Source organism: Streptomyces sp. BL1 (assembly GCF_057628045.1).
The window spans coordinates 5,530,768-5,588,438 of the sequence record NZ_JBXYWZ010000002.1 but is presented as its reverse complement, the minus strand read 5'-3'; the positions used below and the strand labels follow the sequence as shown (position 1 = coordinate 5,588,438).

Sequence of the window (57,671 nt, the reverse complement as noted above, 5' to 3'; positions counted from 1 at the left end):
GCGCAGGTGCGGGGCCCGGCGAGCGCCGCGGCCGTACGGACGGCGGGGCGCGTTCCCGTCCGCGCGCCCGGCGGGCAGCCCGGCGCTCCCCCGGCGCCGACTGCCGCCTCCGCCGCGGCGGTTGCGGCGCCCGCCTGGCTGGATCAGGTCGAGCGCGGTCCCGGACAGCGGGTCTCCATGGGGGACATCAGCGCGCTGCGCACGGTCGGCGAGCTGTTCCGCGCCCTCGACAACGCGTACGGCGGCGGGCACGCCCGGCAGGCCCTGGTGCGGTACTTGGAGCACGAGACCGAGCCGATGCTGCGCGGCACGTACAACGAGCAGGTGGGGCGGCGGCTGTTCGGCGCGGCGGCGGATCTGACGCGGCTGGCCGGCTGGACGTCGTACGACATCGCCGCGCACGGCCTCGCGCAGCGGTACTTCGTGCAGGCGCTGCGGCTGGCGCAGGCCGCGGGCGACCGGGCGTACGGCAGCTATGTGCTGGTCACGATGAGCCGGCAGGCGGTCTATCTGTCGCACGGCCGGGAGGCGGTGCAGCTGGCGCGGGTCGCGCAGCAGGGCGTGGGCACGTCGGCGCCGCCGGTCGTGCAGGCGCTGCTGCACGCGGCGGAGGCGCGCGGGCACGGGGTGCTGGGCGAAGTGCGGGCCAGTACGGCCTCGTTGGCGCGCGCCGAGCGGGCGCTGGAGACGGCGCGGCCCGGGGAGGACGTCCCGCCGTGGGCGCGGACGTTCGACGAGGCGCAGCTGGCGGACGAGTTCGGGCACTGCCACCGGGACCTTCAGCAGTACCGGGCGGCCGCGCTGCACGCCGAGCGGTCGCTGCAGCTGCGGGCCACGGGGCACGCGCGGAGCCGGCTGTTCTCGCGGGTGGTGCTGGCGACGGCGCGGCTGGGGCTCGGCGAGGTCGAGCAGGCGTGCGCGCTGGGCGCCGAGGCGGCGCACGCGGCGGCGGAGATGCGGTCGGTGCGGGCGCTGGAGTATGTGCGGGAGTTCGAGCGCCGGCTGGAGCCGTACCGGGACGCGGCCCCGGTGCGCGGGTACCGCGACAAGGTCGCCGCGCTGGGGTGACGGGCGGCGCCTTGCGTGCGCCGATTCGTTCGGGCCGGGGGACGTCGGCGGCTGCGGTTCGCCGTGTGGTTCGCGCAGTTCCCCGCGCCCCTTGTGCGCTGGCCCCGCTCACAGCACAACGCAGGGCACTTCCATCGTGACCAGCGTCGGCCCCCCGGGCGGACTGCTCACCGCGAGGATGCCGTCGAACTGGGCGAGCCGGCGCTCGATGCCCCGCATGCCGCTGCCGGTGTCCGGTGAGGCGCCGCCGCGGCCGTTGTCCGTGACGGCGATGCGCAGCATGCCGCCCGCCGACTCGCTGTAGTGCATGTCCAGCCAGACGTGGTCGGCCTGCGCGTGCTTGGCCGCGTTGGTGAGGATCTCGCTGATCGCGAAGTAGGCGGCGGACTCGACGGGTTCGGGGAACCGGCCGGGGAGCTCGACGTCCGTCTCGACGGGCAGCGTCATGCGCAGCGCCAGCGCCTCCGCCGCGTCGCCCAGGCCGCGTTCGGCGAGCACGGGAGGGTGGATGCCGCGAACCAGGTCGCGCAGTTCGGTCAGCGCGTCCGCCGAGTTCTGCCGGGCCTGGGCGAGCAGCAGTTTCGCCTGGGCCGGGTCCTTCTCGATGAGCGCCTCGACCGTGCCCAGACTCATGCCCACGGACACCAGGCGGGCCTGCGCGCCGTCGTGCAAGTCCCGTTCGATGCGGCGCAGTTCGGCGGCCGATGAGTCGACGGCGTCGTGTCGTGTCTCGTACAGCTGCTCCACGCGCCGCTCCAGGCGGGCCTCGCGGCTGGGCGAGATCATGCTCCGTACGAGCTGGAAGTGCCCCTGGATGAAGTACGGGTTGACCCGTACGGCGACGGCGAGCAGGACCGTGCCGAGGGCCGCGCACAGGGCGGCGGCGCCGAAGCCGTCCACGGGGATGAAGGCGTACCAGTAGCCGCCCTGCACGGCCCGCCACACGCCGGCGAAGAGCACCCAGCCTTCGACTCCGTACACGATCAGGGCGAGCGGGAGCAGCGCGCTGAGGAAGCCCGCGACGGCGTCGACGAGCAGCCAGATCAAGTCCCGCCAGGTGGCGGGGTCCTTGAGCATGTGTGTGCACCGTTCCACGACGCCGGTCACGCCGCCGCGCACGTCGTGCGGCAGGGGCCGGTACGGCGCCGGCACGGTGAGGCCCGCCCAGTCGCGGGCGAAGGCGCGCCGCTGGTTGGCGTGCATCCGTACGAGCACCGTCAGCGGCGGGGTGGTGAACACTCCGACACCGATGGCGATCAGGGCGATCGAGACGACGCTCAGGATGAACAGCACGAGGGACACACCGATCGACAGTCCGCACAGTGCGAGGCCCTGTATGCCGGCCAGCAGTGCGGACCGTGTCCTGTCGCGCAGTGGCCGGACGAGGGTGCCGCCGTGTCCGCTGCCGGGCTGCCTCTCCTGCCGGGAGTCCGGGGGGTGTCCCCCGGAAGTCGGTGTACTCAAGGCGTCCTCGCGATGTCGCTGCCGGTGCCCCTTCCGGCCTGCCGCTCCGGCCGGGGCCCGGGACCGTCCCCCGGGAAATGCAGCACGCGTCTCAGTGTGCGCCGTGCCGTACGGCATGACACGGGGACCGGCACCCCGGCCCGGGGTGTAGCCAGCACCACCACGCGGCGCCCTGACGGGAGGGGCGGGTTCCGGTCCTGTTGCCGGGGGTTCCGGTTCAGTTACCGCAAAGGTTTCCTTAAGGGGCCGCGTGGCAGGATGCCGCACCATGAGCAGCACACCCGGAACCCCGTTGCGCGTCGTGCGCGCTGCGCTGTTCGCCGCGGTGTGCGTGCTTCTGGCCGGTGCGGGGCACGCCTCCGCCTCCGGGCACGGCATTCCGGCGACGGTGCTGGGCGCCGCGTTCGCCGGTACGGGGGTGCTCGGCTGGCTGGGCGGGCGGCGGCAGCGCGGCCCGCTGGGTATCGGCGGCGGACTGCTCGCCGTACAGGGGGCGCTGCACCTGCTGTTCAGTCAGCCGGCCTCCGGCATGCATGCGGGCGGGCACAGCGGTCACGGGACGCACGGCGGCATGAGCGGCATGCGGCACAGTGCGTCCGGCGGTGCGGGCGGCATGCACGGCATGCACGCGCAGGCCGGTGACTCGGCCCAACCCGCCGCTGGGGCAATGGAGTCGCTGCACGGCTCCCCCGCCATGCTCGCGGCCCATCTGGGGGCCGCGCTCGTGTGCGCGCTGTGGCTGTGGCGCGGCGAGGCCGCGCTCTTCGCGCTGCTGCGCACCATGGCGGCGCTGGCGGTGCCGCCCCTCGCGCTGCGTGCCGCGCTGGGGCCGTGCGGCGGGCGGCCGGACCTGCCGTCCGTACGGCCGCGTCCGCGGGCCCGTACGCGCCGCCGGCCTGTGTCCGCACTGCTGCTGGACCACACCGTCGTCCGCAGAGGACCTCCACCGGGACGGGCACCGAGCTCCACCATGCCTGCCCCGGCCACTGTCTGACCGCCATACGGTCGGCCGCCGGGAGAGCGGGCATGGCTCAACCACCCCTTATACGGCGTGCGTTCGCGCCGCCGTACGACCGGAGGTCCGATTACCCATGTCCGTGGACACCTCTGCCCACGATCAGCACTCCCCCGAGCCACCGTCCGGCACGCCGTCGCCGTCCGACGACGCACAGTCCGGCACCCCGCAGTCCGGTCAACGTGCGGGCGGTCTGCGGGCGTTGCGGCCGCTCGTCCTGCGGCTGCACTTCTACGCCGGACTGATCGTCGCTCCGTTTCTGCTCGTCGCCGCCGCGACGGGACTGCTGTACTCGGCCTCGTACCAGATGGAGAAGGCCGTGTACGCCGATGAGCTGACTGTCGGCGTACCTGGCGGCAGCCCGCAGGCCGTGCCGCTCTCCCGCCAGGTGGACGCCGCGCTGGAGGCGCATCCCCGTGCCGAACTGAGCGCTGTACGGCCGCCGTCGGAGCCGGGCGCCACCACCCGCGTGCTGCTCGACGATCCGAGCGTGACCGCCGAGTCGACCTCGCTGGCCGTGTTCGTCGACCCGTACACGGCGAAGGTCAAGGGCTCGCTGGCCAGCTACGGCGACTCCGGCGCGCTGCCCGTACGGACGTGGATCGACCATCTGCACCGCGATCTGCACCTGGGTGAAGCAGGGCGGTTCTACAGCGAGTTCGCCGCGAGCTGGCTGTGGGTGATCGCGCTGGGCGGTGTCGTCCTGTGGGCAGGCCGCTCGCGCAGGCAGCGCAGGCTGCGCGGTACGAAGCGGGGCGGCGGCCGTCGCACTCTCGCACTGCACGGCACGGTCGGCATCTGGGCGGCCGTCGGGCTGGTCGCCCTGTCGGCCACCGGGCTGTCGTGGTCGAAGTACGCGGGCGCCAACATCGAGGAGCTGCGCACCAGTCTGCGCAGCGCCACCCCCGCGGTGTCGACCAGTCTGCCGGGCGACGGCGGACAGGAGCACGGTGCGGGGCACGAAGGCCATCAGGGCCACCAGGGTCACGGCAGCGGCGGGAGCGGCACGCACGAGGGCATGCACGGCGGCCACGGTGAGCACAGTGGCGAGCACCGTACGGCCGACGTCGGTCTGGACCGTGTGCTGTCCGTCGCGCGGGACGAGCAGGGGCTGACCGGCCCCGTGGAGATCACCCCGCCGTCCTCGCCGGGCAGCGCGTACTCCGTGGCGCAGACCGACAAGCAGTGGCCGGACCGGCTGGACCAGATCGCCGTCAGCCCGGTCAACGGCGAGGTGACCGACAGGGTGGACTTCGAGGACCATCCGCTGCTCGCGAAGTTGACGCGCTGGGGCATCGACGCGCACATGGGGCTGCTGTTCGGCCTCGCCAACCAACTGGTCCTGGCGGCGCTGGCGACCGCCGTGCTCGTGCTGATCGTGCTGGGCTACCGCATGTGGTGGCGCAGGCGCGTCACACCGGAGCGCGGAACCTGGCGTTCCGTGCCGCCGGCTGTGCTGTTGCCGCTCGCGGCGGTGACGGCGCTGGTGGGCTGGTTCCTGCCGCTGCTCGGCATCGGGCTCGTGGTCTTCCTCACGGTCGACGTGCTGACGGGTCTGTGGGCACGGCGGACAGCGCGCCCCTGACGCCCCTCTGACACGCCGTCGTACGGGTCCGCCGAGCAGCGCGCCGGGCCGGCGGGCCCGTACATGGCGTACAGCCGAACCCTTTACGCTGCCCCCATGCCGCATATCACCGTCGACTACTCCGATGCTCTCGCCGACACATTCGACCGCCGTGGCTTCGGGCTCGCACTCCACCCTCTGGTGGCCCGCACCATCGAGGGCACCGTCGCCGGTTGCAAGACGCGCTTCCGGCGCGTCGACGAATGCGTGATCGCCGACGGGGCCGAGGACATCGCCATGGTGCACATCCAGGTCGCCCTCATGCAGGGCCGCACCCCCGAGGTGAAGGCCGAACTGTCGCGCGCCGTCCTCAATCTGGCGCGGGATCACATCAAGCCGACGTCCGGCTTCGCGCTGCACACGTCCGTCGACATCAGCGACCTCGCGCGCGGCTGCTACACGAGCCACGTGCGCGCCAAGGACGACGGCCAGGAGGCCGCCGGGTGGAGCGCATGAGGTTCGGCCTGCTGGGCACCGGCGCCTGGGCCGCACGGACGCACGGTCCCGCGCTCGCCGCGCACAAGGACGTCGATCTGGCCGGCGTGTGGGGCCGCCGCCCCGGGGCCGCCGGTGCGCTCGCCGACGAGCTCGGCACCCGCGCCTACGAGGACGCCGACGCGCTGTTCGCCGACTGTGACGCCGTCGCCGTCGCGCTGCCGCCGGACGTGCAGGCGCCGCTCGCCGTACGGGCCGCCGACGCCGGCTGCCATCTGCTGCTGGACAAGCCGGTGGCGACGACGGTCGAGGGCGCGCGGCAGGTCACCGAGGCGGTCGACCGCAACGGCGTCGCCTCCGTCGTCTTCTTCACCCTGCGCTTCAGTACGGCGACCGGTGTCTGGATCGACGAACAGGCGGACACCGAGGGCTGGTTGACGGGCCGCGCCGACTGGTTCTCGCCGGTGTTCGGCGGCGCCGACTCCCCGTACACGTCCTCGCCGTGGCGGCGGGAGAAGGGCGCGCTGTGGGACATCGGGCCGCACGCGCTGTCCGTCCTGCTGACGGTGCTCGGGGATGTCGGCTCGCTGGACGGCGTGCACGCGGTGCGCGGTGTGGGCGACACGGTGCATCTGACGCTGGAGCACGGCAACGGCACGTCGAGCACGTCCGCACTGAGCCACTCCATGCCGCCCGCTGCGGCCGGCGTGGCCGCCGAGGTGCGAGGCGCGGCCGGTGTCGCGGCACTGCCGGACCGCAACGAGCATCCCGCCGACACGTACGCACGGGCCATCGACGCGCTCACCGGCAGCGCGTCCACGGGTGAACCGCACCCGTGCGGCGTGCACTTCGCCCAGCGGGTGACGGAGATCCTCGCCCGCGCCGAGTCGGGTCTCGACCGCTGACACACCGCCCGCGCGCCGGCGCGCGGCTCACCCACTGAATGACGGCGCCCCGCGGGCCCGGAGGAGCAGGCCGGCGGGGCGCCGTACTGCGGTGGCAGCGGGACTCCGCACGTCCCGCTGCCACCGCGGTCCCGTTCTGGGCAGGTGCCTCACCTGCCGGGGTGCTGTCAGACCTGGACGGCCTTCTCCAGCGCCGAGCAGCAGGTGTCCACCATGAGGCGGGTGACGACGTACGGGTCGACGTCCGCGTTCGGACGGCGGTCCTCGATGTAGCCCTTCTTGTCCTGCTCCACCTGCCACGGGATGCGCACGGAGGCGCCGCGGTTGGAGACGCCGTAGCTGTACTCGCTCCAGTGCGCGGTCTCGTGCGCACCGGTCAGCCGCTCCTCGCTGCCCGAGCCGTACTGCGACACGTGCTCCATCGGCTTGCCCTCGGCGCCCAGCGACTCGCAGGCGGTGATGATCGGGTCGTAGCCCTCGCGCATCGCCCTGGTGGAGAAGTTGGTGTGCGCGCCGGCGCCGTTCCAGTCGCCCTTGGCGGGCTTGGCGGCGAGCGTGGCGGAGATGCCGAAGTCCTCGGCGGTGCGGAAGAGCAGCCAGCGGGCCATCCACATGTGGTCGGAGACCTCCAGCGGGGACAGCGGGCCCACCTGGAACTCCCACTGGCCGGGCATGACCTCGGCGTTGATGCCGGACAGGCCGAGGCCGGCGGCCAGGCAGTGGTCGAGGTGCTTCTCGACGATCTCGCGGCCGAACACCTCGTCGGCGCCGACGCCGCAGTAGTAGCCGCCCTGCGGGGCGGGGAAGCCGCCCTCGGGGAAGCCGAGCGGGCGGTCGCCCTGGAAGAAGGTGTACTCCTGCTCGATGCCGAAGATGGGCTCCTGGTCCGCGAACCGCTCGGCGAGCGGGCGGAGGGCGGCACGGGTGTTGGTCTCGTGCGGAGTGCCGTCGACGTTGTAGACCTCGCACAGGACGAGCACGTCGTCGCCGCCGCGGATCGGGTCGGGGCAGGAGAAGACCGGCTTGAGCACGCGGTCGGAGGAGTGGCCCTCGGCCTGGTTCGTGCTGGACCCGTCGAAGCCCCAGTCCCCCAGCTCGGCGCCGTCGGCCAGGATCTTCGTCTTGGAACGGAGCTTGGCGGCCGGCTTCGTGCCGTCGATCCAGATGTACTCGGCCTTGTACGTCACGGTGCGTCCTCACGGTGCGGGGCTGTGCGGGCTTCGGCCTCCCGGGCCGGCGCCAAGCACCATCACAGTGCGTGATTTCTTACCCATTGCTCTTCTGTAACCCCCGTGTAAACGCGGTGACCTCTGCCGTCACATTCCGGTTTCCGCGGCCGCCGGGTGACCGCGCGCACTCCGGCCGGGATCACCCCGAGTGATTCCGCCGGAGCCCCGCGAGTGCGACGGTAGATTCGGCAGTGACAGCCAAGTCGGACACCCGATCGGGGAGTTACCGTGCGCGTAGTCATCGCGGAAGATCTGTTCCTGCTCAGGGACGGGCTGGTCCGGATGCTGGAGGCGTACGAGTTCGAGATCGCCGCAGCCGTCGAGAACGGCCCGGAGCTGGCCCGCGCCCTGGACGAACTGGAGCCCGACGTGGCCGTCGTGGACGTACGGCTGCCGCCGTCGTTCAGCGACGAGGGACTGCAATGCGCGCTGGACGCCCGACAGAAACGTCCCGGTCTGCCCGTTCTTGTCCTCTCGCAGCATGTGGAACAGCTGTACGCGCGGGAGCTGCTGGCCGACGGGAACGGCGGGGTGGGCTATCTGCTCAAGGACCGGGTGTTCGACGCGGAACAGTTCACCGACGCGGTACGGCGGGTGGCCGGCGGCGGCACCGCCATGGACCCGCAGGTGATCCAGCAGCTGCTGTCGCGGCGCGCGCAGGACCGGCCACTGGGGAAGCTCACCGGACGGGAGAAGGAAGTGATGGAGCTGATGGCGCAGGGGCGCTCCAACGCGGCCATCGCCCAGCAGCTGTTCGTCACCGAGCGCGCGGTCGCCAAGCACACGTCCAACATCTTCGGGAAGCTCGAACTGCCGCCGTCCGACGACGACAACCGGCGGGTGCTGGCCGTACTGGCCTACCTCGACAACGGGTGACGCACACGGACGAGTGACTATCGCACCATTCGCTCGTTCTCGTGAACGTGCCCTCCCCGGAAGCGACTTCACAGCAGAACCGGCAGACCCGGATAACCCGCCAGGCCCGGACGGGCCGGCGGGCCCGGTGGTCCCGGAAGACACCCGCCGGGCCCGCCGGCGCGGACACCGGCGCGGAAGTCGGTGTGGAACAGGCCGAGGCCGCGCTGAACGAGCACTATCCGCGGCTCGTCCGGCTGGCGTACCTCGTGCTGCCGACCCGGCTCGGCCGGCACCGGAGGGTGCTGACGGCACACGGGATCGTCCAGCGGGCGCTGCCGCGCGGCCGGTCCTCCCCCGGCGCCGCACCGCTCCCCTCGCCGCGCGACGGGGACGCGGAGGACGGCGCGACGGCGGACGGCCGGGCTGCGGACGGTGCGGCGGGCGGCTCGCCGGTGGCCGGCTCGTCGGCAGTCGGTGCTTCGGCGGTCCACGGGTCAACTGACGCCGGCGGGGCGGCCCGTGGCGCGGACGCGGCGTACGCGTGTGTGCGGCTGCGCGTCCTGCGGGCCGCGCTGACGGCCGAACGGCCGCGCCGGCTGGGCCCCTGGGAGCTGCGGCCGCTGCCCCTGCTGCCCGGACCGCTGCCGCAGGTGTTCGGGCTGCGGGTGTTCCCGCGGTCCGGCGGCGCGGACGAACTCGCCCTGGACCAGGCGCTGTCCGGGATCCGCGGCGCCGCACGGGCCGCGTACGTGCTGCGCGGGCTGGAGGACATGCCGGACCGCGACGTGCGCCGGCTGCTGACGGCGGCCGGCGTGCCGGACGCGGACCGGGCGCTCGCGGAAGCGGACGGGATCGAGGACACCCCGGGGCGCGGGCACCGGCGGCTCCTGGAGTCCGTCGAGTTCGACCCGTGCTCGCTGCAGGCCCGGCCGACGGATCTGATGCGCCGCAGACAGCACGGCCGCGCCGCACTCGCCGCTGTGGCCGCCGTGCTCGCGTGCGGCGGGCTGACCGTTCTGCCCGGCGGCGGCTGGGGCCCCGACGGGCCCGCGGCGCCCGCGTACGCGCGGAACCCGGCGGTCGAAGAGGCCCTGGATCCGGCCGCGTTGACACGTGCCGCGCCCGGCGCGTGGCGGCAGGCGCCCCGTACGGACTTCGCCGCCTGGCCCGCACGCGGCCCACTCGTACGGGACCGGGAGCTGCTGCGGCGGGCCCTGGCCGTCTGGGCCCGGCCGGGCCCGGACGTGACCGTCTCGGCGACCCGCGGCACCGCGGAGGGCCCGCCCGCAGGACCGCCCCAACTGCTGTACGCGGGACGGCTGGACGGTGCGAACGTGGTGCTGCTGTACGACGGGCTGCGGGTCGCACGGTACGCGGAGCCGGCCGACGGGGACGGCGCGCCCGCGGAGGGCGGCCGCTCGGCGCTCGATCTGGCCCGTACGGACGGAGCGGAGGACAGTGCGGCGAACGCGCTCGTGGTGTCCCGCAGCGACACCGACGTCCGCTATCTGACCGCCCCTTGGGTGCGCAGTGCCGCACAGGCCGACCTGGTGAAGGCGTCGGACAAGGGCAGTACGGTGCGCCGGAACGACGACGGGGTGACACAACCGCTGAACAGCGCATGGTCGGAAGGACCGCAGTGCGACAGCCGGCTGGGGCTGCTGCTGAGCGGCCGGAACGAGCCCGGTGAGAGCGGCGCCGGTACCTCGCTCTACACAGACCTGGGTGAACTGACGCCCGCCCGCCTCACCGTGGGACGGCCGGACGGTGAACTGCGCGACGCCACGTCTGCCGCGGCACGTGCCGGTCTGGCCCGTACGGCGTGCAGTCTGAACGCCTCCGTGGGGCAGGGCGTGAAGAGCGTCAACTCCTGGGAGTTCGCACGGCAGAAGCTGCCACAGCGGGGCGGGCACGCCGCGTGGGTGTGCACGCGGACCGAGACGTGGCGGGCCACGGGTGCCTCGGCGGTCGCCCAGTTCCTGCCGCCCTCCGGCTCTCGCGCGGGACAGGCGGCGGTCGCCTCCAGGGCGTCCGGCACGGCCGCGTGCGGGCCCCGCGAACCGCACGTGCTGAGCGGGCTGTTGTGGAAGTCGCCCGCGGGACGCTGGTACGTGCTGGCCGCCGCCGACCGGGACGCCAAGGCGGTACGGGCGAGCGGCGGCGTGCACCGCACGGCGAAGAGCAACACGCTCGCCGCCCCGGCGCGGAAGGGCGCGCAGGCGGACCTGAGCGCGCGGCTGCGCGGCGGCGGCACGCTGCACGCGCTGCGGTGAGTCCGGAGGGTGGGGGCCGTGGCAGGCGAGTGGCGCGGCTGCGGAAGCGTGAAGTCCGCGCTGTACGACCCCTGTTGCGGCCCTCTACCCGCAAGTATATTGACGGCATGTCTCATAAGGCCTCGACGCGGCCTCGTGCTGCCCGACTCGTCCGTGCGGCCCGGGATCCGCGCGTACGGTCCCTCGCCCTGCTCGCCGGTGCGGTGTTCGTCGTACGGCGTGCGATGAGCCGCCCCGCACCGTCCGGCTCGCCGGCACCGGCAGGGACGATGACGGGCACGGACCGGCAGCCCGCGGGAATCCGGATGACCGTCGTGGAGCGCACGGAGGCCGCCGAGGGCGTGGTACGGCTGCGGCTCGCGCACGCCGGCGGCGAGGACGGCACCGCGCTGCCCGCGTGGGAGCCCGGCGCCCACCTCGACCTGGTGCTGCCGTCCGGTCTCGTACGGCCGTACTCGCTGTGCGGCGACCCCGCGGAGACCACCACGTACACCGTGGCGACCCGCCTGGACGCCGACGGCCGCGGCGGCTCCCGTGAGGTGCACGAACAGCTCTGGGAGGCCACCGACTTGGAGGTCCGCGGGCCCCGCAACCGCTTCCGGCTGGACGAGGCGCCCGCGTATCTGTTCCTCGCGGGCGGCATCGGCATCACGCCGATCCTGCCCATGCTGCGCGCCGCGGAGGCCGCGGGTACGCCGTGGCGTCTGGTGTACGGCGGGCGCAGCCGTGCGTCCATGCCGTTCCTGGAGGAGATCGGGAAGCTGGCCGGCAGCGACGACAGGGTGACCGTCGTCCCGCAGGACGAGGACGGCCACCCGGATCTGGCGGCCGCGCTGCGCGATGCCCCGCCGGAGGCGGCGGTGTACTGCTGCGGCCCGGGGCCCATGCTGGACGCGGTGTCGGAGCTGTGCGCCGGTGAACTGCCCGGCGGCGGGCTGCACATGGAGCGCTTCACGTCCGAGGGAGCCGGCGCCGCGGTGCCGGACGGCGAGAACCGCCCCTTCGAGGTCGAACTGCGGCGCAGCGGCACCACCGTGAGCGTGCCGGCGGACACGACGGCGCTGGCCGCCATCCGTACGGTCCGCCCGCAGACCGAGTCCTCCTGCGAGGAGGGCTGGTGCGGCACCTGTCTGACGCCGGTCGTCGAGGGCACCGTCGACCACCGGGACGAGCTGCTGACGGACGGCGAACGAGAGGAGTCCATGCTGATCTGCGTCTCACGTGCCGCCGGCGAACGGCTCACGCTCGACCTGTGAAGTTCCCTTTCACTTCGGGCCCGTTAGGGTTGGCGCATGACGACTGGTGTGCGCCGCAGGATGGGTGTCGAGGAGCGGCGGGAGCAGCTGATCGCTGTCGCACTGGAGCTGTTCAGCCGGCGCTCCCCGGAAGACGTGTCGATCGACGACATCGCGTCGGCGGCGGGCATATCGCGCCCGCTCGTCTACCACTACTTCCCGGGCAAGCACAGCCTGTACGAGGCGGCCGTGCGGCGTGCGGCCGACGAACTGTCGTCGCGTTTCGTCGAACCGCGCGAAGGCCCGCTGGGCGCGCGGCTGCTGCGGGTGATGGGCCGCTACTTCGACTTCGTGGAGGAACACGGGCCCGGCTTCGCCGCGCTGCTGCGCGGCGGGCCCGCGATCGGCTCGGCCCGGGCCAACGCGATGATCGACGAGGTGCGGGACTCCGCCTACGAGCAGTTCCTGACCCATCTGCGGGTCACCGATCCGGGGCCGAAACTGTCGCTGGTGGTGCGCTCCTGGGTGGGCCTCGCCGAGACGGCGGCCCTCACCTGGCTGGACGGGCGCGCCATCGACCGCGGGGAGCTGGAGCTCCAGCTGGTGCACGACTTCATGGCGCTGGCCACCGTGACGGCCGCGTACGACACGGAGACCGCGGAACTGGTGCGCGGCATCGTCGGGCAGGAGCCGCAGGACGGCCCGTTCGGCGATCTGGTGGCACACCTGTGGTCGCTGGTGCCGGACTGGTCGAGCCCCCAGCCCGGCACCTGAGCAACAGTCCGGCGCCTGAGCACAGTCCGGCACCGGCGAACAGTCCGGCACCCGGGCGCCGGGTCGGTCAGTGCGCCGTCGAGGCGGCGGTGTCGCTCGCGGTCCGGCCGGCGCTGTCGACGGCAACGGCCTTGTAGCGCAGCCGTGTTCCGGGCGGAGTGTCCTCGCCCAGGTGCTGCGTCACCCTGTACGGCGCGTGGTCGGCGGAGCCGAGGGTGTGCCACTTGCCGTTGCCGGTGCGGGCGGCGAAGACGACCCGGTTGAGCTGTCCGCCCCGTACACCGGCGTTCAGGGTGACCGTGCCGTCCTCATTCACCTCCGGTGCCTTCAGCGCGATGGCCGGCTTCGACTCCGGTGTGCCCAGCGGCCGTTCGGCCTTGTATACGGCGGCGGACAGCGGGGGCACAGTGACGGTCAGCTTCTTCGCGCTGTCCGTACGGGCCGTGGCCTTTCCGCCGTGGATCTGCCGGAAGTCCATGCCTGCCGAACCGGTCGGGACGCGGACCTCCTTGGCCTCCGTGCCGCCGTTCACCGCGACCGTGTACTCGGTCCTGTCCTTGAGGCCCGTACGGGAGAACGCGTACAACTGGCCGTCCGAGAGCCGTTCCTGCTGCACTCCGTCCCGCAGCGCCGGGTGCCGTCCGGTGAGCCGGGACAGGTCGGCGACGGCACGGTAGAGAGGGAGCTGCGGGTCGTAGGCGTCCTGTGCGTGCGTACGGTCCGTGCCCAGCTGGTCGTCGTCCAGATAGTCGGCGGTGCGGGAGGCGAACAGTGACTGGCGGGCGTCCCGGTCGCCGCCGGCTCCGGTGAAGCCCTGTTCGTCGCCGTAGTAGACGACAGGATTGCCGCGGGTGAGGAACATCAGCTCGTTGGCGAACCGGGCCCGGCGCACCAGTTCGCCGTCTGTCGCACCCGGGTTGTCCTGCTGGAGGAAGGTGCCGATGCGGCCCATGTCGTGGTTGCCGAGGAAGGTCGGCGCCTCGTACGCGTTGGCCCTGCCGCTCGTGTAGCGGTGGTCCTGAGCCAGCACGCCGGACAGTTTCGCCGCGCCCTCCCCTTGCTCGCGTAGGAGCGCACCGCGTCCTGTACGGGGAAGTCGAGGGTGGCGTCCAGCCGTCCACGGGTCACGTAGGGCGATGTCTTGGCGGGGTCGGCGTCGAAGACCTCGCCGAACATGAAGAAGTCCGGGTTGCCGCGGCGGGCGGCGTAGCCGTCCAGCGCGGTGGCCCACTGCGTCCAGAACTCCATGTTGACGTGTTTGACGGTGTCGATGCGGAAGCCGTCGATGCCGAAGTCCCGCACCCACCGCTGGTAGATCTTCGCCATGCCGGAGACGACTTCGGGCCGTTCGGTCCACAGGTCGTCGAGGCCGGCGAAGTCGCCGTACTCGTTGCTCTCGCCCTGCCAGGTCGAGTCGCCGCGGTTGTGGTACATCGCCGGGTCGTTCAGCCAGGACGGAACCTTGACGTCCTTCTCCCCGTCACGGATCCGCGGCGTGTACGGGAAGGACCCCGCGCCCACCTTCGGGAAGCGCTTCCCGCCGGCCGCGTAGTCGCGGTCGTCGAAGGTCTTCCCGCCGGCGGTCCGGTAGGGGAACTGGCCCTTGGAGATGTAGTCGTAGGTCTTCTCCTCGTAGTCCACGACGTCCGCGGTGTGGTTGGTGATGACGTCGAAGAAGACCTTCATGCCCTTGGCGTGTGCGGCGGCGATCAGCTTCTTCAGGTCGGCGTTGGTGCCGAAGTGCGGGTCGACGCGGGTGAAGTCGGTGATCCAGTAGCCGTGGTAGCCGGCCGACATGTCCTTGCCGCTGCCCTGCACGGGCTTGTTCTCGAAGAGCGGCGCCATCCAGAGGGCCGTGGTGCCCAGTCCCTTGATGTAGTCCAGCCGTTCCGTCAGGCCCTTCAGGTCGCCGCCCTGGTAGAAGCCCTTGTCCTGCGGGTCGAATCCGGTCTTCTCCCGGCCTCCGGTGAGGCCGCCCTCGTCGTTGCCCTTGTCGCCGTTGGCGAACCTGTCGGGCAGTACGAAGTAGAACTGTTCGCGGGTCAGGTCGTGCCGTGCCGGCTCGGCCGCGAGCGCGGCGTCGGACGGCGGCGCGGGCGAAGCGGCGTTCGCGGCCGGGACGGTGCCGGCGAGCGCGGCGAGCAGTACGGCCGTACCGGCCGCGGCGACCGTTCTGGTTCTTCTGCGGGTGGTCACTGCGCGACTCCTCACATCGGTTCGGGCATTGGTGATCACGGGTCTGCGGATGCCGGAAAGCAGTTCGCCCGCTGTCACGGCTGCTGCCGGAAGACGGCGACCGTGCGGGCCGGGACGGTGAAGGTGCCGGTCGCCCTGTCGTGCGTGGAGCGCTTCACCACCGGGTCGGCGCCGCGGGCCTGTACGGGGTGCAGTCCGTACGCCCGGTCGGCCGTGCCGGACAGTCGCTGGGTCTGCTGCTGCGGGGTGGCGTTGAGGACGAGTACCAGGCCGTCCAGTTGTGCGGTGATGACGCCGGGCGTCTCGTGGGTGCCGGACAGCGGGAAGTTCAGGGCGCGTTGTACGGCGGCGGTGTCCTTCTTGCTGAAGGCCGGTTCGGTGCTGCGGATGCGCAGCAGGTCGCGGTAGGCGGCGCTGGTGGACCGGATCTCCGTACAGCCGGGTACGAGGCGGGAGTCGGTGAGCAGCGGCTTCGCGTACTGCCATTTGGCCTCGTTGTCGGGGGCCGGGGGCAGTCCGCGGCCGAATCCGTTGCCCTTGCGGCAGTTCCACTGGAGGGCGTTGAACCAGTCGCCGGAGTCGTACGAGTTGCGGTCCAGGGACTTCGAGCGGAGCAGGTCGGAGCCGGCGTGCGAGAGCGCGGGTCCCTGGGAGAGCGCGGCGGTGGCCATGCCGAGGACCTGCATGCGTGCCCGGTCGGGTGCGGAGGTGTGCTCGGGCAGTTTGTACGCGAGGGCGTCGTACAGGGTCTCGTTGTCGTGGGCGTCGGCGTACGCGAGGGCGTCGCCGGGGTTCTTCGCGTAGCCGGCGGGTGTGCCGTTGTAGTCGACCTGTGCTCCGGTGACCCGTTTGCCGTGCGAGTCGGTGAAGCGGTAGCCGGCGAGGTTGCCGCTGAGTCCCACTTTGAGCAGGTCCTGGTAGTGCAGCAGGCGGTCGTGCTGTGCGGTGCGGCTGCCGTTCGCCGGGGAGGAGTTGGGGTCGGTGGAGAGGCCGGAGGCGAAGCCCTGGACGCGCGGGTCGTCGTCGAAGGGGCCGCCGCCGCGCAGGGCGTCGCGGGCCCGGTCGGAGAACGTGGCGACGCCGGTGCCCGCCATGTTCTTCTGCGTGGCCTGGACGAAGCGGGCGTCGTCGGCGACCTCGCCGAAGTTCCAGCCCTCCCCGTAGAGCACGATCTTCTTCCCGTCGACGCCGTCCCGTACGGGGGTGAGGGCGTCCAGGGCGTGCCGGACGGCGAGGATGTTCGCCTTGGGGTGGTGGCCCATCAGGTCGAAGCGGAAGCCGTCGACCTTGTAGTCGCGGGCCCAGCGGACGAGGGAGTCCACGGTCAGCTTGCCCATCATGGCGTTCTCGGGTGCGGTGTTGGCGCAGCAGGTGGAGGTGGCGACGCTGCCGTCGGCTTCGAGCCGCTGGTAGTAGCCGGGCACGATCCGGTCGAGGACGGACCGCGGGTCCTGGCCGCTCGCGACGGTGTGGTTGTAGACGACGTCCATCACGGTGCGCAGTCCGGCCCTGTTCAGCCCTCGCACCATTCCGCGGAACTCGCGGGTGCGGCCGGGGCCTTCGGCATCCGTGGCGTACGAGCCCTCGGGGACGCTGTAGTGCTGCGGGTCGTAGCCCCAGTTGAACGCGTCCTTGCCGGCGGTCTTCCGCACGCACTCCTGCTGCCGTTCGGAGTCGGCGGGCAGATCCTCCATCCGGCAGTCGGGCTGCTGCTGTTCCGCACGCCGTTCGGGCACGCTGCTGAAGTCGAAGGCGGGCAGCAGGTGCACGTACGAGGTGCCGGACTGTGCGAGGTCGCGCAGGTGCCGCATGCCGTCCGAACTGCGGTTGGTGAACGCCTCGTAGGTGCCGCGCTGCCGGGCCGGGACGGTGCTGTCGTCGCGGGAGAAGTCGCGGATGTGCAGTTCCTGGATCTGCGCGTCGCGCAGTGGCGTGGGGTGCGGTTTGGTGAACTGGCGCCAGCCGGACGGTGCGAGGCGCGGGTCGTCGAGGTCGGCCGCGACGCTGCGCTGTGAGTCGGTGGTGAGCGCGGTGGAGTACGGGTCGGTGACCTCGTTGGTGACGATCTTCCGCACGCTGGGCGCCCACACGGTGACGCGGTACCGGTAGGACGCGTTCCGCCAGTCGCCCTGTGCGCGCCAGACGCCGCTCGCCCCGTCACGGCGCATGGGGACCGTCCGGCCCGCGACCCGGACGTCGACACTGCGGGCCGTCGGGGCCCAGACGGCGAGTGTGGTGCGGCGGCCGTCGAAGTGCGGGCCGAGTTCCGCCTGTCGGGCCTTGTCCGCGTACAGGTCGTCGAGCACCCCGGCGTGCTGCACTCCGGTAGCGGCGGTGAGCCGGTCCTGCGGTCCGGCGGTGGCCACGACCTGTCCGCGCAGTGCCGTGCGCAGGACGTCCGGGTCGTCCTCCGTCACCCGGTAGGCGTCGTAGTCCTTTGCCAAGTGCGGCCGCGCGGCGCGCTGTTCGTCGCTGAGCCCACCGGGGACGCGGGTCAGCCGCACGGTGCGCCCGCCGCCGGTGAGTTCACCGTCGCGTACGGCCAGACTGCCGTCGGCGTCGTACGTCAGCCGGTGTTCCGCCGCGGTGTCGCCGAGCGTTCTGGGCCAGGCGACGGTCGTCCGGTCGATCCACTGCACGCGCGCCTTGGTGAGGTCCAGCTGCCCGTCCTGCGCCGCCTGTACGGGGCTGCCGCCGATCAGCGGCAGGGCGAGCGGGAACGCGAGTGTCGCCGCGAGCAGGGGTATTCGCCGGGTTCTGCCCCGGTGCCGTCGGTGTCCGAACACGGTGGAGGGCTCCTTCGTCACGTCGCGCAGGGGGATGGTGCGGCCGTCCCGCTCCGGACAGCGGGGAGGTGGGAGGTGGCCCGGAGCGGGACGGCCGGTCAACAGGGCGCACGGTCCGCAGTCCGCAGCGGGCCCGGCCGTACGGTCGGCGGGTCATGCGGTCGGCAAGTCGTACGGTCAGCAGGTGCGGGCGGCCGTGTGCAGGGCGAGTGCCGTGTTCGCGGCGAGGGTCGCGGTGACCTTGCCGCCGCTCACGGTGCGTGCCGTCCTGCTCTGCACATCGCAGTAGCTGCCGTCCGGCAGCGAGGTCTGGAACGTACGGGTCAGCGGGCCGGTCTCGTGGTTGACGGCCACGAAGCCCTTGGTGCCGCGGCTGAAGGCGATGGCGTCGTTGCCGTTGTCCCACCAGTCGCGCACGTCGGTGCCGCGCGTCTCGTTGCGGAACCCGACCATGGACTGGATCTCCGTCCAGGCGTGCTGGCACTTCCAGCCGTCCTGCCAACAGGCGTTCACTGTCCCGCCGTTGGGCGGCCCCGCGTCACTGTCGCTGAACTCGTAGCCGGAGTGCACGTCCGGGGAGCCGTAGGGCCAGGCCAGCATGAACACGTTGGCGAGCGTGTAGTCCGCGCCGTTCTTGTAGCTGAGGGTGGAGCCGTTCCGCTCGGTGTCGTGGTTGTCGACCATCACGGCGGCCTTACCGCTGTCCATGTAGCCCCAGCCGGTGCCGTAGTTGCTCAGGTAGGACAGCTTCTCGTTCTGGAAGACCCGCTTGAGGTCGAACGCGTAGCGGAACTCCTGCACATCGCCGTTGCCGAGGTACTCGCCCGGCGAGACGGCCTCGCCGGCGCCGTAGATGGCTTCCTGCTTCCAGTAGGCGCCGGGGTTGGTCAGCCTGCTCTTGATGTTCGCCAGATCGGCGGCCGGCATGTGCTTGGCGGCGTCGACGCGGAAGCCGGCGGCACCGAGCGACAGCAGGTCGTTCATGTAGGCCGCGATCCGGCCGCGCACGTACTCCTCGCCGGTGTCCAGGTCGGCCAGGCCGACCAGTTCGCAGGACTGCACGTTGTAGCGGTCCTGATAGTTGCTGATCTGGCTGCGGCAGTCGTCCATGTCGGCGCCCGAATAGGTGCCCGGGTAGGCGTACTTGGAGTACGAGGAGCCGCCGGTGCCGGTGCCGGAACCCGCGCTCATGTGGTTGATGACGGTGTCCACCACGACACCCACGCCCGCGGAGCGGCAGGTGGCGACCATGGCGCGGAACTGTTCGCGGTTGCCGAGGCGGCTCTCCAGCTTGTAGCTGACGGGCTGGTACTGGGTCCACCACTGCCCGCCCTGGATGTGCTCCTGGGGAGGCGAGACCTGTACGTGGCCGTAGCCGGCCGGGCCGAGCTTCGACGTGCACTCCTCGGCGACCGAGTCGAAGCGCCAGTTGAACAGCACGGCGGTGACGTCCTTGCCGCCGGGCGGCGCGGCCTGCGCCTGCTGCGGCGCCGTGCCGAGCGCGGCGGCCGCGCAGGCGGTGAGGGCGAGCAGGACCGCCAGGGGTCTGGAGCGGCGGAGCGGTGAACGTGCGAACAAGACCATGACGCCTCCGTCTGGAGAAGCGAAGGGAATGCCCGGGGGCAACGCGCCGCGCCCGAAAGGCCGTTGGGGACCGGACCGGCCGGCCGGGCGCGTGGGGCCCGGTGGGTCCCCCGGCCGGCCGGACCGGAGCGAGAGGAACGTAACAGCTTGCAGAAAGTTGCGGAAGGTATCGCGCAGCGTCCGCTGCCGCGCGGTCTCAGCGGCCTTCCGCGCCCCGCCGGGACCCCGTCGAACCGCGGACGACCAGCTCGGGCTGGAAGACGAACTCCGCGTTCTGCGCGGCACTGTGGCCGACTTCCTCCAGCAGCGCGTGCACGGCCGCGTTGGCCATGGCGCGTACGGGCTGCCGTACGGTCGTCAGCGGCGGGTCCGTGAAGGCGTTCAGCGCCGAGTCGTCGTAGCCGACCACCGACACGTCGCGCGGGCAGTCCAGCCCGCGCTGCCGCGCTGCCCTGATCGCCCCGAGGGCCATCAGGTCGCTGCCGCACACGAAGCCCGTACAGCCCGCGTCGAGCAGCGCTCCGGCGGCTGCCTGGCCACCCTCCACGGTGAACAGGGTGTGCTGCACGACGCCGGAGACGCCGTGCCCGGCGAGCTCCTCCAGCGTCGCGGCGAAGCCCTCGGCCTTGCGCCGCGCGGGCACGAACCGGGCGGGCCCGACGGCCAGTCCGACCTTCCGGTGCCCCAGTTCGACGAGGTGCCGTACGGCGATGGCCGCGGCGGCACGGTCGTCCGGGGAGACGGAGGGTGCGGCGATGTGCTGGTTGTATCCGTTGATGAGCACGAACGGCACACCACGGGCCGCGAGCCGTCCGTATCTGACCGGATCGGCCGTCAGGTCGGCGTGCAGTCCGGAGAGGAACACGATCCCGGTGACACCGCGTTCGACGAGCTGGTCGACCAGTTCGTCCTCGGTGGCACCGCCGGGCATCTGCGTGCCGAGCACCGGCGTGTAGCCGTAGCCCGACAGGGCCTGCTCGATGACCTGCGCGAAGGCGGGAAAGATCGGGTTGGTCAGTTCGGGTATGACCAGGCCGACCAGTCCCGCGCTGCGCTGCCGCAGCCGTACGGGCCGCTCGTAGCCGAGCACGTCGAGTGCCGCGAGGACCTTCTGCCGTGTCGAAGAGGCGACGCCCGCACGGCCGTTGAGCACCCGGCTGACGGTGGCCTCGCTGACGTCGGCGTGCGCGGCGAGGTCGGCCAGCCGTGCCACGGGCAGCCCGGAGGCGGGGGCCTGTGTCACGACTTCGTCGCTCCCGCCGTCAGCCCGGAGACCAGGTGCCGCTGTGCGAAGCCGAACACGAGGGCGGCCGGGACGGCGATGATGACGGCCGCGGCGGTCATGGAGCCCCAGTCGGAGCCGTACCGGTTGACGAAGGTCTGGAGTCCGCCGGCCAGGGTGAGGTTCTCCTCGCCCGTCATGAAGGCCGTGGCGTACGCGACTTCGGCCCACGCGGTGACGAACGTGTAGAAGCCGGTGACGGCCAGGCCGGGCTTCGCGAGCGGCAGGATGAGCCGCCAGAAGGTGCCGAACGGGTTCAGCCCGTCCACCCGCCCCGATTCGTCGATCTCCGGGGGGATGGTGTCGAAGAAGCCCTTCATCATCCAGGCGCAGAACGGCACGGCCACCGTGAGGTACGTGACGATCAGTCCGACGGGCTGGTTGAGGAGTCCGAGGGTGGCCATCGTGTTGTACAGCGGCACGATGAGCACGGCCATCGGGAACATCTGCGTCACCAGCAGCACCCACACCAGCGGCCGCATCCCGGGGAACCGGAACCGGCTCAGCGCGTAGCCCGTGGTGGCCGCGATGAACACGCCGATCAGGGTCGTACCGAGCACCACGGTCAGCGAGTTGGCGAACCAGGTGAGGAACTGGGTGTCCCGTACGACGTGTCCGTAGTTGCCGAGGGTGAAGCCCTGCACGAGGGAGGCGGAGAACGCCTCGTTCGTCGGTTTGAACGAGGTCACCAGGAGCCACAGCGGCGGGAACAGCGCGACGGCGGTGGCCGCGAGCAGCCCGAGGTGCAGTCCGGTGGAGGCGAGCGGGGACCTCTTGCGGGTGCGCATCGTCACCACTCCTCCCCTTGCCGGCGCAGTGCCCGGCGGTAGACGACGGTGAACACGGTGAGCAGCAGCAGGATGAGGACGCCCCAGGCGGCCGACGTGGCGAAGTCCCGCGGGCTGTTCACGAAGGACAGCCGGAAGGCGTACGTCACGAGGATCTCCGTGGAGTCCTCGGGGCCGCCCTTGGTGAGCAGGTAGATGACGGGGAACATGTTGAACGTCCAGATGGTGCTCAGCAGGATCACCGTGCTGCTGACCGAACGGACGCCGGGCAGCGTCACGTTGGTGAACCGCTGCCAGGGCGACGCACCGTCCATCTCCGCGGCTTCGTACTGTTCGGCCGGGATGGACTGCAGTGCGCCCAGCATCGCCACGATCATGAACGGCACACCGAGCCACACGTTGACCGCGATGACGGCCACTTTGGCCCAGACGGGGTCGCCCAGCCAGGGCACTCCGGCGATACCGCCGCCGTCGAGCACCTTGTTGAGGAGGCCGTTCTTCTCGTTGAACAGCATCTTCCAGGCGAAGACGGAGACGAAGGCCGGGATGCCCCAGGGCACGATCATCGCGACGCGGTAGACGCCGCGGCCGCGCACCTTCCGGTTGAGCATGTTGGCAAGTGCCAGGCCGAGCAGGAAGGTGACGCCCACACAGCTCACGGTCCAGACGGCGGTCCAGCCGAGCCGGCTCCAGAAGACGCTGTCGCCCAGGATGGCCGCGTAGTTGTCGAGGCCGGTGAACTCGTATGTCGCGGGGATGTGGTTGACGCCGATGGTGCGCTCGACGTTCGCCTCGTCGGCGTCCGTGAGGGACAGATAGACGCCGCGCAGCAGCGGATAGCCGATGATCAGCCCGATGACGAGCACCACGGGGGCGCACATCGTCCAGGCGTACCAGTGCTTGGCGAGCGCCCGGCGCAGCCGGCCGGACCCGGGGGCGCGGGGCGCGGGGGCGGCGGCGTCACCGGGCCTGCCGCTCCCGCGCTCCGTACGGACAGGGGTGGTCACCGCGGTCACTTGTATCCCTTGAGCAGCTTGCGGAACTCGTCGCCGGTCTTGGCCGCGGCGTCCTCGGGCCGCTTGCCGTTCGCGAGGACGGCGTCCATCTGCAGCCGGATGGGCTCGAAGAGGGAGTTGCCCTCGGCGATCCAGGGGCGCTGCACGGCCTTGTCGACGGCCGGCTTGAAGAACGACACCATCTCGTTCTTCTTCACGGACGGCTTCTCGTACACCGACTGCCGGGTGGGCAGCAGGCTGATCTCCTTGGTGGTGCGTTCCTGCACCTCGGCGGAGCCCATGTACTTGGCGAACTCCTGCGACGCGCGCATGTTCTTCGTGCCGGCGTAGACGGAGAGATTCCAGCCGCCCTGCGGGGAGCCCTGGGCCTTGCTGCCGGCCGGTACGGGGGCGACGCCGAGGTTGTCCTCGTTCTTGGCGCCGTTGAACTCCTTGCCCTCGCGGGCTCCGGCGATGTCCCAGGGGCCGTCGACGATCATCGCGACCTTGCCGTCCCGGAAGGCCTTGAGCTGGTTCTCCTGGCCGTCGCTGCTGTCGGTGATCGCCGCCTTGGAGTCGACGAGGTCCTTCATGCCGGCGAAGGCCTTCGCCCCTGCCGGGTCGTCGACCTCGACCTTCTTTGCGGTGGCGTCGACCAGGTCGCCGCCCTCGCCGTAGAGGTAGGGCAGGAACCAGTACGGGTCGTCGCCGCGCAGGTAGAGGCCCGTGGCACCGGTGCTGCTCTTGATCTTCTTGGCGGACTTCTTCAGTTCGGCCGTGGAGGCGGGCACGGGCACGCCTGCCTTCTTGAGCAGCCGCTTGTTGTAGAACAGCGCGAGGGTGTCGGTGACCTGCGGCACCGCGTACGTCTTGCCCTCGAAACGGGTGCTGCCCGCCGCGTTCTTGAGGAAGTCGTCCTCCTGGTCCAGCGCCGGAGTGCCGTCCAGCGGCGCGAGGTAGCCGAGGTTGGCGAAGTCGGCCACCCAGGCGACCTCGGTGCGCATCACGTCGGGGGCGCCGGAGTTGCCGCCCGCCGCGTTCTTGAACTTCTGGCTGGCGTCACCGAAGTTGACGTGCACGTACTTCACATCGACCTTGGGGTGCTTCTGCTCGAAGTCCTCGGCGATCTTCTTGTACGCGCCCTTCTCGCCGTCGTTCGAGGTGTCCCAGTAGGTGACGGTGCCGGCGATCTCGCCGTTCGCGCCGTTCCCGCCGCCGCTGTCGCTTCCGCCGCATGCCGTCGCCGTCAGTGCCAGCACCGCGGCCGCCGCGGTGGCGCCTATGCCACGCCGCATGTCGTTCCCTCCCACATCCCCGGCGCACCGAGCGGCGCCGAACTGCGGAGCAACGTAACCGCGCCGCAAACTTTCCGAAAGACCTTGCGGCAATTTTCTGCAAGTTGACCCGTCAAGCTTCCGAAAGACCTTGCAGCGCTGCTACGTTCGGCCCCATTGCGTACCGAGCCGAGAGGGATGGTCCATGCCGCAGCACGCCGTCAACACCGACTCCGCGTCGGGCGAGAACTCCGCAGCCGCACCCGGCTGGTGGCGCGACGCCGTCATCTACCAGGTGTACGTGCGCTCCTTCGCCGACAGCGACGGTGACGGCGTCGGCGACCTCCCCGGCATCCGCCAACGCCTGCCGCACCTGGCGGAGTTGGGCGTCGACGCGGTCTGGCTGACCCCCTTCTACGCCTCGCCGCAGGCCGACGGCGGCTACGACGTCGCCGACTACCGCGCGGTCGACCCGCGGTTCGGCGATCTGAGCGACGCCGACGACCTGGTCCGCGAGGCGCACCGGCTGGGGCTGCGCGTCATCGTCGACGTCGTCCCGAACCACACGTCCGACCGGCACGCCTGGTTCGCGGAGGCGCTGCGCGGCGACGGACCGGCCCGCGCCCGCTACCACTTCGCGCCGGGCAAGGGCGACGACGGCGAACTGCCCCCGAACGACTGGGAGTCCGTCTTCGGCGGCCCCGCGTGGACCCGCGTCACGGAGCCGGACGGCACCCCGGGCCCCTGGTACCTGCATCTGTTCGCGCCGGAACAGCCCGACCTCAACTGGGAGAACGCCGAGGTCCGCGAGGAGTTCGAGTCGATCCTCCGGTTCTGGCTCGACCTCGGCGTCGACGGCTTCCGCATCGACGTCGCGCACGGCATGGTCAAGGCGCCAGGACTGCCCGACATCGGCCGCAAGGAACAGGCGAAGCTGATCGGCGCGCAGGAGCTGCCGTTCTTCGACCAGGACGGGGTGCACGAGATCCACCGCTCCTGGCGCCGGCTTCTCGACAGTTACGAGGGGCAGCGCATCGGCGTCGCGGAGGCCTGGGCCCCGGACGCGGGACGGCTCGCGCTCTACGTACGCCCGGACGAGCTGCACCAGGCGTTCAACTTCCAGTTCCTGCGCTGCCCTTGGGACGCGACGCAGATGCGCGCCGTCATCGAGGAGTCGATGGCCGCCACCACCTCCGTCGGCGCCCCCACCACGTGGGTGCTGTCCAATCACGACGTCGTCCGGCACGTCACCCGCCTCGGCAGCCTGGAGCGGGCGCGGGCCGCGGCGCTGCTGCTGCTCGCACTGCCCGGCTCGATGTACCTCTACCAGGGCGAGGAGCTGGGCCTGCCCGAGGTGACGGAGCTGCCCGACGAGGTGCGCCAGGACCCGGCGTTCTTCCGCGGCGAGGGCCAGGACGGGCAGCGCGACGGCTGCCGGGTGCCGCTCCCCTGGTCCGGGGACGCGGCCCCGTACGGTTTCGGCCCCGGCGGAAGCTGGCTGCCGCAGCCCGGCGAGTGGAAGCGGCTGTCGGTGGCGGTGCAGACCGGCGACCCGCGCTCCACCCTGGAGCTGTACCGCTCCGCGCTCGCGCTGCGCCGGGAGCTCCCGGGCCTCGGCGACGGCACGATGGAGTGGCTGGACGCGCCCGACGGGGTGCTGGCGCTGTCCCGCCCGGGCTTCGTGTGCACGGTCAACACCCGCGCGGAGGATGTGGAGTTCCCGGTACCGGGGAAGCCGCTGCTGTCGTCCGCCGCGCTGGAGTTCAGCGGCGGCCGTGCCCTGCTCCCGGCCGATTCCTGCACATGGTGGGCAGTGTGAGCCACGCCCGGTACAGTCCAGTCCGTGACCGCACGGCTAGCTGACATCGCAGCACAGGCGGGGGTCAGCGAAGCGACGGTCAGCCGGGTCCTGAACGGCAAACCGGGCGTCTCCGCTGCCACCCGCGAGTCCGTCCTGGCCGCTCTCGACGTGCTCGGGTACGAACGGCCGGGCAGGCTGCGACGGCACAGCGCCGGCCTGGTCGGGCTGATCACGCCGGAGCTGGAGAACCCGATATTCCCCGCGTTCGCGCAGGTCATCGCGCAGGGCCTGACCCGCCAGGGATACACGCCGGTGCTGGCGACGCAGACGCCGGGCGGCTCCACCGAGGACGAGCTCACCGAGATGCTCGTGGAGCGCGGCGTCTCCGGCATCATCTTCGTCTCCGGGCTGCACGCCGACACCACGCAGGACATGCGGCGGTACGAGAAGCTGCGCGGCCAGGGCGTGCCGTTCGTCCTCATCAACGGCTTCTCCCCCAAGGTGCAGGCGCCGTTCGTCTCCCCCGACGACCGGGCCGCCATGCGGCTGGCGGTCACACACCTGGCCTCCCTCGGGCACCGCCGCATCGGACTGGCGCTGGGACCCGAGCGGTTCGTGCCGGTCCAGCGGAAGATCGAGGGTTATCTGCGCAGCATGGACGAGCAGCTGGGACAGCCCGCGGCGGAGACCGGGCCGTACGTACAGCACTCCCTCTACACGCTGGAAGGCGGACAGGCCGCGACCGACGCACTGCTGGACCGCGGCTGTACGGCCGTCGTGTGCGCCAGCGACATGATGGCGCTCGGTGCGATACGCGCGGCACGGCAGCGCGGTCTGTCCGTACCGCACGACGTGTCCGTCATCGGCTTCGACGACTCCCCGCTGATCGCGTTCACCGACCCGCCGCTCACCACGATCCGGCAGCCCGTCACCGCGATGGGGCAGGCCGCGGTGCGCACCCTGCTGGAGGAGATCGGCGGCACGCCGGCTCCGCTGAGCGAATTCGTCTTCCTCCCGGAGCTCGTGGTAAGGGGCTCCACGGCCTCGGCGCCGCGCGGCGCCGGACACCCCAACACACCGTGGGACGCGCCGGGTGACACACCGGCAGACACCCCGAGAACCCCTGACGACGCCTCGGTCGCGGGGAGGACGGAAACGGCGTAAAAGACCCGCCCCAAGGATGATCGGCGTCGGGGACCCTTCTGGCAAACTGTCACACCATGGGGGCACCGACGAGCATCCACGACCAGAGCCGCTCGTCCGCCGCGCGTTCGGGGAAGGTGCGCGACGCGACGGGGATCCGGCGCACGGACGAGACGCTGCTCGCCCGGCTGCGCTCCCCCCGCAGGCCCCGCATCTGGTTCGAGATCGCCCTGATCGCGGTGAGCTACTGGACGTACTCCCTCATCCGCAACGCCGTTCCCGAGCAGCGCACTCAGGCCCTGAAGAACGCCGACTGGATCTGGCGCACCGAGCACGAGCTGGGCATCGCCGTCGAACACTCCGTCAACCACGCGGTCAACAGCGTCTCCTGGCTGATCGTCAGCATGAACTACTACTACGCGACACTGCACTTCATCGTGACGATCGGCGTGCTGGTGTGGCTCTACCGCCGGCATCCCGGCCGGTACGCGGCGACCCGCCTGGTCCTGTTCGCCACGACCGGCGTCGCCCTGCTGGGCTACTTCCTCTACCCTCTGGCGCCGCCCCGCCTCATGCACGGAGTGCACTTCATCGACACGGTGCGGGTGCACGACACCTGGGGCTCGATGGCCTCGGGGAACCTCGCGGAGATGTCCAACCAGTACGCCGCGATGCCGTCCATGCACATCGGCTGGTCCCTGTGGTGCGGCGTCACCATAGTGATGCTGTCGCGGCCCCTGTGGGGGAAGGTCCTCGGCGTGCTGTATCCGGTGTCCACGCTGGTGGTCATCGTCTGTACGGCGAATCACTTCTGGCTGGACGCGGTGGGCGGACTGCTCTGTCTCGCCTTCGGCTTCCTGCTCTCCTACGCCTGGTACGGCAGCTTCTCGTACCGGCTGCCCCGGATGGTGCCGGGGCCGCGCGCTGCCCCGGCCGCGGCCGGGGCGCTCCAGTCCTCCGCGCCGTAGGCGTCAGTCCGCGCCCTGGCCTTCAGTCCTCCGCGCCGTAGAACAGCCGCTCCACGACGGCCCGCGCGCGCCGCGTGGTGCGCCGGTAGTGGTCGACCATCTCGCCGACGTGCCCGGGGTCGTACCCCAGATACCGTGCCACGCCCGCGAGTTCCCGCGGTTCCGAGGGGAAGGTGTCACCGGCCCTGCCGCGCACCAGCAGCACGGCGTTCCGCACCCGCGTCGCCAGCAGCCACGCCTCGTCGAGGGTCGCCGCGTCCTCCGTGTCCAGCAGGCCGACGGCGCGCGCCGTGGCCAGCGCCTCCCGCGTACGGGTCGTCCGCAGGCCCGGTTCCGCGGCGCCGTGCCGCAGTTGGAGCAGCTGCACGGTCCACTCGACGTCGGTGAGTCCGCCGCGGCCCAGCTTGGTGTGCGTGGTCGGGTCGGCGCCGCGCGGCAGCCGTTCGGCCTCCATCCGCGCCTTGAGCCGGCGGATCTCCCGCTCCGACTCCTCGGTCAGCCCGTCGGCCGGATAGCGCAGCGGGTCGATCAGCTCGACGAAGCGCCGCCCCAGATCGGCGTCGCCCGCGACGGGCTCGGCGCGCAGCAGGGCCTGGCTCTCCCAGATCACCGACCAGCGCCGGTAGTAGGCGGCGTACGAACCGAGGGAGCGGGCCAAAGTGCCGGTCTTGCCCTCGGGGCGCAGGTCGGCGTCGATGAGCAGCGGCGGGTCGGACGTGGGCAGCTGGAGCAGCCGCCGGATCTCGGTGGCGACGGCGAACGCGGCCTTCCCCGCGTCGTGTTCGGACACGCCCTCCCGCGGCTCGTGGACGAACAGCACGTCCGCGTCCGAGCCGTAGTTCATCTCGTGCCCGCCGAACCTGCCCATGCCGATGACCGCGAACCGGGTCGGCAGCTCGTCGCCCCACTGGTCGCGGACGGCGGCGCGCAGCGCGCCGGCGAGGGTGGCGGCGTTCAGGTCGGTCAGCGAGTCGCCGATGCGGTCGACGGCCGGCGCCGGGTCGGCGGCGACGGGCGTCTCGTCGGTGCCGTACGCGCCGATGATGTCGGCGGCGGCGGTGCGGAACAGCTCGCGGCGGCGTACGCCGCGGGCCGCGGCGATGCCCTGCTCCGCGCCGTCGGCGCGGCCGACGGCGGCGAGGATCTCCTGCGCCAGCGCGTCGTACGAGCGCCGCCGCAGCCCCTCGGGGCCGCCGAGCAGCGCCACCGCCTCCGGCTGCCGCAGCAGCAGGTCGGGCGCGAAGCGTCCGGCGGACAGCACCCGGGCGAGATTCTCGGCGGCGACGCCCTCGTCGCGCAGCAGCCGCAGATACCAGGGGGTCTTGCCCAACGCGTCCGACACCTTGCGGAAGTTGAGCAGCCCGGCGTCCGGGTCGGCGGAGTCCGCGAACCAGCCGAGCAGCACCGGCAGCAGCGTGCGCTGGATGGCCGCCTTCCGGCTGACGCCGCTGGCGAGGGCCTCCAGGTGGCGCAGCGCCGCCGCGGGGTCGACGTAGCCGAGCGCTTCGAGCCGCTGCCGCGCGGCGCGCGGGGACAGCCGGGCCTCGCCGATGTCGAGCTGCGCCACGGCGTCCAGCAGCGGCCGGTAGAACAGCTTCTCGTGCAGCCGCCGTACGGCCGCGGCGTGCCGTTTCCACGACTTCTGCAGCTCGGCGACGGGTTCGCTGCGGAAGCCGAGGGAGCGCGCGAGGCGCCGCTGGTCGGGCTCCGCCTCCGGCATCAGATGGGTGCGGCGCAGCTTCTGGAGCTGGATGCGGTGCTCCATGGTGCGCAGGAAGCGGTACGAGGCGTCGAGCTCGGCGGCGTCCTTGCGGCCCACATAGCCGCCCGCCGCCACCTCCTCCAGGGCCACCAGGGTGGTGGGGCTGCGCAGCGTGGCGTCGGACCTGCCGTGCACCAACTGCAGCAGCTGCACGGCGAACTCGACGTCGCGCAGGCCGCCGGGGCCGAGCTTCAGTTCCCGGTCCACCTGCGCGGCGGGGATGCCCGCGACGACGCGGCGGCGCATCTGCTGGACGTCGGTCACGAAGTTCTCGCGCTCGGCGGCCTGCCACACCATCGGGCCGACGGCCTCCACGTACTCCTGCCCCAGCGCGAGATCCCCGGCGACCGGGCGGGCCTTCAACAGGGCCTGGAACTCCCAGGTCTTGGCCCACCGCTGGTAGTAGGCGAGATGCGAGGACAAGGTGCGCACCAGCGGCCCGTTGCGGCCCTCGGGGCGCAGATTGGCGTCGACGGGCCAGATGGTGCCCTCGACGGTGGTGTCGGAGCAGATCCGCATCATCCGCGAGGCGAGCCGGGTGGCGGCCTGCACGGCCTGCTGCTCCTCGGTGCCCTCGGCCGCCTCCGCCACATAGATGACGTCGACGTCCGAGACGTAATTGAGCTCCCAGCCGCCGCACTTGCCCATGCCGACGACGGCGAGCCGGCAGGCCTTCGCGTCCTCCGGCTGCTCCCTGGCCGCGATCCCGAGCGCGACCCGCAGTGTGGCGGTGGCCAGCGCGGCCAGCTCCGCCGCGGTCTCCGCGAGGTCGCTGGTGCCGCACACGTCGCGCGCGGCGACGGTCATCAGGCAGCGGCGGTAGAGCCGGCGCAGACTGTCGGGCCCGCCGGCGGGCCCGAGCACGGCCTCGAACTCCTCGATGCCCGGGTTCAGATCGGCGTACTCGTACGTGACGAGCGCGTGCCAGTCCTGCGGGTGCCGGGCGAGGTGGTCGGCGAACGCCTCGGACGCGCCGAGCACCCCGAGCAGCCTGTCCCGCAGCGGCTTGCTGGTCCGCAGCGTCTCCAGCAGCACCTGTCGCTCGTCCGACGCCTCGGCCAGCCGGACCAGCCCGAGCAGCGCCCCGTCCGGGTCGGCGGTGGCGCCGAGCGCGTCGAGCAGGCCCGCGTCGTCGCGCAGCGTCGCCAGCGCCGCCGAGTCGAACAGCCGCTGCGCCGCGGTGATGTCGGTGAATCCGTGCCGCAGATAGCGCCCGTACCGGCTGTCGCGCCGCCCGCCGAACGGCACCGCGGGCGTCTCCGCCTCGCTCACAGCACCGGCAGGGACTTGCGGAGCTCGAAGGCGGTGACCTCGGAGCGGTACTCCTCCCACTCCTGCTTCTTGTTGCGCAGGAAGAAGTCGAAGACGTGCTCGCCGAGGGTCTCGGCGACCAGTTCGCTGCGCTCCATGAGGGTGATGGCCTCGCCGAGGTTCTGCGGCAGGGGCTCGATGCCCATGGCGCGGCGCTCCGCGTCGGACAGCGCCCACACGTCGTCGTCGGCGCCGGGCGGCAGCTCGTAGCCCTCCTCGATGCCCTTGAGGCCGGCGGCGAGCAGCACCGAGTAGGCGAGGTACGGGTTGGCGCCGGCGTCGAGGGAGCGGACCTCGATGCGGGTGGAGCCCATCTTGCCGGGCTTGTACATGGGGACGCGGATGAGGGCGCTGCGGTTGTTGTGGCCCCAGCAGATGTACGAGGGGGACTCGCCGCCCTCGCCCGCCGTGCGGTTGGCGCCGCCCCAGATGCGCTTGTAGGAGTTCACCCACTGGTTGGTGACGGCGGAGATCTCGCCCGCGTACTTCAGCAGTCCGGCGATGAAGGAGCGGCCGACCTTGGAGAGCTGGTATTCGGAACCCGACTCGTAGAAGGCGTTGCGGTCGCCCTCGAAGAGCGAGAGGTGGGTGTGCATGCCGGAGCCGGGGTGCTCGGAGAACGGCTTGGGCATGAACGTGGCCTGCACGCCCTGCTCCAGCGCGACCTGCTTCATCACGAGCCGGAAGGTCATGATGTTGTCCGCGGTGGACAGCGCGTCCGCGTAGCGCAGGTCGATCTCCTGCTGGCCCGGGGCGCCCTCGTGGTGGCTGAACTCCACGGAGATGCCCATGGATTCGAGCATCGTGATGGCCTGCCGCCGGAAGTCCATGCCGACGTGCTGCGGGGTGTGGTCGAAGTAGCCGGAGGAGTCCGCGGGGATGGGGCGGCTGCCGTCCACGGGGCGGTCCTTCAGCAGGAAGAACTCGATCTCGGGGTGGGTGTAGAAGGTGAAGCCGAGGTCGGAGGTCTTGGCGAGGGTGCGCTTGAGGACGTAGCGCGGGTCCGCGTACGAGGGGGAGCCGTCCGGCATCAGGATGTCGCAGAACATCCGCGCGGTGCCCGGTGCCTCGGCCCGCCACGGGAGTATCTGGAAGGTGCTGGGGTCCGGCTTCGCGATCATGTCGGACTCGTACACCCGGGCGAAGCCCTCGATCGCCGAACCGTCGAAGCCCATGCCCTCGTCGAAGGCCTGCTCCAGTTCGGCGGGTGCGACGGCGACGGACTTGAGGAACCCGAGCACATCGGTGAACCAGAGCCGGACGAACCGGATGTCGCGCTCCTCGAGCGTGCGGAGCACGAATTCCTGCTGCTTGTCCATGGTCACCCAATCCTTGCTGGTCAGACGGCCTGTGATGACCCGTTGCCGGGGCATCCCGCTCCTCAGTATCACGGGGAGTGGTTACCGCCACATTACCGGCGAACAGCCAGGTGGCAGCACAGGTGCGCACACCCGTACGCCCATCCGTCCGTGCCCTGCGCACCCCGCACACGCGGCGGCCGCGGGCCGGTGTGTGGGGCACCGGTCCGCGGCCGCGGTTTCGGGGAAGCGTTGCCGGTTCAGGTGTCCGGCAGGTGGTGCTGGGTGGTGCTCAGATCATGCTCGTACCGCCGCTGTGGAGCCGAGGGTCACTCGACGACGTTCAGCAGCAGGTTCGGGGAGCCCTGTCCGGGGCTGCCGACGACGTCCTTGGCCGCTCCGCCGGTCAGCGCCTTGCTCACCGCGTCGGGCTTTGCGTCGGTGTGGCCCGACAGATAGACGGCGGCGGCACCGGCGACGTGCGGGGAAGCCATCGAGGTGCCGGAAATGGTGTCCTTGCCGTCGTCACCGCTGTTCCAGGCGCCGGTGATGTCGACGCCCGGCGCGTAGATGTCCAGGCTCTTGCCGAAGTTGGAGAACTCGGCCTGCGCGTCCTTGTTGTCGGTGGCGCCGACGGTCAGCGCCTCCGGCACCCGGGCCGGGGACGACTTGCTCGCGTCCTGGCTCTCGTTGCCCGCCGCGACGGCGAAGGTGACGCCCTTGGCGATGGTGTTCTTCACGGCCTTGTCGAGCGCCTCGTCGGCCGGACCGCCGAGCGACATGTTGGCGACGGACGCGCCCTTGGCGTTCTGGGCCACCCACTCGATGCCCTTGACGACACCCTCGGTGCTGCCGGAGCCCTGGTCGTCGAGGACCCGGACCGGCTCGATCTTGGCCTTCTTGGCGACGCCGTACGTCTTGCCCGCCACCGTGCTGGAGACGTGCGTGCCGTGGCCGTTGCCGTCGTCGGCCGCGCCGCCGTCGACGGCGTCGAAGCCCTTGCCCACGCGGCCCTCGAAGTCCTTGTGGGAGGCGCGGGTTCCGGTGTCGATGACGTACGCGGTGACGCCCTCGCCGGCCTTGTCCGGGTAGGTGTACTTCTTGTCGAGCTTCAACTCCTTGGTGTCCAGCCGGTCCAGGCCCCAGGAGGGCGGGTCGGCCTGTTCACCGGATATGGAGTACTTGTGGTTCGCGAAGACCTGGTCGACGGCGGGGTCGGCGGCCAGCTCCTTGGCCTCCTGCTCCGACATGGCGGCCGAGTAGCCGTTCAGCGCGTGCTTGAAGGTGTTCTTCACCTTGCCGCCGTGCTTGGTGACGACCTTCTTGCTCTCCGTCGAACCGGCCTTCATGGCGGAGGACTTCATCGTGACGATGTAGCTGCCCTTGACGGCCTTCGCGGAGTTCGCTCCGACGACCGTGCCTTCGGTGGGGGCGGCGTTCGCGGGTAGCGCGAGACCGGATCCGATGGCGGCTGCTGCGACTGCCGCCGCGGCGCTGACGACAATTCTCTTACGCGTCACTGCCATTGCGAGGGTTCCTCCTCGTCGTGGGGGGTGTGCGCTGTGTGGGGGGTGCTGTTGTTCGAGCGCGACCAGAGCTCAGCACAGCGGCGACGTTCACGACAAGGGTGTACGCGGAACGGACGTTTCCCTCATCGAGGGCGGTTTATCGCAGCTCGGACTCGCCTCGGGGACCCAGCCGAGAGCCGCGGCGCGCACCCCCAGCTGGAACCGCGTATTGACGCCCACCCGTTCCATCAGACCGTGCAGCCGGCGCTGGAACGTGCGGTGGCTGATGCCGAGTTGACGGGCCATGACCTGGTCGGTCATCCCGGTGGTGAGCAGCGCCAGCAGCCGGGCCTCCTCCGGGGTGGGCCCGTCGCCGGCCTTCCGTTCCGGGTCGCCGAGGTAGTGGGAGAGCGGCAGCGCGCGGGCCCACAGCACCTCGAAGAACTCCCCCAGCGCGTCCAGCAGTCCGGAGGGGTGCACGACGACGCTGCTGGCCAGCTCGTTTGGTGACGCGCGTAGCGGAATGAGCGCGAGCCGGTCGTCGGCGATCAGCAGCTTGGTCGGGGTGTCGGCCATCACCCGGGCGTCCTCGCCCAGTTCGGCGGCGGCGCCGATGTCGGTGTCCAGCCGGTGGAGGCCGTCGGTGTCGTAGACGACCCGGTAGCCGATGCCTTCCCGCAGCATCTGCTGCTGTACGGGCATCATGCCGGTCTTCGGGTCGAACCTGTCCGGGTCGCTGTTCGCGTACGGCGGTCTGTCGATGCCCCGCACCTCGTGCCGTGCGCTGCGCTGCAGTTGGTCGACCTGCCGGATGACGGCGGCCCGCCCTGTGACGATCTCGACCAGGTCGACGGGGTCGCGCCCGGAGGCGTTCGCCCGGAACCGGGAGGCCAGCACCTGGATGTGCCGGCGCGTGCGGTGGATGGCCTCTTCGCGGGCCAGCAGCAGGGATTCGAAGGCGACTTCGGGGGCGACGGGCAGATAGCGCTCCTCGCCGCCGCGGGGCCCGCGCTCCTCGGAGTAACGCCCCACGAGGCTCAGCCGCTCCAGGGAGGAGAGGCTCTCGCGTACCCGCGCGGCGCTCAGGCCCAGTACGGCCCGCAGTTCGGAGACGGTCACGGCACCGTCGACGAGGGCCTCATAGGTCCGCTGCTGGACGGGGTCGAGCCCAAGTGCCTCCAACATGACGGCATCCTGCGGGCGGTGGCGAGTTCACGTCAATGTCGAAAGGGCGCCAGGACGCCCCCTGGTCGGGATGAACCCCGCGAACTCCCCGATACAGGACACGTTTTGGTCCGTACGTACAACAGCCCCGGCGCCCTTCGAGGGGGCCCGGGCTGTTGTGACGCAGGCACCCCCTTCACCGGATCCCGGCGCCGCACGGCTTCGCGGCCACGGCGCGCCCCGGCGAGCGTCATGACGCTCCTGAAGCAGACGCGCGACGGACCACTGGGCGCGCGGGCGCCCCGCGCTCCCCCATCGCGTCAGAAGGACGATTACACTCGGGGGCGTGCCTCAACTACGTCTCGCTCTGAATCAGGTCGACTCCACCGTCGGTGACCTCGACGCGAACGCCGAGTCCGTCGTGCGCTGGACCCGGCACTCCGTCGGGCGGGGGGCGCATCTCGTGGCGTTCCCCGAGATGATGCTGACCGGGTATCCCGTCGAGGACCTGGCGCTGCGGTCCTCGTTCGTCGAGGCCAGCAGGGACGCGCTCGGTGCGCTCGCGCGCCGCCTCGACGACGAGGGGCTCGGCGAGGCCCCCGTGATCGTGGGCTATCTGGACCGCGCGGACGCCCGGCCCCGGTACGGGCAGCCCGCCGGCGCCCCGCAGAACGCCGCCGCCGTGCTGCACCGCGGAGAGGTCGCGCTGACCTTCGCCAAGCACCATCTGCCGAACTACGGCGTGTTCGACGAGTTCCGCTACTTCCTCCCCGGCGAGACCCTCCCCGTCGTGCGGGTGCACGGCGTGGACGTCGCGCTCGCCATCTGCGAGGACCTGTGGCAGGACGGCGGCCGGGTGCCCGCCGCGCGCTCCGCGGGGGCGGGTCTGCTGGTGTCGGTCAACGCCTCCCCGTACGAGCGCAACAAGGACGACGCCCGCCTCGACCTGGTGCGCAAGCGCGCGCAGGAGGCCGGCTGCACGACGGCGTACGTGGCGATGACCGGCGGCCAGGACGAGCTCGTCTTCGACGGCGACTCGATCGTCGTCGACCGGGACGGCGAAGTGATCGCGCGGGCGCCGCAGTTCGAGGAGGAGTGCGTCGTCCTCGACCTGGACCTGCCGGCCGCCGCGGCCACCCCGCCGTCCGGCACCGTCGACGACGGGCTGCGGATCGAGCACCGGGTGCTGTCGCAGGAGCCGGTGCCGGCGTACGCGCCGGAGTACACCGGCGGGGAGGCCGAGCGGCTGGAGGACGACGCGGAGATCTACAGCGCGCTCGTCACGGGGCTGCGCGCGTACGCCGCGAAGAACGGCTTCCGTTCGGTGCTCATCGGGCTCTCCGGCGGCATCGACTCGGCGCTCGTCGCCGCGATCGCCTGCGACGCGGTCGGCGCCGGGAACGTGTACGGGGTGTCGATGCCCTCGCGCTACTCGTCCGAGCACTCCAAGGGCGACGCCGCGGTGCTCGCGGAGCGGACCGGGCTGCATCTGCGTACGGTGCCGATCGGGCCGATGTTCGACGCGTACATGGAGTCGCTGGGCCTCACCGGCGTCGCCGAGGAGAACCTCCAGTCGCGGCTGCGCGGCACCACGCTGATGGCGATCTCCAACCAGGAGGGCCACATCGTGCTCGCGCCGGGCAACAAGTCCGAGCTGGCGTGCGGCTATTCGACGCTCTACGGCGACTCCGTCGGCGCGTACGGGCCGATCAAGGACGTCTACAAGACGAACGTCTTCCGCCTCGCGAAGTGGCGGAACCGCGCCGCGGAGGAGCGCGGCCAGACCCCGCCGATCCCGGAGAACTCGATCACCAAGCCGCCGAGCGCGGAGCTGCGCCCCGGCCAGGTCGACACGGACTCGCTGCCGGACTACGACGTGCTGGACCGGGTGCTGAAGCTGTACGTGGACGGGGACCGGGGGCGCGAGGAGATCATCGCGGCGGGCTTCGACGCGGACCTGGTCACGCGGGTGCTGAAGATGACGGACACGGCGGAGTACAAGCGCCGCCAGTACCCGCCGGGCACGAAGATCTCCGCGAAGGGCTTCGGCAAGGACCGCCGGCTGCCGATCACCAGCCGCTGGCGGGAGACGGGCGAAGCGCACAACTGACGCGCGGCCCACGGCCGGTGACGCCGTACGCGACAGGGCCCCGCCGGGAGACCGGCGGGGCCCTGTGTACGCGGTGTCACTCGTGCACGGGTGTCACTTCGTGAGCGCGGAGGCCTCTTCGCGCTCGGCCGGCTCCGCGCTGCGGGCGACCACGCGGGACATGGAGCCCGTGTGGCCGCGGTCCAGGAAGCCGGCGAGCAGCGCTACGGCCAGTCCGAGGACGGCGAGCACCGCGCCCGCGACGGCGGGCGAGGTCCAGCCGAAGCCGGCCGAGATGACCACGCCGCCGAGCCAGGCGCCGCCCGCGTTCGCGAGGTTGAACGCGGAGTGGTTGGACGCGGAGGCCAGCGTCGGCGCGTCCTGTGCCTTGGTCATCACCAGCATCTGGATCGGCGTCGTGGTGCCGAAGCCGACCGCGCCGAGGATCACGACCATGATCAGCGCCGCCCAGGTCACGTGCACCGCGTAGGTGAAGACGACGAGGGAGACGGCGAGCGCGGCGAGCGCCCCGTACAGGGTGGGCCGCAGCGCGCGGTCGGTGAGCGGGCCCGCGGCGACGGCGCCGAGGGTCATGCCGATGCCGAACAGCGCCAGCACCCACGTGGTGCCCGACTCGGGGAGTCCGGTGATCTTGGTCATCATCGAGGCCAGGTAGCTGTAGACGGCGAACACGCCGCCGAAGCCGCAGACCGCGGTGAGCAGGCCGAGCAGGACCTGCCCGTTCCACAGGGCGCGCAGCTCGTGGCCGACGCCGTTCTGCTTCTCCGTCGGCAGCTTCGGGATCAGCGCCGCGAGCGAGGCCATCGCCAGCAGGCCGATCGCGGTGACGACCAGGAAGGTGGCCCGCCAGCCGAGCTGCTGGCCGATGGCCGTGCCGGCGGGGACGCCGACGATGTTGGCCACCGTGAGTCCCATGAACATGATGGCGACGGCGCGGGCGCGGCGGTCCTCGCGTACGAGACGCGCTGCGACGACGGCGCCGACGCCGAAGAACGCGCCGTGCGGCAGCCCGGCCAGCACCCGTCCGGCCATGAGCGTGCCGAAGCTGGGCGCGAGCGCGGAGGCGAGGTTGCCGACGGTGAACAGCGCCATCAGCGCGAGCATCATCCGCTTGCGCGGGATGCGGGCCCCGAGCGCGGTGAGCAGCGGGGCACCGATGACGACGCCGATGGCGTAGGCGGAGACGAGATACCCGGCGGTGGGTACCGAAGTGCCCATGTCGTCCGCGACGTTGGGCATGAGGCCCATCATGACGAACTCGGTCGTACCGATCCCGAAGGCCGATATCGCCAGGGCGAGCAGGGCCAAGGGCATAGCGCAGGCACCTTTCCAGGCAGAGGTGGTCAAGGTCTGTCAGGACATGAGCCGACAGAGCGTACACAAAGGGGACGAAACCAGGGAAAACGGAGCGTTCCGCGCTGAACCGGCTCCGTAAGTTCTCGTCGAAAACAAAGTCTCGCAGGCTCATTGTTCCCGGAGGCCAACACCGCGTTTCAGGCGGGCTACATCTGCGGCCCGCGGGGGCGCCGCCCGGCGCACACGCGAACGCCCCGGCCACCGCGTCGTGCGGGGCCGGGGCGCCGTCGTCGGAGCCTCCGGGGTGCCGGTCCGGCCGGCTAGAAGTTGACCGTGGCCGCCACGGGCAGGTGGTCACTGCCGGTCTCGTGGAGATTCCAGGAGGCCACCGGCTTCAGGTTCTTCACCATGATCTGGTCGATCCGCGCCATGGGGAACGACGCGGGCCAGCTGAAGCCGAAGCCGTCGCCCGCCGCGCCCTGCGTGGAGCGCATCTGGGAGGTGACGGGCGCCAGCGCGCGGTCGTTCATGGTGCCGTTGAGGTCACCGAGCAGCACGACCTTGCCGGTCTTGTCGGCGGCGATCGCCTGGCCCAGCGCGTCCGCGCTGTTGTCCCGCTGGTTGGCGGTGAAGCCCGCCTGGAACTGCACCCGGACCGACGGCAGATGCGCGGCGTACACGGCGACGGGACCCTGCGGGGTCTCGATGGTGGAGCGCAGCGCGCGCGGCCAGCCCATCTTGATGTCGACGGTGCGGGTGTCCCGCATCGGGTACTTGCTCCACACGCCGACCGTGCCCACCAGCTTGTGGTACGGGAACGTGTGCGCCAGCTGCTTCTCGTACGTGCCGGCCTGGCCCTCGGAGACCTCCTCCAGCGAGACCACGTCAGCGCCGCTGGTGGCGACCCTGCGCGCGGTGGCGGCGGGGTCCGGGTTCTCGGCGTTCACGTTGTGCGTGACGACGGTGAGGTCGCCGCCCGTACCGGACTTGTCGGTGACCTGGCTGCCGAAGAGATTGACCCAGACCAGCGCGGGCACCAGCACCGCGATCAGCGCGACGACGGAGCGGCGCAGCAGGGCGACGACCAGCAGGACGGGGATCAGGAGCCCGCCCCAGGGCAGGAAGGTCTCCCAGAGGGAGCCGAGGTTGCCCACCGAGTTGGGGATCTTGGCGTGCAGACTGAACGCGAGCGCCAGTGCGATCGCGACAGCGGCGGTCAGCCATCCACGACGCCACATGCCGGGCCCTCCCCACCGGGCGAACGCGCGGCGCGCCCGGCCTCCGCCGCGGCCGGCCCCGTACCGGCCGCCGTCGGCGGTGTCCGTGGCTTCCGCCATGTACGCGCGTGCCATCCGCTTTCCTCACTTGCCTGTGACGATGTCTGGTGAACGATAGGTGATGCCCCGGTATATCCCGAAAAACCGGTCACCCTGCGGGTCTTGAGCCGCGGCGCGCGGCGCCGACCGCCACCATTTCCTGTGTTCCGGCAGGCTCGCAGGCTTGCATAAGAGCCCTTCTCACGTCTCCCGACGTGCACGGCGGCCCACGAGGTTCCGGCAGCAGCCGATCATCCGGGACCTGTGACACAACGCGCACATCCGTGCCAGCATGACGGTATCCGGGGACGCCGTGCCGGCGCCTCGAGACGATCGAAAACTGAAGGAGCCAGTGCGATGACGCCTGCGCAGAACCAGTCCCCCAAGCAGCCCGCCACCCTCTACGGCGGCGCGCGCAACCGCCGTGTGACCGTGCGCGACCTGGCCGCCGCCAAGGAGCGCGGCGAGCGGTGGCCGATGCTGACCGCGTACGACGCGATGACCGCCTCCGTCTTCGACGAGTCGGGCATCCCCGTGCTGCTGGTCGGCGACTCCATGGGCAACTGCCATCTCGGCTACGAGTCCACCGTCCCCGTCACCATGGACGAGATCGCGATCCTGACGGCCGCCGTCGTACGGGGCACCAAGCGGGCCCTCGTCGTCGCCGACCTCCCGTTCGGCTCGTACCAGGAGGGGCCCGTACAGGCGCTGCGCAGCGCGACCCGGCTGGTCAAGGAGTCGGGGGCGGGCGCCGTGAAGCTGGAGGGCGGCGAACGCTCCGCGCACCAGGTCGAGCTGCTCGTCCAGTCCGGCATCCCCGTCATGGCGCACGTCGGCCTCACCCCGCAGTCCGTGCACGCGATGGGCTACCGCGTACAGGGGCGCGGCGAGGAGGCGGCGCAGCAACTCCTGCGGGACGCCAAGGCGGTGCAGGACGCGGGCGCGTTCGCCGTCGTGCTGGAGGCGGTCCCCGCGGACGTGGCGGCCGAGGTGACCCGCTCGCTGCACATCCCCACCGTCGGCATCGGCGCGGGCGCCGACTGCGACGCGCAGGTGCTGGTGTGGACGGACATGGCAGGGCTCACGCCGGGCCGGGTGCCGAGCTTCGTGAAGCAGTACGCGCGCCTGCGCGAGGTGCTGGGCGAGGCCGCCACGGCCTTCTCGGACGACGTGATCTCCGGGTCCTTCCCGGACGCCGAGCACAGCTTCGCGTGATCCGCGGCCCGGCCGTACCAGAGCGGCGACGGGCCCGACTCCGCCCCGGGAAGGGGCCGTTGGGCCCGCCGTCGTAGGACCTCGGTCCACCGGCAGCCGGACGTTGTACCCGTATCGGCCGGCTGTCGGTGGAATATCGGTGGATTGTCAGTGGCGGGTGCCATCTTTGAGGGCATGACGCGACAGAACACCACAGCCGACCGGGGGCCCAACGCCGTCGAGGTCCGCGGCCTGGTGAAACACTTCGGGGACAACAAGGCGGTCGACGGCATCGACCTGGACGTGCGCGAGGGCACCGTGATGGGCGTGCTCGGGCCGAACGGCGCGGGCAAGACCACCCTGATCCGCATGCTGTCGACGCTGCTGGTGCCGGACGCCGGCACGGCGACCGTCGCGGGGTACGACGTGGTGCGCCAGCCCCGCCAGCTGCGCCGCACCGTCGGCCTCACCGGGCAGTACGCCTCGGTCGACGAGAAGCTGTCCGGCTGGGAGAACCTCTACATGATCGGGCGGCTGCTCGACCTCTCCCGCGGCGACGCCCGCAAGCGCGCCGACGAGATGCTGGAGCGGTTCTCGCTGACCGAGGCCGCGAAGCGCCCGGCGAGCAAGTACAGCGGCGGCATGCGCCGCCGGCTCGACCTGGCCGCCTCGATGATCGGCCGCCCCCGGGTGCTCTACCTGGACGAGCCCACCACCGGCCTCGACCCGCGCACGCGCAACGAGGTCTGGGAAGAGGTGCACAACATCGTCGCGGACGGCAACACCGTGCTGCTCACCACGCAGTACATGGAGGAGGCCGAGCAGCTCGCCAGCGAACTGACCGTCGTGGACCGCGGGAAGGTCATCGCCGAGGGCCGGGTGCCCGAGCTGAAGGCCCGCGTCGGCGGCCGCACCCTGCGGATCCGGCCGACGGGCCCCGCGGAGGAGCTGCCCCGGATGGTCGGCGCGCTCGCGCAGGCCGGTCTGGACGGTGTCGGCGGCGCCACGGCCGACGAGAAGGCGGGCGAGGTGACCGTGCCCATCGTCAGCGACGAGCAACTGACCTCCGTGGTCGGCCTGCTGGGCGCCCGGGACTTCGCCATCGCCGACATCTCCACCCATCTGCCCAGCCTGGACGAGGTGTTCCTGGCCCTCACCGGCCAGAAGGCCACCCACTCCGACGACGACACCACTTCCGACACCGAGCTCGAGGAGGCCGCGGCGTGAGTACCGCCACCGCACCCCAGGCCCCGGCCACCGCGCCCGGCGCCCCCGCACCCGTCCCGCCCAAACAGGGCGTGGACGAGGGCCGGATAGGTTTCCGTGCCAATCTCCGGCACATCGGCGCGCTGGTGCGCCGCAACGCCCTGCAGATAAAGCAGGACCCGGAGTCGATGATGGACGCGCTGCTGATGCCCATCATCTTCACCCTGCTCTTCGTCTACGTCTTCGGCGGCGCCATCGGCGGCGCGGGCGCGGGCGGCAGCGCCGGGCGGGAGAAGTACGTGCAGTATCTGGTGCCCGGCATGATGGCGATGATGTGCATGAACATCGCCATGGCGGTGGGCACCGGCATCAACGAGGACTTCCGCAAGGGCGTGATGGACCGCTTCCGGTCCATGCCGATAGCCCGCTCCTCGGTGCTGGTCGCCAAGGTCGTGGTGGAGATCGGCCGGATGCTGGTCGCCATCATCGTGCTGCTCGCCGTCGGCTTCCTGGTGGGCTTCGACATCCAGGGCAACTGGCTCGGCCTGCTGGCCTCGATCGGTCTGACCGCGCTATTCGGCGCGTCCCTGCTGTGGATCTTCATGCTGCTGGGGCTGACGATGCAGACGGCGCAGGCCGTGCAGGGCGTCTCCTTCCTGGTGCTGATGCCGCTGCAGTTCGGCTCCTCGGTCTTCGTGCCGGTGAAGACGATGCCGGGCTGGCTGGAGGCGTTCACCCACGTCAACCCGCTGACGCAGCTCGCCGACGCGGCCCGCGGCCTGATGACGGGTCAGGGCGCGGTCGGCGGCCCGGTGATGTGGACCGTGGTCTGGTCGGTCGGCCTCACCGTGGTGATGGCCCCGATCGCGATCGCCAAGTTCCGCAAGAAGGCGTGACGCCGGCGCGGCGCGCCGACCCACCGCGCTGAGAGTCGCGTCAGCCGGAAGCGCGCGGCGGACCGGTCAGCCGGCCGCCGCCCGTTCCCGGGCAGTGCGGTGTACGAGGGCGGCGGCCTCTTCCACGGAGAGGCCGCCGCCCTCTTCGTATGCGCGGGCGAACCCGTCCCCGGGCAGCGCTTCCCGTACGGCCGAGCCCGCGTCGCGCCGTACCTCTTCCTCCGCGGGCGGCAGACGGTAGCCCTCGGGCCGCGCGTTGTGCGCGTCGTGTGCGCCGAGCAGCCGCGCCCCGGTCTCCGCCGCGCCGAGCCGGGCCATCGCCCAGGCGGCGACGGCGAGTTGGTTCAGCACGACGGACGGGGATACCACCTCTCCCATCCGGGTGCGCACCTTGGCCAGTGCCTCGTCCACCTTCGCCAGGCCTGCCCCGTACTGCCCGTCGCGGCAGTGCAGCCACGCCAGCAGGCCCTGCACCATGCCGCCGAACAGCTCCGGCATGGCGTCCCGGAACTTCTCCTCCAGCGGCTCCAGGAGCTGCCGGGCCTCCTCCGTCGCGCCCTGCCGGCCGAGCCGGATCGCGTACTGCACGGCGACGAAGTCAGGGCCCTCGCCGGAGTGCCGGCACTCTTCCTCCTCGGACGCCTGCCGCAGCAGGGCGTCGCCCCGCGCCTCCGCCTCCGGGTCCCCGGTCTCCACCAGCGCGGCACCGAGCTTGGCCCGCAGCATCGGCACCTGGCTGTGCGCGCCCAGGGACTCGGCGCACGCGATGGCCTGCCGGTAGTCCTCCGCCGCGGCCCCGAACTCGCCCCGCAGCACGCACACTTCGGCGCGCCCCGAGAGCGCTTCGGCCCGGCCCCAGGCGTCCCCGGCGCGGGTGAAGAGCTCCAGGCTCTCCTCGCAGTCGACGGCCGCCCGCTGCATCGCGCCCGGGTAGTCGTTGCCCAGTTTTGCGCGCAGTTGCAGCACGAAGGCCAGCTCCCACGTGTAGCCGTGATCGCGGCAGCCCCGCACGGTCGCGTCGATCAGCGCCCCCATGCCGTCCAGCGGCTGGGACAGCATCCACGCGAACACCCACATGAAGCCCGGCAGCCGGCACGTCTGCGGCTGCCCCGGGCGGTACGTGCCGACGATGCGGGCCATCCTGGCGTGCCGTTCGGGGCTGTCCTGTGCGGCCGTGCCGACCTGGGACTCCGCGAACACCATGAGCGCGACGCCGCGCCGCGCCTCCGCCAGCAGTTCCCCGCTCATCGGCGGCGGCGCGTCGGTGACCCGCTCGTACAAGGGCGGCACGGGGCCGTCCTCCGCGTCAGGGGCGTCCTCCGCGTCGGGGCCGAAGGGGTCGGGGCCCATGGAGGCGGCAGCGGCGGACCACGTACGGGAGTCGGCGAGGTGGTCGCGCAGCTGCCAGAACCAGTTCATGGCGTGCACGAGGCACAGCACTTCCTGTTCGTCGCCCGCGGCGAGGGCGCGGCGCAGTGCGGCGCGGATGTTGTCGTGCTCGCGCTCCAACAGGTCGAGCGCGCCGGTCTGTTCGGGCCCGCGCAGCCGCGCGTCGGCGGCCCTGGCCAGCTCCCGGTACGCGGCGACGTGCCGGCGTCCGGCCGCCGCGCAGGCGCCCGGCGTCTCGTCGAGCCGGGCCGCGGCGTACTCGGCGACGGTCTCCAGCAGGCGGTAACGCATGCCCGTGCCGTCCGGCAGCGGGTCGGCGACGACGAGCGACTTGTCGACGAGGGAGCCGAGCAGCGGGGCGACCTCGTCCGCGGGCAGCACCTCGCCGGCAGGCAGCGCCTCGTCGTCCGGCAGCATCCCGGCCGCGCAGACCTCCTCGGCCTGTTCCAGCGCGCAGCCGCCGGAGAACACCGACAGCCGCCGCAGCACGGCCCGTTCGGGCTCCTCCAGCAGCTCCCACGACCAGTCGACGACGGCCCGCAGCGTCTGCTGGCGCGGCAGCGCGGTGCGGCTGCCGGCGGTCAGCACCCGGAACCGGTCGTCGAGCCGGTCTGCGAGCTGCCGCGGCGTGAGGGCCCGCAGCCGGGCCGCGGCGAGCTCGATGGCCAGCGGCAGCCCGTCCAGGCGGCGGCAGATCTCCGCGCAGGCGTCGGGGTCGTCCTCGACGCGGAAGCCGGGACGGGCGGACGCGCCCCGGTCGGCGAGGAGCCGGAGGGCGACGGGGTCCGGCAGCGGCTCCACGGGGCGCACGGACTCGCCCGGTACGCCGAGGGGTTCGCGGCTGGTGGCCAGGACGGTCATGTGCGGGCAGGCCGTGAGCAGCGTCTCGGCGAGGGCGGCCGCGGCGTCGATGACGTGCTCGCAGTTGTCGAGGACGAGCAGCATCCGGCGGTGCGCGCAGCGTTCCGCGAGCTGCGCGAGGGGGTCGCGCGCGCTCGGGTCCGCGGCTGCCGCGAGGGCCTCGGCGCCGGCCGACCGGAGGACCGTCTCGCGTCCGCCGAGCGCGGTGAGCACGGCCTCCGCGAGGTCGCCGGCGCTCTGCGGGGCGCGTACGGAGGCGAGTTCGGTGACCCACACGCCGTCGGCGGGGTCCTCCGCGGCGACGGCCTCCAGGGACAGCCGGGTCTTCCCCGCGCCGCCGGGCCCGGTGAGGGTGAGCAGCCGGGTGTGCCGGAGCTCTTCGCCGATGGCCCGGATCTCCTCGGCACGACCCACGAAGGAGGTGAGGCGGGGGCGCAGATTGCCCCGCGTACGGCCGGGCGCCGCGCCGCTTCCCTCGCCGGCGCCGGCGCGCGCGTCGTCCTGCGCGGAACTGTTCCCGCCGGCCCCGTCCCCCGCCTCGCCCCGCAGCAACGCCGCGTGCAGCGCGCGGAGTTCGGGGCCCGGGTCCGCGCCGAGGCGGTCGGCGAGGGTGCCGCGGATCTCCTCGTACGCGGCGAGGGCTTCGGCGGGGCGGGCCGCGGCGCGCAGGGCGCGCAGGTGCAGGGCCTGGAGGGGTTCGTCCAGCGGGTGTTCCGCGGCGAGTTCCCGCAGCGCGGGCAGCGCCTGTTCCGCGCGGCCGAGGCGGAGGTCCGCCTCCAGCCGGGCGCGGCGCGCGGCCAGTTGGCGGTTCCGCGCCCGTACGCCGGCCGGGCCGCCCTCGTCGGACAGGTCCGCGCAGACCGGCCCCTCCCACAGGGCGAGGGCGTCGTCGAGCAGTGCGGCGGCCTTCTCGGCCGCGCCGTCGGCGAGGGCCCGGGCGCCCTCGTCCGCGAGCCGTTCGAAGCGGTACAGGTCGATGTCGTCAGGATCGGCCGCCAGCCGGTAGCCGCCGTCCGCCGAGGCCACCGCGTCCCGGCCGAGCGCCCTGCGCAGCCGCCCCACCAGGGCCTGCAGTGCGGCCAGTTCACCGGCCGGCACGTCGCCGTCGCCGGCCCACACCTGCGCGGCCAGCGTCTCGGCGCGGACCGGGCGGCCGCCGCCGAGCGCGAGCGCGGTCAGGAGGGCGCGCAGCCGCGCCCCGCCCACCGGTACGGCGGTGCCGTCCGGCCGGAGTGCCCGGGCTGTTCCCAGGACGCGATAGCGAAGGCCCACACCGTCATGCTGCCAGGGCCGGGCCCCGGGCTACGCGTCGGCTCCGTCCGGGCCGTCGACCGCGACCTCGTCGGGGACGATGCCGCGCACCGGCGGGAACAGCATCGAGCCGTCCTCGTCGGCGATGTCCACGGCGACCCCGCCGGGCACCCCCAACTCCGGTACCAGTACGTCCAGCAGCCGCGCTCCGAGCACCGCCGCGTACTCCCACTCCTCGTCCGGGGGCGCGCCGCGGGACTGCGCGAAGCGGGCCAGCGCGGCCTCGTCCGTGAACGCGTGGATCCACTGCACGCCGCCGTACTCGGCCGTCCACGCCCCGCCGTCCACAAGCGGCACCAGGACCGCCGTGCGACGGAACTCACCGATCATCGCCGCCGGGTCGCCGTCCCCCGCGCGTACGTCCGCGATCCGCTCTGCCAACTCCACGGCGGCACCGTACCGGCACGCGGGGAAACTCGCGACGGCGCACCCCGGCCCGGTACGGTCCCGTTGCATGACCAGCGCCTCCACCCATCCCGAACATCACCGCATCAGCCCGGTCTTCCTCGGGCTCCTCGCGATCATGGGCGTGTCCGGATGGTCGGTCTGGTCCGGCTGGGCGGAGGTCACCGGGCTCTCGGTGTTCCTGTTCGTCGTCTCCGGCTGGATCGTCTCGCTCTGTCTGCACGAGTACGCGCACGCCAGCAGCGCCCTGCACGCCGGTGACACGAGCGTCGGCGCCAAGGGCTATCTGACGCTCAACCCGCTGAAGTACACCCACGCCGTGCTCAGCATCGTGCTGCCGGTGATCTTCGTGATCATGGGCGGAATCGGACTGCCGGGCGGCGCGGTCTACATCGAGCGCGGCCGGATCGGCGGCCCGCGCCAACGGATCAAGCACAGCCTGATCTCCGCTGCGGGGCCGCTCACCAACGCCCTGCTCGCCGTACTGCTGACCGCGCCGTTCTGGCTGGGCGCGGTGGGCGATGTGCCGTACGCGTTCCGGTCCGCGCTGGCGTTCCTGGCCATGCTCCAGGTCACCGCGGCGATCCTGAACTTCATTCCGGTGCCCGGGCTGGACGGCTACGGCGTACTGGAGCCCTGGCTGTCGCACGGAGTGCGGCGGCAGGCCGAGCCGTTCGCGCCGTTCGGGATGCTGCTGGTGTTCGGCTGCCTGTGGATCCCCGCGGTCAACCACGTGTTCTGGGACGTGATCGACCACGTGACGAGCGCGCTCGGCGTCTCGCCCACCGATGTCGACTACGGCCTGGAGTACTTCCGGTTCTGGGAGGGCGAGCCGCAGATCACGGTCACTCCGCCGGTGTAGCCCCGGGCCCGGGCGCCGCCGCGTTCTTCGCGGCGCGGGCCCGGCGGGCGTAGTACCAGGCCATGTTGGAGGTCAGCCCCGCCAGCAGGATCCAGACGATGCCGATCCAGCTGCCCTTGAGGAAGGACACCGCGGCCGCGACCACGGCGAGCACGCAGACGAGCGTGGCGTAGAGAGCGAAGCCGCGGGGGGTGCGGGGGGTGAGGGCGGGCATGGGGCGGATCTCCAGACGGACCGTGCACGAACGCAGACCCGGCCATTCTCCCCCATGCCCGCCGGCGATCTTCGGCGGCTCGGTGCCGCGGCGGACCGCTGGGAGGGTGTGCCTCAGATGTCGGTGAGGCGCACCCCGGCGTGTGCCTTGTAACGGCGGTTCACCGAGATGAGGTTGGCGACCAGGGACTCCACCTGGTGCGCGTTCCGCAGCCGGCCCGCGAACACGCCGCGCATGCCGGGGATGCGCTGCGCCAGCGCCTGGACGGTCTCGCAGTCGGCGCGCACCTCGCCGAGCACCATCACGTCCGTCTCGATCTCCTCGACCTCCGGGTCGGAGAGCAGCACGGCGGACAGGTGGTGGAAGGCGGCGGTGACGCGCGACTCGGGCAGCAGCGCCGCGGCCTGTTCGGCGGCGCTGCCCTCCTCGGGCTTCAGCGCGTACGCGCCCTTCTTGTCGAAGCCGAGCGGGTTGACGCAGTCGACGACGAGCTTGCCCGCCAGGTCGCCGCGGAGCGCCTCCAGCGTCTTGGCGTGCCCGTCCCACGGCACGGCCACGACCACGATGTCGGAGCGCCGGGCGCACTCCGCGTTCTCCAGTCCCTCGACGCCGTGGCCGAGTTCGGCCGCGGCCTGCTCGGCGCGCTCCGCGGCGCGCGAGCCGATCACGATCTTCTGGCCGACCCGGGCGAGCCGGTAGGCCAGGCCGCGGCCCTGGTCGCCGGTGCCGCCGAGGACTCCGACGGTGAGCCCTGACACGTCGGGCAGGTCCCAGGGGTCCTTCTTGGGCGCGGGTGATGCAGTGGGAGAGGTCATACGAGGATCCTGCCACCACCGCGGTACGGGACGCCCGCACCGTACGGCGTGAAGGTGATCACGCCTTGACACTGCCCTCCGTGAGTCCCGCGCGCCAGTACCGCTGCAGCGCGCCGATGAGGATCATCAGCGGCACCACGGACAGGAACGCGCCGCCGACGGTGTACTGGTAGAGCTCGGGCTGCCGGTCGGCGAAGCCCTGCCAGCTCGTGAGGCCCAGCTGGATCGGGTAGAGCTTCGAGTCCGCGAGCATCACCAGCGGCAGGAAGAAGCTGTTCCAGATGTGCACGAACTGGAAGAGGAACACCGTCACCAGCGCGGGGACCATCATCCGCAGCGACAGCGTACGGAAGATCCGCAACTCTCCCGCGCCGTCGATCCTGGCCGCCTCCAGCAGCGAGTCGGGCACGGCGGCCGCGGCGTAGATCCGGCACAGGTACACGCCGAACGGGCTGACCATGCTGGGCAGCAGCACCGACCAGTACGTGTTGGCCATGCCGGCCTCGCTGAACAGCAGATACAGCGGCAGGGCCAGCACGGTCTGCGGGAGCAGTACGCCGGCCAGCACGATGTTGAAGATCGTCTCGCGGCCGCGGAACGCGTACTTGGCGAGCGCGTAGCCGGCGGCCGCGGAGAACAGTGTGGCCGTCAGCGCGCCGATCCCGGCGTAGATCAGGCTGTTCAGGGTCCAGCGCAGATAGATCGCGTTGTCGAAGGCGAGCATGTCGCCGAGCCGTTCCAGCGGACGCGGGTCGGAGAACCAGAGTCCGAAGCTGCCGAACAGTCCCTCGGTGCTCTTCGTCGCCGAGACCACCAGCCAGTACACCGGCAGCAGGAAGTACAGCATCGCGATCGTCAGCACGGTGAGCGTGATGATCCGGTAGCGGACGGGGACGCGGCTGATCGTTTTCATGCTCATGCGCGCTCCCCCGTGGATGCTCCGTTGCCGCTCCCGCCGCTGCCGGTACGGGACTTGCGCTTCCGTTTGCGGGTGCGCTCCGCGGCCTGTCCGCCGACGAGCCGCAGGAAGCCGAACGACAGCACGCACGCCAGCAGCGCCAGGATCACGGCTTCGGCGGCGGCCGAGTGCTGGTTGTTGCTCTTGAACGCCTCGGTGTACGCGTGCAGGTTCGGCGTGAAGCCCGAGTCGATGGTGCTGGTCAGCGGCTTGAGCACCATGGGTTCCGCGAACAGCTGGATGCAGCCGATGATGCTGAACACGGCGGTGAGCACCAGCGCGGGCCGGATCAGCGGGATCTTCACATGCCGGGCCACCTGCCAGGCGTTGGCCCCGTCGATCCGGGCCGCCTCGTACAGATCGGGGGAGATCGACTTGAGCTGGGCGACCAGCACCAGCATGTTGTAGCCGGTGAACTGCCAGACGACGATGTTCGCGATGGACCAGAGCACCGTGTCCGGCCCGAAGAAGTCCAGGTTCCAGCCGATCCCTTCGGCCATCTCCACGAACGGGCTGATGCCCGGTACGTAGAGGAAGCCCCACAGGATCGACGCGATGACGCCGGGCACCCCGTACGGCAGGAAGTACGCCGTGCGGAAGAAGCCGACCCAGCGGGCTGAGGTCGCCTCCAGCAGCAGCGCCAGCATGGTCGCGAGGATCAGCATCACGGGGATCTGCACGACGGCGAACAGCAGCACCCGTCCGAAGCCGGCCAGGAAGCGGCTGTTCTCCAGCGCCTGTACGTAGTTGTCGAGGCCGGCGAACACGGTCTGCGTGGTGCCGAGTCCGAAGTTCCCGCTGCGCTCGACCGTGAACAGGCTGGTCCACACGGCGTACAGCACCGGCGCGATGAAGGTGAGCAGGAACAGCACCGAGAACGGCAGCAGGAAGCCGAACGCCGCGCGGCGTGTGGTGCGGCGGTGCGGGGACGCCTTCGGTTTCCCTCCGGGCTCCGGTCCCGGTGGGCCGGACGGGCGGTTCGTCACTGAGGTCGTCATCCGGCCCTCACCTTCAGCCCTTTGTTCTTGAGGTCCTCGACGTGCTCCTTCTGCACCTTCTGCAGCACCTTGCGGAAGGAGATGCCCTCGGCGAGCGCGTCGTTGAAGGCGTCCCAGAGCCGGAGGTTGAGCGTGTCCATCAGCGGCCCCCACTGCCAGCTGGTGTCGACGGCGCGGTCGGCGCGCTCGAAGACCGTGCTGTAGTGCTGGCCGCCGAAGAACTTCCGGCCCATCTCGGTGTCCTGCGGCTTCCAGCCGGTCTTCGCGGCGGGCCAGCCCGCACCGCCCTTGATGAGGGCCTGCACCGCGCCGGGGTCGGAGTTCAGCCACACGGCGAAGTCCATGGCGTCCTGCGGATACGTGCAGCCCTTGAAGACCGCGGTGGTCGAACCGCCCCAGTTCGCCTGCGCGTTGCCGCCCTCCTGCCACTGCGGCAGCGGGTACGCGCGCCACTTGCCGGCCGTCGGGCCGCCGTTGCCGACGAGCAGGGCGTCGCCCCAACTGGCGGCCAGCCAGCCGATGATGGAGCCGGTCTGCACGTCCTTGTACCAGGCGTTGCGCTGGTCGGGGATGGTCTTGACGAGCTTCCTGCGGACCAGGTTCTCCCAGTAGTCGGCGACCTTGCGGGTCGGCCCGTCGTCGATGGTGATGATCCACTCGTCGCCCTCGACGCGGAACCACTTGGCGCCCGCCTGCCACGCGTAGCCCGTGAACCGCATGGAGTTGGGGCTGGCGAAGGTCTCGATGTACGCGTCGTGCTTCCGGACCTCGGCGGCGGCCTGTTCGTACTCGTCCCAGGTGCGGGGCACGTCGATGCCCCACTTCTCGAACAGGTCGGAGCGCAGGTACATGCCCATCGGCCCGGACGCCTGCGGGATGGCGTACACGGACTTGCCGAACACCGACTGCCGCCACTGCCAGCCGGTGAACTTCTTCTTCGCCTCCTCGGCGCCGCGCAGCGTGGTGAGGTCGGTCAGCGCGTCCTCCAGCACGAAGGCGGAGATGATCGGGAACTCGATCTGCGCCAGATCGGGCGGATTCCCGGCCTTCACCGCGGAGTTCATCTTCGCGTACTGGATGCCGTCGATCGCCGACAGCAGCTCCACCTCGACCTGCACCTCGGGGTGCGTCTTGTTCCACAGGTCGACCGCGTTGCCGATCATCGGCACCCAGGACCAGAAGGTCAGGTTGATCTTCTGGCCCTGTTTCCGCACCTTCGGCGCCGTCTCCCCGCCGCCGCACCCGCCGAGCGCGAACGCCGACGCCGCGGCTGCGGTCCCGCCGAGGACGGCGCGCCTGCCGGGCCCGCTCCCGTACCTGCCGCTCATGCCAGCTCCTCCGTCGGGATCCGCCGGAACGTGATGGTCTCGTAGGGGGTCTTCTCCCCTGTTTCATAGAGCAGTCCGGCCGCGCCGTCATCGGCCCGCACAAGATCGGAGTACGCGGCGGGCCGGTCGTCGGCGGTGTGCACGGGGCGCCAGCTCACCCCGTTGTCGCTGCTCGCGCGCACTGTCATGCGCCGGCGCACGGACGGATCGCCCGGTGCGGCGAACAGCAGCACGTCGGGGGCGCGCAATTGCAGCACGCTCCCCTGGACGACGGGCGCCGTCAGCTCCGGTACGGGCTCGAAGGGGGCGGTGAGCGTGGCGCCGCCGTCCGGGGACCAGGCGTGTGCCCGGCTCCCGGGGGCCGGCGAGTCGTTGCGGGTGTTCAAGTAGAGCCGCCCGTCGGGGAGTTCGGTGCCGGTCGTCTCGTTGACGTTCACCCGTCCGTCGGTGTTGTCGTCGAGGTAGCCGGTCCGCCAGGTCTGCCCGCCGTCGTCGCTGAGCAGCGCGTGCCCGCCGTTGTACTTGCCCTCGGTGCCGTTGTCGCCTCCGGCGGGCGGCAGGGAGTGGTTGGCGGGGACCACGAGCCGGCCGGTGTACGGCGGCTGCCGCAGCTCCACCGCGTGCCCGGGGGTGGTGGCGTACCAGCGCCAGGAGCGCGCCTTGACCTGCGCGGTGATCTCGCGGGCCGGCGACCAGGTCTGCCCGCTGTCGTCGCTGTGCCGCACCCAGACGCGCCGTCCGTCGGCCGCGGAGACCTGGCCGCGCCGGATGCGGGCCTCGGTCGCCGTGGCGGCGTTGCGTATGAGGACCAGCACGACGCGCCCGGTGCCGGCGAGCACCACGGGCGCCGGATTGCCGGCCGTGCCGGTGCCGTTCCCGTCGACGACCTGGAGTGCGCTCCAGGTCAGACCGCCGTCGGTGGATCTTTTGCGGACGACGTCGATGTTCCCGCTGTCGGCGGAGGAGTTCACGCGGCCCTCGGCGAAGGCGAGCAGCGCACCGTCCGGGGCCCGGACGCAGGCAGGGATCCGGAAGCTCGCGTAACCGTCGTCCCCGGAGCGGAACGGCACGGAAACCTGGTACGGCATGGAGCGACTCCCCCACCTACCGGATGTAGGACGTCCCTTGTCCTGCGGTGACAGTAAGCACCCCCCTACGGGCCGTCAAGAAACCGCGCACAACGGTCTGTCGGGGTCGCGCGGGCGCACTCCCCACGCGACGGCTCCCGGAACCGCAGCCCCTCTGACGACCACCCGTTCCGGGGATTGTCTGGCCGAATTTCCGCACCGGCGAGCGGTTCAGGTCCACAATCCGTCCATGGATGCCGTACGGGTCGCGTTGCTGCGGGAAGTGCTGGCGGGGACCGAGTGGGTGCAGGCCACCCGGCGGTTCGCGGGGGCGCTGCGGTCGTCGGTCGTCCCCCGGGGAGGCGGTCTGCTGCTGGTCGGCACGGAGGCGTACGAGCCGTGGCATCTGGCGGCCCATCTGGACGACGAGGCGGCCTGGTCGGGGCTTCCGGAGCTGTCGCCCACGCTGGTGCGGCACCGGGTTCCGCACTCGGCGCCGGCCCATCTGTCCGTCGGTCTCGGCCGGATAGCCGCGGCGGGGCGCGCCCAGACGCTGCTGGTGGTGGCGCCGGAGCAGCCGGGCGAGGGGCTGCTGGAGCGGGTGCAGGACGCCCGCAGGGCGGGTGCGACCGTGCTGGCGCTGGACGACGAAAGCTCCACGGACCAGGGGGAGTTGCACGGCATCGCGCACGACGCGCTGACGGCACGGACCGACGAGGTCGGTCTCGACACCGTGCAGCATCTGGTGAGCGCGGCGGCCGGGGAGAACGGTCTGCCGGTGCCGGGGCCGCGCACTTCGCGGCGCGGTTTCCGCGACCGGCTCTCCCGGCTGGCGGACCAGTTGACGGCGCCCCCGCCCAGCCGCTGGTGACCGGCCCTGCGGACGACGGGCCCTGCCGATGACGGCCGCCCGTGCCGGGCGATCGTTATGCTTCCGCGAAAGCGGTCAAACGAACATGCGAGGGGCGGCGGGCATGCGGGAGTCTGTGGAGCGCAGGCGGCAGCGGATAGTCGACGCGGTGCGGGCCCGCGGCATGGCCCGGGTCGCCGATCTGGCAACGGAGTTGGAGGTCTCCCCCGTCACCGTGCGCCGCGACGTCGAGGGCCTCGCGCGGGCCGGGCGGCTGCGCCGCAGCTACGGCGTCGTGCGTGCGACGGAGACCTCGCCGGACGGGGTGCGCGGCAGGATCGCGGCGGCCGACAGTGACACGGTGGGCCTGGTGGTGCCGGAGCACCACGCGTACCTCTTCGAGACGGTGCACGGGGCGCGCGCCGTGCTGGAGGAGGCGGGGCTGCGGCTGGCGCTGCACATCGCGCCGCAGACGGACGGCGCCGAACACACCATGGCGCGGCGGGCGTTGCGGGACGGGGCGCGCGGTCTGCTGATCGCCCCGCGCTGGCGCAGCGCGGAGGCGGAGCGGGCCGACGCGGGCTGGCTGACGGGGCTGTCCGTGCCGGCGGTGCTGATGGAGCGCAGGCCGGCGCCGGGCAGTCCGCTGCACGCCATGGACTCGGTGCGCTCCGACCACTGGTACGGCACGCATCTCGCCGTCTCGCACCTCGTCGCGCTCGGGCACCGGCGGATCGTGCTGGCCGCGCGGGACGACAGCCCGACGGCGCGTTCGGTGCGGGCCGCCTTCGCGCAGATCGCCGAGGAGCGCGAGGAGATCAAGGACTGGGCGGTGGTGCTGAGTTCACCGCAGGCCGGGCCGGGGCCGGACGGCGCGGGACGGAACGGGACGCCCAGCAGCCCGGCACCGGACTGGGTGCCGGACGGGGCGCAGGGCGCGCCGCTCGATCTGGCCGCCGTGCTGCGCGAGCACGGCGCGACGGCGGCCGTGCTGCACGGCGATGTGGACGCGCTGATGCTGGTGCAGCAGTTGCAGGACGCGGGCCTGCGGGTGCCGGGCGACTGCTCGGTGGTGGCGTACGACGACGTGGTGGCCTCCCTGGGGAGTACGCCGCTGACCGCGGTCGCGCCGCCCAAGGAGGAGATCGGCAGGGCGGCGGCCGAGTTGCTGCTGCGCCGTCTGCGGCATCCGGAGGGAGCGCGCCCGGAGGCCCTGCGCCGCGTCGAGTTGCTGCCGGAGCTGCAGGTCCGCGGATCGACGGCGGAGACGGAAACCGGATGAGCGTTTGACCGCTTCACTTTCTTTTGAGCGTTCCATTGACCCCCTGTGCGGAAGCGCTCAGGATTCCCGTGCTGTCACCGCTGAGGCCGTTCGCCTCACAAGCCACCAGCCGCGGGAGGCACCGTGCGTCGTCCGCCCCGTCGTACCCGACTGACCGTCACCGCCGCCGCGTTGGCCCTGCTGTGCACCGCCGCGGGCACTGCCTGCTCGGGCACGGCGGCCGACGGCGCGCAGCGCGCGACGAGCCGTGAGGGACCGGTCCACATCACCTTCTGGTCCGCGCTGCGCGGCAGCCAGGAGGTGGTGGACGCCTTCAACCGGACACACGACGACATCCACGTCGACTTCCAGCAGGTGCCCAGCGGCACCCAGGGCGGCTACGCGAAGCTGAGCAACGCGGCCCGCGCCGGCAATGCCCCCGATGTGGCCACCCTCGAATATCCGCAGGTCCCCGGCTATGCCATCGACGGCGTCGCCCGCGATCTCACCCCGCTGCTGAAGAAGGACCTGCGCCGCAAGCTGCAGCCCGAGGCGCTCGCCCTCACGACCTTCGAGGGCCGCACGTACAGCGTGCCGCTCGACGTCGAGCCGATGGTCTACCTCTACCGCAAGGACGTCTTCACCCGGCACGGCATCGAAGTCCCGCGCACCTGGGGCGAGTTCACCGAGGCGGCCCGCGAGGTGAAACAGAAGGTGCCGGGGGCCCGCATCGTCAATCTGCCCACCGACGGCGCCCCGCTGTTCGCCGGGTTCGTCTGGCAGGCCGGCGGCCGGTGGTTCGACACCCGGAACGGCAGCTGGCAGGTGTCCATGGACGACGCCCCCACCCGCAAGGTCACCGGCTACTGGCAGCGGCTCCTCGACGAGGACCTCATCACCGCCAACAGCGGCGACACCCAGCTGGGTACGGCGCAGCTCGGCAGCGGCAAGGTGCTGAGCAAGCTGACCGGTGCCTGGGACGCGGGCGCCCAGATGTCGGCGCACCCGGACCAGAAGGGCAAGTGGGCCGTGGCGCCCCTCCCTCAGTGGGAGGCGGACAGGGGCCGGCCGCGGATCGGCACCCAGGGCGGCTCGACGTTCGCCGTCACCCGGGACAGTCGACATCCGCGCGCCGCCATGGAGTTCATCGAGTGGCAGGTCTCCAGCCCGGAGGCTCTCAAGGCCCGGCTGTCCAGCGGCATCAGCAGCCAGTACCCGGCCGTGCCGTCCCTGGTGCCCGTCGCCCGCAAGGCGTTCGACGAGAGCTACTACGACGGCCAGGACGTCTACTCCCTGTTCCGCCGCGAGACCCGGCACATCACCGGACAGTGGCGCTGGGGTCCGCGCATGACCGCCACCCACAAGTCGCTGCAGGACGGCATGGCCCGCGCGAGCGGCGGCGAGGGCACGCTGCTCGGCGCCGTCCGCGAGTCCCAGCGCTCCACGCTGCCCGACCTGAAGTCCCTCGGCCTCGACGTGACCGTACGGAAGGGAGGTCGGGGCCGGTGACCGCGACGACCACCTCTGCTCCGGCAGCACGCGCCGCGAAGACGGCACCCGGTACGCCCGCCGTACGGAACACCGCGCGCAGGAAGCAACTCGGCGCCTGCGGCGTCCTGATGACGCCCTTCTTCGTCCTGCTGTGCACGGTGTTCCTGCTGCCCGTCGGCACCGCCGTGTGGCTGAGCTTCTTCAGCGACGACCAGCCCGGCCTCGGCTTCGGCCCCGAACGCACCGTCTTCGCGGGGCTGCGCAGCTATCAGGCCGTGCTGGCCGACCCCACGTTCCTCTCCGGGCTCGGCGTCACCGTCCTGTACTGCGTGCTCTACATCCCGCTGCTCGTCGTCGCCGCGCTGGCGCTGGCACTGCTGCTGGACTCGGGGGCCGTACGGCTGCGCCGCACCGTCCAGTTGGGGCTGTTCCTGCCGCACGCGGTGCCCGGCATCATCGCCGCGCTGATCTGGCTGTACCTCTACACGCCGGGCCTCAGCCCCGTCGTCGACCTGCTCGCGAAGGGCGACATCCACATCGACTTCCTCGGTGTGCACACCGTGCTGCCCTCCATCGTCAACATCGCCGTGTGGAGCAACCTCGGCTACAACATGGTCATCTTCTACGCGGCGCTCCAGGCCATCCCCCGCGAGACGATCGAGGCCGCCGTCGTCGACGGCGCGGGCCCGCTGCGCACCGCGCTCCAGGTGAAAGTCCCGCTGGTGCGCGCCTCGTCGGTGATGGTCGCGATGTTCACGCTGATCGGCGCGCTCCAGCTGTTCACCGAGCCGATGCTGCTCAGCCAGACCACTCCGATGGTCGGCTCCCGCTTCACGCCGAACATGTACATCTACGACGCGGCCTTCAACCGCAACAACTACAGCCTCGCCGCGGCCGCTTCCGTCGTCCTGCTGCTGGTGACCATCGCCCTGTCGTACGGGGTGGCCCGCTGGTCGAACCGCGCCAACTCCGCCGAAGGGGAGGCCCGATGAGCACCCAGGCCCCGGCCCGTACGCCCGCCGCGAGGCGTTCACCCGCGCCGCGTACGGCCCGCGCTCCGCGGTCGCGGCTGCTCGGCCGCGGCGCGGTCAACGCGGTCGTCG

At 71.8% G+C, this 57,671-nt stretch carries 43 protein-coding genes and 2 pseudogenes (2 of these 45 only partly in view); 22 read left to right on the top strand and 23 right to left on the bottom strand.

The features are described from left to right. Positions 1-1,068, top strand: the 3' portion of a protein-coding gene (locus tag AC3AGO_RS24520; RefSeq protein WP_487824792.1) for an NsdA family TPR-like regulatory protein. Its footprint begins 534 nt before the window's first position; only the last 1,068 of its 1,602 coding nucleotides appear in the window; the start codon falls outside the window, past its left edge; the stop codon is at positions 1,066-1,068. 108 nt (positions 1,069-1,176) lie between these two features. Here the strand turns inward: AC3AGO_RS24520 and AC3AGO_RS24515 are convergent, their stop codons facing one another. Further along, positions 1,177-2,442 (bottom strand): sensor histidine kinase, encoded by a 1,266-nt coding sequence (locus AC3AGO_RS24515; RefSeq protein WP_487824791.1) that lies wholly within the window; start codon positions 2,440-2,442, stop codon positions 1,177-1,179. A 358-nt stretch (positions 2,443-2,800) separates the two neighbouring features. On the opposite strand from AC3AGO_RS24515, the gene AC3AGO_RS24510 reads away from it, so the two are divergent. From AC3AGO_RS24510 to AC3AGO_RS24495, 4 genes are all read left to right on the top strand, one after another. Further along, complete coding sequence (locus AC3AGO_RS24510) at positions 2,801-3,526, top strand: hypothetical protein (protein WP_487822391.1); 726 nt, start codon at positions 2,801-2,803, stop codon at positions 3,524-3,526. Between the two features lie 97 nt (positions 3,527-3,623). Continuing rightward, complete coding sequence (locus AC3AGO_RS24505; protein ID WP_487822390.1) at positions 3,624-5,132, top strand: PepSY-associated TM helix domain-containing protein; 1,509 nt, start codon at positions 3,624-3,626, stop codon at positions 5,130-5,132. Between the two features lie 96 nt (positions 5,133-5,228). Next, on the top strand, positions 5,229-5,627 hold the full coding sequence (locus AC3AGO_RS24500) for a 5-carboxymethyl-2-hydroxymuconate Delta-isomerase (protein ID WP_487822389.1): 399 nt from the start codon (positions 5,229-5,231) through the stop codon (positions 5,625-5,627). Beyond that, complete coding sequence (locus AC3AGO_RS24495) at positions 5,624-6,511, top strand: Gfo/Idh/MocA family protein (RefSeq protein WP_487824790.1); 888 nt, start codon at positions 5,624-5,626, stop codon at positions 6,509-6,511. Before AC3AGO_RS24500 ends, AC3AGO_RS24495 begins: the two co-directional genes overlap by 4 nt. 167 nt (positions 6,512-6,678) lie before the next feature. On the opposite strand, the gene glnII is transcribed toward AC3AGO_RS24495, so the two are convergent. Continuing rightward, positions 6,679-7,698 carry a glutamine synthetase gene (glnII, locus tag AC3AGO_RS24490; protein WP_487822388.1) on the bottom strand — a complete coding sequence of 340 codons (1,020 nt, stop codon included), beginning with the start codon at positions 7,696-7,698 and terminating at the stop codon, positions 6,679-6,681. Positions 7,699-7,968: 270 nt separating this feature from the next. Between glnII and AC3AGO_RS24485 the strand changes: the two genes are divergently transcribed. The 4 genes from AC3AGO_RS24485 to AC3AGO_RS24470 all read left to right on the top strand — a co-directional run bounded on the left by AC3AGO_RS24485 (position 7,969) and on the right by AC3AGO_RS24470 (position 12,880). After that, positions 7,969-8,616 carry a LuxR C-terminal-related transcriptional regulator gene (locus AC3AGO_RS24485; RefSeq protein WP_487822387.1) on the top strand — a complete coding sequence of 216 codons (648 nt, stop codon included), beginning with the start codon at positions 7,969-7,971 and terminating at the stop codon, positions 8,614-8,616. A 185-nt stretch (positions 8,617-8,801) separates the two neighbouring features. Beyond that, positions 8,802-10,871 carry a hypothetical protein gene (locus AC3AGO_RS24480; RefSeq protein WP_487822386.1) on the top strand — a complete coding sequence of 690 codons (2,070 nt, stop codon included), beginning with the start codon at positions 8,802-8,804 and terminating at the stop codon, positions 10,869-10,871. Positions 10,872-10,978: 107 nt separating this feature from the next. Further along, the gene (locus AC3AGO_RS24475; RefSeq protein ID WP_487822385.1) at positions 10,979-12,127 is read left to right on the top strand and encodes a PDR/VanB family oxidoreductase; all 1,149 of its coding nucleotides are present in this window, start codon (positions 10,979-10,981) and stop codon (positions 12,125-12,127) included. A 36-nt stretch (positions 12,128-12,163) separates the two neighbouring features. Beyond that, the gene (locus AC3AGO_RS24470) at positions 12,164-12,880 is read left to right on the top strand and encodes a TetR/AcrR family transcriptional regulator (protein ID WP_487822384.1); all 717 of its coding nucleotides are present in this window, start codon (positions 12,164-12,166) and stop codon (positions 12,878-12,880) included. 73 nt (positions 12,881-12,953) lie between these two features. On the opposite strand, the pseudogene AC3AGO_RS24465 reads toward AC3AGO_RS24470, so the two are convergent. From AC3AGO_RS24465 to AC3AGO_RS24435, 7 genes and pseudogenes are all read right to left on the bottom strand, one after another. Further along, positions 12,954-15,076, bottom strand: a pseudogene (locus AC3AGO_RS24465) (alpha-amylase family glycosyl hydrolase); the annotation flags it as partial. Between the two features lie 74 nt (positions 15,077-15,150). Then, positions 15,151-17,784 (bottom strand): annotated as a pseudogene (gene pulA / locus AC3AGO_RS24460) (pullulanase-type alpha-1,6-glucosidase); the annotation flags it as partial. A gap of 255 nt (positions 17,785-18,039) precedes the next feature. Beyond that, a complete protein-coding gene (locus tag AC3AGO_RS24455; protein ID WP_487822383.1) occupies positions 18,040-19,446 on the bottom strand; it encodes an alpha-amylase in 1,407 nt (468 codons plus the stop codon). A 196-nt stretch (positions 19,447-19,642) separates the two neighbouring features. Next, positions 19,643-20,689, bottom strand: a complete 1,047-nt coding sequence (locus tag AC3AGO_RS24450) for a LacI family DNA-binding transcriptional regulator (RefSeq protein ID WP_487822382.1) — start codon at positions 20,687-20,689, stop codon at positions 19,643-19,645. After that, on the bottom strand, positions 20,686-21,516 hold the full coding sequence (locus AC3AGO_RS24445; RefSeq protein ID WP_487822381.1) for a sugar ABC transporter permease: 831 nt from the start codon (positions 21,514-21,516) through the stop codon (positions 20,686-20,688). The genes AC3AGO_RS24450 and AC3AGO_RS24445 overlap by 4 nt, the downstream gene beginning before the upstream one ends. A 2-nt stretch (positions 21,517-21,518) precedes the next feature. Next, positions 21,519-22,523 (bottom strand): carbohydrate ABC transporter permease, encoded by a 1,005-nt coding sequence (locus AC3AGO_RS24440; protein WP_487822380.1) that lies wholly within the window; start codon positions 22,521-22,523, stop codon positions 21,519-21,521. A 5-nt stretch (positions 22,524-22,528) separates the two neighbouring features. Then, positions 22,529-23,806 (bottom strand): extracellular solute-binding protein, encoded by a 1,278-nt coding sequence (locus AC3AGO_RS24435; RefSeq protein WP_487822379.1) that lies wholly within the window; start codon positions 23,804-23,806, stop codon positions 22,529-22,531. A 184-nt stretch (positions 23,807-23,990) separates the two neighbouring features. Here AC3AGO_RS24435 and AC3AGO_RS24430 point away from each other — a divergent pair, with 184 nt between their 5' ends. Genes AC3AGO_RS24430 through AC3AGO_RS24420 form a run of 3 tightly spaced genes read left to right on the top strand, consistent with a single transcriptional unit; the run spans position 23,991 to position 27,697 of the window. After that, positions 23,991-25,604 (top strand): glycoside hydrolase family 13 protein, encoded by a 1,614-nt coding sequence (locus AC3AGO_RS24430; RefSeq protein ID WP_487822378.1) that lies wholly within the window; start codon positions 23,991-23,993, stop codon positions 25,602-25,604. Positions 25,605-25,628: 24 nt separating this feature from the next. After that, positions 25,629-26,750: a LacI family DNA-binding transcriptional regulator gene (locus AC3AGO_RS24425; protein ID WP_487822377.1), complete on the top strand. Its 1,122-nt coding sequence runs from the start codon at positions 25,629-25,631 to the stop codon at positions 26,748-26,750. Positions 26,751-26,806: 56 nt separating this feature from the next. Further along, positions 26,807-27,697, top strand: a complete 891-nt coding sequence (locus AC3AGO_RS24420) for a phosphatase PAP2 family protein (RefSeq protein WP_487822376.1) — start codon at positions 26,807-26,809, stop codon at positions 27,695-27,697. 22 nt (positions 27,698-27,719) lie between these two features. Here AC3AGO_RS24420 and AC3AGO_RS24415 read toward each other — a convergent pair whose 3' ends face one another. From AC3AGO_RS24415 to AC3AGO_RS24400, 4 genes are all read right to left on the bottom strand, one after another. Then, positions 27,720-30,707 (bottom strand): bifunctional [glutamine synthetase] adenylyltransferase/[glutamine synthetase]-adenylyl-L-tyrosine phosphorylase, encoded by a 2,988-nt coding sequence (locus tag AC3AGO_RS24415; protein ID WP_487824789.1) that lies wholly within the window; start codon positions 30,705-30,707, stop codon positions 27,720-27,722. A gap of 20 nt (positions 30,708-30,727) precedes the next feature. Continuing rightward, entirely contained in the window at positions 30,728-32,089 is a 1,362-nt protein-coding gene (locus tag AC3AGO_RS24410) for a glutamine synthetase family protein (RefSeq protein ID WP_487822375.1), read from the bottom strand. Between the two features lie 308 nt (positions 32,090-32,397). Beyond that, on the bottom strand, positions 32,398-33,594 hold the full coding sequence (locus tag AC3AGO_RS24405) for a S8 family peptidase (RefSeq protein WP_487822374.1): 1,197 nt from the start codon (positions 33,592-33,594) through the stop codon (positions 32,398-32,400). Between the two features lie 90 nt (positions 33,595-33,684). Further along, positions 33,685-34,761 carry a helix-turn-helix transcriptional regulator gene (locus tag AC3AGO_RS24400; protein ID WP_487822373.1) on the bottom strand — a complete coding sequence of 359 codons (1,077 nt, stop codon included), beginning with the start codon at positions 34,759-34,761 and terminating at the stop codon, positions 33,685-33,687. Between the two features lie 325 nt (positions 34,762-35,086). Here AC3AGO_RS24400 and AC3AGO_RS24395 point away from each other — a divergent pair, with 325 nt between their 5' ends. Then, on the top strand, positions 35,087-36,850 hold the full coding sequence (locus AC3AGO_RS24395; RefSeq protein WP_487822372.1) for an NAD+ synthase: 1,764 nt from the start codon (positions 35,087-35,089) through the stop codon (positions 36,848-36,850). A gap of 93 nt (positions 36,851-36,943) precedes the next feature. Here the strand turns inward: AC3AGO_RS24395 and AC3AGO_RS24390 are convergent, their stop codons facing one another. Then, positions 36,944-38,164 (bottom strand): MFS transporter, encoded by a 1,221-nt coding sequence (locus tag AC3AGO_RS24390; protein ID WP_487822371.1) that lies wholly within the window; start codon positions 38,162-38,164, stop codon positions 36,944-36,946. A gap of 302 nt (positions 38,165-38,466) precedes the next feature. Beyond that, positions 38,467-39,384, bottom strand: coding sequence for an endonuclease/exonuclease/phosphatase family protein (locus AC3AGO_RS24385; protein WP_487824788.1), 918 nt, complete (start codon positions 39,382-39,384; stop codon positions 38,467-38,469). Between the two features lie 435 nt (positions 39,385-39,819). Here AC3AGO_RS24385 and panB point away from each other — a divergent pair, with 435 nt between their 5' ends. The 3 genes from panB (at position 39,820) to AC3AGO_RS24370 (ending at position 42,758) form a co-directional block, all read left to right on the top strand. Then, positions 39,820-40,677: a 3-methyl-2-oxobutanoate hydroxymethyltransferase gene (panB, locus tag AC3AGO_RS24380; protein WP_487822370.1), complete on the top strand. Its 858-nt coding sequence runs from the start codon at positions 39,820-39,822 to the stop codon at positions 40,675-40,677. A 174-nt stretch (positions 40,678-40,851) separates the two neighbouring features. Next, positions 40,852-41,883 carry an ATP-binding cassette domain-containing protein gene (locus tag AC3AGO_RS24375; protein WP_487822369.1) on the top strand — a complete coding sequence of 344 codons (1,032 nt, stop codon included), beginning with the start codon at positions 40,852-40,854 and terminating at the stop codon, positions 41,881-41,883. Then, positions 41,880-42,758, top strand: coding sequence for an ABC transporter permease (locus tag AC3AGO_RS24370; RefSeq protein ID WP_487822368.1), 879 nt, complete (start codon positions 41,880-41,882; stop codon positions 42,756-42,758). The genes AC3AGO_RS24375 and AC3AGO_RS24370 overlap by 4 nt, the downstream gene beginning before the upstream one ends. Before the next feature lie 66 nt (positions 42,759-42,824). Here the strand turns inward: AC3AGO_RS24370 and AC3AGO_RS24365 are convergent, their stop codons facing one another. Next, positions 42,825-46,280: an AfsR/SARP family transcriptional regulator gene (locus AC3AGO_RS24365; RefSeq protein ID WP_487822367.1), complete on the bottom strand. Its 3,456-nt coding sequence runs from the start codon at positions 46,278-46,280 to the stop codon at positions 42,825-42,827. A 30-nt stretch (positions 46,281-46,310) separates the two neighbouring features. After that, positions 46,311-46,706, bottom strand: coding sequence for a hypothetical protein (locus tag AC3AGO_RS24360; RefSeq protein WP_487822366.1), 396 nt, complete (start codon positions 46,704-46,706; stop codon positions 46,311-46,313). Between the two features lie 67 nt (positions 46,707-46,773). On the opposite strand from AC3AGO_RS24360, the gene AC3AGO_RS24355 reads away from it, so the two are divergent. Continuing rightward, positions 46,774-47,586: a site-2 protease family protein gene (locus AC3AGO_RS24355; RefSeq protein WP_487822365.1), complete on the top strand. Its 813-nt coding sequence runs from the start codon at positions 46,774-46,776 to the stop codon at positions 47,584-47,586. Here the strand turns inward: AC3AGO_RS24355 and AC3AGO_RS24350 are convergent. The 6 genes from AC3AGO_RS24350 to AC3AGO_RS24325 form a co-directional block, all read right to left on the bottom strand. Next, positions 47,570-47,800, bottom strand: a complete 231-nt coding sequence (locus AC3AGO_RS24350; RefSeq protein WP_487822364.1) for a hypothetical protein — start codon at positions 47,798-47,800, stop codon at positions 47,570-47,572. The genes AC3AGO_RS24355 and AC3AGO_RS24350 overlap by 17 nt on opposite strands. Before the next feature lie 113 nt (positions 47,801-47,913). Beyond that, on the bottom strand, positions 47,914-48,615 hold the full coding sequence (gene npdG, locus AC3AGO_RS24345) for an NADPH-dependent F420 reductase (RefSeq protein WP_487822363.1): 702 nt from the start codon (positions 48,613-48,615) through the stop codon (positions 47,914-47,916). Positions 48,616-48,673: 58 nt separating this feature from the next. Then, positions 48,674-49,534 carry a carbohydrate ABC transporter permease gene (locus AC3AGO_RS24340; protein ID WP_487822362.1) on the bottom strand — a complete coding sequence of 287 codons (861 nt, stop codon included), beginning with the start codon at positions 49,532-49,534 and terminating at the stop codon, positions 48,674-48,676. Next, positions 49,531-50,571, bottom strand: a complete 1,041-nt coding sequence (locus AC3AGO_RS24335; protein WP_487822361.1) for a carbohydrate ABC transporter permease — start codon at positions 50,569-50,571, stop codon at positions 49,531-49,533. The genes AC3AGO_RS24340 and AC3AGO_RS24335 overlap by 4 nt, the downstream gene beginning before the upstream one ends. Continuing rightward, positions 50,568-51,899, bottom strand: coding sequence for an ABC transporter substrate-binding protein (locus AC3AGO_RS24330; RefSeq protein ID WP_487822360.1), 1,332 nt, complete (start codon positions 51,897-51,899; stop codon positions 50,568-50,570). Before AC3AGO_RS24330 ends, AC3AGO_RS24335 begins: the two co-directional genes overlap by 4 nt. Continuing rightward, the gene (locus AC3AGO_RS24325; RefSeq protein ID WP_487822359.1) at positions 51,896-52,987 is read right to left on the bottom strand and encodes a sialidase family protein; all 1,092 of its coding nucleotides are present in this window, start codon (positions 52,985-52,987) and stop codon (positions 51,896-51,898) included. The genes AC3AGO_RS24330 and AC3AGO_RS24325 overlap by 4 nt, the downstream gene beginning before the upstream one ends. A 229-nt stretch (positions 52,988-53,216) precedes the next feature. Between AC3AGO_RS24325 and AC3AGO_RS24320 the strand changes: the two genes are divergently transcribed. The 5 genes from AC3AGO_RS24320 to AC3AGO_RS24300 all read left to right on the top strand — a co-directional run. After that, positions 53,217-53,837 (top strand): hypothetical protein, encoded by a 621-nt coding sequence (locus tag AC3AGO_RS24320; RefSeq protein ID WP_487822358.1) that lies wholly within the window; start codon positions 53,217-53,219, stop codon positions 53,835-53,837. A 103-nt stretch (positions 53,838-53,940) separates the two neighbouring features. Further along, a complete protein-coding gene (locus AC3AGO_RS24315) occupies positions 53,941-55,098 on the top strand; it encodes a substrate-binding domain-containing protein (RefSeq protein ID WP_487822357.1) in 1,158 nt (385 codons plus the stop codon). 123 nt (positions 55,099-55,221) lie between these two features. Then, positions 55,222-56,586: an ABC transporter substrate-binding protein gene (locus tag AC3AGO_RS24310; protein ID WP_487822356.1), complete on the top strand. Its 1,365-nt coding sequence runs from the start codon at positions 55,222-55,224 to the stop codon at positions 56,584-56,586. Further along, positions 56,583-57,560: a carbohydrate ABC transporter permease gene (locus tag AC3AGO_RS24305; RefSeq protein WP_487822355.1), complete on the top strand. Its 978-nt coding sequence runs from the start codon at positions 56,583-56,585 to the stop codon at positions 57,558-57,560. Before AC3AGO_RS24310 ends, AC3AGO_RS24305 begins: the two co-directional genes overlap by 4 nt. Further along, positions 57,557-57,671, top strand: the beginning of a protein-coding gene (locus tag AC3AGO_RS24300) for a carbohydrate ABC transporter permease (RefSeq protein ID WP_487822354.1). Its footprint extends 794 nt past the window's final position; the window shows 115 of its 909 coding nt (coding positions 1-115); its start codon is at positions 57,557-57,559; its stop codon lies beyond the right edge, outside the window. The genes AC3AGO_RS24305 and AC3AGO_RS24300 overlap by 4 nt, the downstream gene beginning before the upstream one ends.

Bases quoted from the DNA above. Each gene is read 5' to 3' on its own strand.
- AC3AGO_RS24510 (WP_487822391.1), top strand. From the start codon at position 2,801: ATGAGCAGCACACCCGGAACCCCGTTGCGCGTCGTGCGCGCTGCGCTG.
- AC3AGO_RS24505 (WP_487822390.1), top strand. From the start codon at position 3,624: ATGTCCGTGGACACCTCTGCCCACGATCAGCACTCCCCCGAGCCACCG.
- AC3AGO_RS24500 (WP_487822389.1), top strand. From the start codon at position 5,229: ATGCCGCATATCACCGTCGACTACTCCGATGCTCTCGCCGACACATTC.
- AC3AGO_RS24495 (WP_487824790.1), top strand. From the start codon at position 5,624: ATGAGGTTCGGCCTGCTGGGCACCGGCGCCTGGGCCGCACGGACGCAC.
- AC3AGO_RS24475 (WP_487822385.1), top strand. From the start codon at position 10,979: ATGTCTCATAAGGCCTCGACGCGGCCTCGTGCTGCCCGACTCGTCCGT.
- AC3AGO_RS24470 (WP_487822384.1), top strand. From the start codon at position 12,164: ATGACGACTGGTGTGCGCCGCAGGATGGGTGTCGAGGAGCGGCGGGAG.
- AC3AGO_RS24455 (WP_487822383.1), bottom strand. From the start codon at position 19,446: ATGGTCTTGTTCGCACGTTCACCGCTCCGCCGCTCCAGACCCCTGGCG.
- AC3AGO_RS24445 (WP_487822381.1), bottom strand. From the start codon at position 21,516: ATGCGCACCCGCAAGAGGTCCCCGCTCGCCTCCACCGGACTGCACCTC.
- AC3AGO_RS24435 (WP_487822379.1), bottom strand. From the start codon at position 23,806: ATGCGGCGTGGCATAGGCGCCACCGCGGCGGCCGCGGTGCTGGCACTG.
- AC3AGO_RS24430 (WP_487822378.1), top strand. From the start codon at position 23,991: ATGCCGCAGCACGCCGTCAACACCGACTCCGCGTCGGGCGAGAACTCC.
- AC3AGO_RS24420 (WP_487822376.1), top strand. From the start codon at position 26,807: ATGGGGGCACCGACGAGCATCCACGACCAGAGCCGCTCGTCCGCCGCG.
- AC3AGO_RS24410 (WP_487822375.1), bottom strand. From the start codon at position 32,089: ATGGACAAGCAGCAGGAATTCGTGCTCCGCACGCTCGAGGAGCGCGAC.
- AC3AGO_RS24405 (WP_487822374.1), bottom strand. From the start codon at position 33,594: ATGGCAGTGACGCGTAAGAGAATTGTCGTCAGCGCCGCGGCGGCAGTC.
- AC3AGO_RS24400 (WP_487822373.1), bottom strand. From the start codon at position 34,761: ATGTTGGAGGCACTTGGGCTCGACCCCGTCCAGCAGCGGACCTATGAG.
- AC3AGO_RS24390 (WP_487822371.1), bottom strand. From the start codon at position 38,164: ATGCCCTTGGCCCTGCTCGCCCTGGCGATATCGGCCTTCGGGATCGGT.
- AC3AGO_RS24385 (WP_487824788.1), bottom strand. From the start codon at position 39,384: ATGTGGCGTCGTGGATGGCTGACCGCCGCTGTCGCGATCGCACTGGCG.
- panB (WP_487822370.1), top strand. From the start codon at position 39,820: ATGACGCCTGCGCAGAACCAGTCCCCCAAGCAGCCCGCCACCCTCTAC.
- AC3AGO_RS24375 (WP_487822369.1), top strand. From the start codon at position 40,852: ATGACGCGACAGAACACCACAGCCGACCGGGGGCCCAACGCCGTCGAG.
- AC3AGO_RS24355 (WP_487822365.1), top strand. From the start codon at position 46,774: ATGACCAGCGCCTCCACCCATCCCGAACATCACCGCATCAGCCCGGTC.
- AC3AGO_RS24350 (WP_487822364.1), bottom strand. From the start codon at position 47,800: ATGCCCGCCCTCACCCCCCGCACCCCCCGCGGCTTCGCTCTCTACGCC.
- npdG (WP_487822363.1), bottom strand. From the start codon at position 48,615: ATGACCTCTCCCACTGCATCACCCGCGCCCAAGAAGGACCCCTGGGAC.
- AC3AGO_RS24340 (WP_487822362.1), bottom strand. From the start codon at position 49,534: ATGAGCATGAAAACGATCAGCCGCGTCCCCGTCCGCTACCGGATCATC.
- AC3AGO_RS24335 (WP_487822361.1), bottom strand. From the start codon at position 50,571: ATGACGACCTCAGTGACGAACCGCCCGTCCGGCCCACCGGGACCGGAG.
- AC3AGO_RS24330 (WP_487822360.1), bottom strand. From the start codon at position 51,899: ATGAGCGGCAGGTACGGGAGCGGGCCCGGCAGGCGCGCCGTCCTCGGC.
- AC3AGO_RS24325 (WP_487822359.1), bottom strand. From the start codon at position 52,987: ATGCCGTACCAGGTTTCCGTGCCGTTCCGCTCCGGGGACGACGGTTAC.
- AC3AGO_RS24320 (WP_487822358.1), top strand. From the start codon at position 53,217: ATGGATGCCGTACGGGTCGCGTTGCTGCGGGAAGTGCTGGCGGGGACC.
- AC3AGO_RS24315 (WP_487822357.1), top strand. From the start codon at position 53,941: ATGCGGGAGTCTGTGGAGCGCAGGCGGCAGCGGATAGTCGACGCGGTG.